The 54,683-nt window shown below is 66.4% G+C and carries 46 protein-coding genes (1 of these 46 running past the window's edge); 27 read left to right on the top strand and 19 right to left on the bottom strand.

Annotation, left to right across the window (positions count from 1 at the left end; genetic code table 11):
- The 3 genes from RIN79_RS02755 to nanR form a co-directional block, all read right to left on the bottom strand.
- Nucleotides 1-579, bottom strand: a 579-nt coding sequence (locus RIN79_RS02755) for a sugar ABC transporter substrate-binding protein (protein ID WP_309083081.1), incomplete at its 3' end; no start/stop codon positions are given.
- A gap of 102 nt (nucleotides 580-681) precedes the next feature.
- Nucleotides 682-1,746, bottom strand: a complete 1,065-nt coding sequence (locus tag RIN79_RS02750; RefSeq protein WP_309083080.1) for a Gfo/Idh/MocA family oxidoreductase — start codon at nucleotides 1,744-1,746, stop codon at nucleotides 682-684.
- Nucleotides 1,747-1,905: 159 nt separating this feature from the next.
- Nucleotides 1,906-2,628: a transcriptional regulator NanR gene (gene nanR, locus RIN79_RS02745; protein ID WP_309083079.1), complete on the bottom strand. Its 723-nt coding sequence runs from the start codon at nucleotides 2,626-2,628 to the stop codon at nucleotides 1,906-1,908.
- A gap of 164 nt (nucleotides 2,629-2,792) precedes the next feature.
- Here nanR and RIN79_RS02740 point away from each other — a divergent pair, with 164 nt between their 5' ends.
- The 3 genes from RIN79_RS02740 to RIN79_RS02730 all read left to right on the top strand — a co-directional run bounded on the left by RIN79_RS02740 (nucleotide 2,793) and on the right by RIN79_RS02730 (nucleotide 7,351).
- Nucleotides 2,793-3,833 (top strand): ABC transporter substrate-binding protein, encoded by a 1,041-nt coding sequence (locus RIN79_RS02740; protein WP_309083078.1) that lies wholly within the window; start codon nucleotides 2,793-2,795, stop codon nucleotides 3,831-3,833.
- Between the two features lie 78 nt (nucleotides 3,834-3,911).
- The gene (locus RIN79_RS02735) at nucleotides 3,912-6,377 is read left to right on the top strand and encodes an ATP-binding cassette domain-containing protein (RefSeq protein ID WP_309083077.1); all 2,466 of its coding nucleotides are present in this window, start codon (nucleotides 3,912-3,914) and stop codon (nucleotides 6,375-6,377) included.
- Entirely contained in the window at nucleotides 6,374-7,351 is a 978-nt protein-coding gene (locus tag RIN79_RS02730; RefSeq protein WP_309083076.1) for an ABC transporter permease, read from the top strand. Before RIN79_RS02735 ends, RIN79_RS02730 begins: the two co-directional genes overlap by 4 nt.
- Before the next feature lie 3 nt (nucleotides 7,352-7,354).
- Here the strand turns inward: RIN79_RS02730 and RIN79_RS02725 are convergent, their stop codons facing one another.
- The 4 genes from RIN79_RS02725 to RIN79_RS02710 all read right to left on the bottom strand — a co-directional run bounded on the left by RIN79_RS02725 (nucleotide 7,355) and on the right by RIN79_RS02710 (nucleotide 11,797).
- The gene (locus tag RIN79_RS02725) at nucleotides 7,355-8,197 is read right to left on the bottom strand and encodes a sugar phosphate isomerase/epimerase family protein (protein ID WP_309083075.1); all 843 of its coding nucleotides are present in this window, start codon (nucleotides 8,195-8,197) and stop codon (nucleotides 7,355-7,357) included.
- 10 nt (nucleotides 8,198-8,207) lie between these two features.
- Nucleotides 8,208-9,044 (bottom strand): phosphogluconate dehydrogenase C-terminal domain-containing protein, encoded by an 837-nt coding sequence (locus RIN79_RS02720; protein ID WP_309083074.1) that lies wholly within the window; start codon nucleotides 9,042-9,044, stop codon nucleotides 8,208-8,210.
- Nucleotides 9,045-9,155: 111 nt separating this feature from the next.
- The gene (locus RIN79_RS02715; RefSeq protein ID WP_309083073.1) at nucleotides 9,156-10,547 is read right to left on the bottom strand and encodes a four-carbon acid sugar kinase family protein; all 1,392 of its coding nucleotides are present in this window, start codon (nucleotides 10,545-10,547) and stop codon (nucleotides 9,156-9,158) included.
- Nucleotides 10,544-11,797: a ribulose-bisphosphate carboxylase large subunit family protein gene (locus RIN79_RS02710; RefSeq protein ID WP_309083072.1), complete on the bottom strand. Its 1,254-nt coding sequence runs from the start codon at nucleotides 11,795-11,797 to the stop codon at nucleotides 10,544-10,546. Before RIN79_RS02710 ends, RIN79_RS02715 begins: the two co-directional genes overlap by 4 nt.
- A gap of 154 nt (nucleotides 11,798-11,951) precedes the next feature.
- On the opposite strand from RIN79_RS02710, the gene RIN79_RS02705 reads away from it, so the two are divergent.
- Entirely contained in the window at nucleotides 11,952-14,447 is a 2,496-nt protein-coding gene (locus tag RIN79_RS02705) for a heavy metal translocating P-type ATPase (protein ID WP_309083071.1), read from the top strand.
- Between the two features lie 73 nt (nucleotides 14,448-14,520).
- Here RIN79_RS02705 and RIN79_RS02700 read toward each other — a convergent pair whose 3' ends face one another.
- Genes RIN79_RS02700 through RIN79_RS02690 form a run of 3 tightly spaced genes read right to left on the bottom strand, consistent with a single transcriptional unit; the run spans nucleotide 14,521 to nucleotide 18,242 of the window.
- Entirely contained in the window at nucleotides 14,521-15,546 is a 1,026-nt protein-coding gene (locus RIN79_RS02700; protein ID WP_309083070.1) for a Gfo/Idh/MocA family oxidoreductase, read from the bottom strand.
- A 36-nt stretch (nucleotides 15,547-15,582) separates the two neighbouring features.
- Nucleotides 15,583-16,761, bottom strand: a complete 1,179-nt coding sequence (gene uxuA / locus RIN79_RS02695; protein WP_309083069.1) for a mannonate dehydratase — start codon at nucleotides 16,759-16,761, stop codon at nucleotides 15,583-15,585.
- On the bottom strand, nucleotides 16,758-18,242 hold the full coding sequence (locus RIN79_RS02690) for a mannitol dehydrogenase family protein (RefSeq protein WP_309083068.1): 1,485 nt from the start codon (nucleotides 18,240-18,242) through the stop codon (nucleotides 16,758-16,760). The genes uxuA and RIN79_RS02690 overlap by 4 nt, the downstream gene beginning before the upstream one ends.
- 164 nt (nucleotides 18,243-18,406) lie before the next feature.
- On the opposite strand from RIN79_RS02690, the gene uxaC reads away from it, so the two are divergent.
- The 8 genes from uxaC (at nucleotide 18,407) to RIN79_RS02650 (ending at nucleotide 25,716) form a co-directional block, all read left to right on the top strand.
- Nucleotides 18,407-19,816, top strand: a complete 1,410-nt coding sequence (uxaC, locus tag RIN79_RS02685; RefSeq protein ID WP_309083067.1) for a glucuronate isomerase — start codon at nucleotides 18,407-18,409, stop codon at nucleotides 19,814-19,816.
- A 35-nt stretch (nucleotides 19,817-19,851) separates the two neighbouring features.
- Nucleotides 19,852-20,832 carry a TRAP transporter substrate-binding protein gene (locus RIN79_RS02680; RefSeq protein WP_309083066.1) on the top strand — a complete coding sequence of 327 codons (981 nt, stop codon included), beginning with the start codon at nucleotides 19,852-19,854 and terminating at the stop codon, nucleotides 20,830-20,832.
- Nucleotides 20,833-21,084: 252 nt separating this feature from the next.
- Complete coding sequence (locus RIN79_RS02675) at nucleotides 21,085-21,672, top strand: TRAP transporter small permease (protein WP_309083065.1); 588 nt, start codon at nucleotides 21,085-21,087, stop codon at nucleotides 21,670-21,672.
- Nucleotides 21,673-22,953, top strand: a complete 1,281-nt coding sequence (locus RIN79_RS02670) for a TRAP transporter large permease (protein WP_309083064.1) — start codon at nucleotides 21,673-21,675, stop codon at nucleotides 22,951-22,953.
- An 8-nt stretch (nucleotides 22,954-22,961) separates the two neighbouring features.
- Nucleotides 22,962-23,771 carry a FadR/GntR family transcriptional regulator gene (locus RIN79_RS02665; RefSeq protein ID WP_309083063.1) on the top strand — a complete coding sequence of 270 codons (810 nt, stop codon included), beginning with the start codon at nucleotides 22,962-22,964 and terminating at the stop codon, nucleotides 23,769-23,771.
- Nucleotides 23,768-24,616, top strand: a complete 849-nt coding sequence (kduI, locus tag RIN79_RS02660; RefSeq protein ID WP_309083062.1) for a 5-dehydro-4-deoxy-D-glucuronate isomerase — start codon at nucleotides 23,768-23,770, stop codon at nucleotides 24,614-24,616. Before RIN79_RS02665 ends, kduI begins: the two co-directional genes overlap by 4 nt.
- The gene (gene kduD / locus RIN79_RS02655; protein ID WP_309083061.1) at nucleotides 24,613-25,371 is read left to right on the top strand and encodes a 2-dehydro-3-deoxy-D-gluconate 5-dehydrogenase KduD; all 759 of its coding nucleotides are present in this window, start codon (nucleotides 24,613-24,615) and stop codon (nucleotides 25,369-25,371) included. Before kduI ends, kduD begins: the two co-directional genes overlap by 4 nt.
- 9 nt (nucleotides 25,372-25,380) lie before the next feature.
- Nucleotides 25,381-25,716, top strand: coding sequence for a cupin domain-containing protein (locus RIN79_RS02650; protein WP_309083060.1), 336 nt, complete (start codon nucleotides 25,381-25,383; stop codon nucleotides 25,714-25,716).
- 24 nt (nucleotides 25,717-25,740) lie between these two features.
- Here RIN79_RS02650 and pbpC read toward each other — a convergent pair whose 3' ends face one another.
- Complete coding sequence (gene pbpC / locus RIN79_RS02645; protein ID WP_375165862.1) at nucleotides 25,741-27,801, bottom strand: penicillin-binding protein 1C; 2,061 nt, start codon at nucleotides 27,799-27,801, stop codon at nucleotides 25,741-25,743.
- 47 nt (nucleotides 27,802-27,848) lie between these two features.
- A complete protein-coding gene (locus tag RIN79_RS02640; RefSeq protein ID WP_309083058.1) occupies nucleotides 27,849-33,305 on the bottom strand; it encodes an alpha-2-macroglobulin family protein in 5,457 nt (1,818 codons plus the stop codon).
- Nucleotides 33,306-33,462: 157 nt separating this feature from the next.
- Between RIN79_RS02640 and RIN79_RS02635 the strand changes: the two genes are divergently transcribed.
- Genes RIN79_RS02635 through kynU form a run of 8 tightly spaced genes read left to right on the top strand, consistent with a single transcriptional unit; the run spans nucleotide 33,463 to nucleotide 41,207 of the window.
- Nucleotides 33,463-35,754, top strand: a complete 2,292-nt coding sequence (locus RIN79_RS02635) for a bifunctional salicylyl-CoA 5-hydroxylase/oxidoreductase (protein WP_309083057.1) — start codon at nucleotides 33,463-33,465, stop codon at nucleotides 35,752-35,754.
- Entirely contained in the window at nucleotides 35,754-36,515 is a 762-nt protein-coding gene (locus tag RIN79_RS02630; RefSeq protein ID WP_309083056.1) for an SDR family NAD(P)-dependent oxidoreductase, read from the top strand. Before RIN79_RS02635 ends, RIN79_RS02630 begins: the two co-directional genes overlap by 1 nt.
- On the top strand, nucleotides 36,509-36,985 hold the full coding sequence (locus RIN79_RS02625) for a MarR family transcriptional regulator (protein ID WP_309083055.1): 477 nt from the start codon (nucleotides 36,509-36,511) through the stop codon (nucleotides 36,983-36,985). The genes RIN79_RS02630 and RIN79_RS02625 overlap by 7 nt, the downstream gene beginning before the upstream one ends.
- Nucleotides 36,986-36,996: 11 nt before the next feature.
- Nucleotides 36,997-37,800, top strand: coding sequence for an enoyl-CoA hydratase family protein (locus RIN79_RS02620; RefSeq protein ID WP_309083093.1), 804 nt, complete (start codon nucleotides 36,997-36,999; stop codon nucleotides 37,798-37,800).
- A complete protein-coding gene (locus RIN79_RS02615; RefSeq protein ID WP_309083054.1) occupies nucleotides 37,800-38,957 on the top strand; it encodes an acyl-CoA dehydrogenase family protein in 1,158 nt (385 codons plus the stop codon). The genes RIN79_RS02620 and RIN79_RS02615 overlap by 1 nt, the downstream gene beginning before the upstream one ends.
- Nucleotides 38,958-38,990: 33 nt before the next feature.
- Nucleotides 38,991-39,386, top strand: coding sequence for a RidA family protein (locus tag RIN79_RS02610; RefSeq protein WP_309083053.1), 396 nt, complete (start codon nucleotides 38,991-38,993; stop codon nucleotides 39,384-39,386).
- A gap of 3 nt (nucleotides 39,387-39,389) precedes the next feature.
- On the top strand, nucleotides 39,390-39,953 hold the full coding sequence (locus tag RIN79_RS02605) for a DNA-3-methyladenine glycosylase (protein WP_309083052.1): 564 nt from the start codon (nucleotides 39,390-39,392) through the stop codon (nucleotides 39,951-39,953).
- A gap of 6 nt (nucleotides 39,954-39,959) precedes the next feature.
- Complete coding sequence (gene kynU, locus RIN79_RS02600; protein ID WP_309083051.1) at nucleotides 39,960-41,207, top strand: kynureninase; 1,248 nt, start codon at nucleotides 39,960-39,962, stop codon at nucleotides 41,205-41,207.
- A gap of 21 nt (nucleotides 41,208-41,228) precedes the next feature.
- Here kynU and RIN79_RS02595 read toward each other — a convergent pair whose 3' ends face one another.
- The 7 genes from RIN79_RS02595 to RIN79_RS02565 all read right to left on the bottom strand — a co-directional run bounded on the left by RIN79_RS02595 (nucleotide 41,229) and on the right by RIN79_RS02565 (nucleotide 48,378).
- A complete protein-coding gene (locus RIN79_RS02595; protein ID WP_309083050.1) occupies nucleotides 41,229-41,915 on the bottom strand; it encodes an ABC transporter ATP-binding protein in 687 nt (228 codons plus the stop codon).
- Nucleotides 41,912-42,661 (bottom strand): ABC transporter ATP-binding protein, encoded by a 750-nt coding sequence (locus RIN79_RS02590; RefSeq protein WP_309083049.1) that lies wholly within the window; start codon nucleotides 42,659-42,661, stop codon nucleotides 41,912-41,914. The genes RIN79_RS02595 and RIN79_RS02590 overlap by 4 nt, the downstream gene beginning before the upstream one ends.
- Entirely contained in the window at nucleotides 42,654-43,625 is a 972-nt protein-coding gene (locus RIN79_RS02585; RefSeq protein ID WP_309083048.1) for a branched-chain amino acid ABC transporter permease, read from the bottom strand. The genes RIN79_RS02590 and RIN79_RS02585 overlap by 8 nt, the downstream gene beginning before the upstream one ends.
- Before the next feature lie 7 nt (nucleotides 43,626-43,632).
- The gene (locus RIN79_RS02580; protein WP_309083047.1) at nucleotides 43,633-44,553 is read right to left on the bottom strand and encodes a branched-chain amino acid ABC transporter permease; all 921 of its coding nucleotides are present in this window, start codon (nucleotides 44,551-44,553) and stop codon (nucleotides 43,633-43,635) included.
- A 201-nt stretch (nucleotides 44,554-44,754) separates the two neighbouring features.
- Entirely contained in the window at nucleotides 44,755-45,891 is a 1,137-nt protein-coding gene (locus tag RIN79_RS02575) for an ABC transporter substrate-binding protein (protein WP_309083046.1), read from the bottom strand.
- 28 nt (nucleotides 45,892-45,919) lie between these two features.
- Complete coding sequence (gene kynA, locus RIN79_RS02570) at nucleotides 45,920-46,756, bottom strand: tryptophan 2,3-dioxygenase (RefSeq protein WP_309083045.1); 837 nt, start codon at nucleotides 46,754-46,756, stop codon at nucleotides 45,920-45,922.
- Complete coding sequence (locus tag RIN79_RS02565; RefSeq protein ID WP_309083044.1) at nucleotides 46,753-48,378, bottom strand: AMP-binding protein; 1,626 nt, start codon at nucleotides 48,376-48,378, stop codon at nucleotides 46,753-46,755. Before RIN79_RS02565 ends, kynA begins: the two co-directional genes overlap by 4 nt.
- A gap of 226 nt (nucleotides 48,379-48,604) precedes the next feature.
- Here RIN79_RS02565 and RIN79_RS02560 point away from each other — a divergent pair, with 226 nt between their 5' ends.
- The 7 genes from RIN79_RS02560 to RIN79_RS02530 form a co-directional block, all read left to right on the top strand.
- Nucleotides 48,605-49,435: an alpha/beta hydrolase gene (locus RIN79_RS02560; RefSeq protein WP_309083043.1), complete on the top strand. Its 831-nt coding sequence runs from the start codon at nucleotides 48,605-48,607 to the stop codon at nucleotides 49,433-49,435.
- A gap of 184 nt (nucleotides 49,436-49,619) precedes the next feature.
- Nucleotides 49,620-49,829, top strand: coding sequence for a hypothetical protein (locus RIN79_RS02555; RefSeq protein ID WP_309083042.1), 210 nt, complete (start codon nucleotides 49,620-49,622; stop codon nucleotides 49,827-49,829).
- A gap of 158 nt (nucleotides 49,830-49,987) precedes the next feature.
- Nucleotides 49,988-51,007: an ABC transporter substrate-binding protein gene (locus RIN79_RS02550; protein ID WP_309083041.1), complete on the top strand. Its 1,020-nt coding sequence runs from the start codon at nucleotides 49,988-49,990 to the stop codon at nucleotides 51,005-51,007.
- Between the two features lie 64 nt (nucleotides 51,008-51,071).
- Nucleotides 51,072-52,577, top strand: coding sequence for a sugar ABC transporter ATP-binding protein (locus RIN79_RS02545; RefSeq protein ID WP_309083040.1), 1,506 nt, complete (start codon nucleotides 51,072-51,074; stop codon nucleotides 52,575-52,577).
- Nucleotides 52,577-53,563, top strand: a complete 987-nt coding sequence (locus RIN79_RS02540; RefSeq protein WP_309083039.1) for an ABC transporter permease — start codon at nucleotides 52,577-52,579, stop codon at nucleotides 53,561-53,563. The genes RIN79_RS02545 and RIN79_RS02540 overlap by 1 nt, the downstream gene beginning before the upstream one ends.
- Complete coding sequence (locus RIN79_RS02535) at nucleotides 53,560-54,552, top strand: ABC transporter permease (protein WP_309083038.1); 993 nt, start codon at nucleotides 53,560-53,562, stop codon at nucleotides 54,550-54,552. The genes RIN79_RS02540 and RIN79_RS02535 overlap by 4 nt, the downstream gene beginning before the upstream one ends.
- Nucleotides 54,549-54,683, top strand: the beginning of a protein-coding gene (locus tag RIN79_RS02530) for a LacI family DNA-binding transcriptional regulator (RefSeq protein ID WP_309083037.1). It continues 873 nt past the right edge of the window; only the first 135 of its 1,008 coding nucleotides appear in the window; its start codon is at nucleotides 54,549-54,551; the stop codon falls past the right edge of the window. Before RIN79_RS02535 ends, RIN79_RS02530 begins: the two co-directional genes overlap by 4 nt.

Here is a 54,683-nt window from a genome sequence, read left to right as displayed (position 1 = left end):
CTCGACCGGCTGGTTGAAGAGGTCTGGGTTGGCGTTGATCACGTCATAGAAGCCGGCCTTGCGGCCGACGGCGTTCGGATCGCCGAGATCGCCGACCATGATCAGCGGCGTCAGCTTCTCGCCGGTCGCTTCCATCTTCTTCTTCGCCTCAGAGGCCATGTATTCGACGGCCTGGGCGGCGATCTTCTGATTGTCGGCGACGACGATGATGCCGCGGCTGAGATCCGAGGGCGGGCGGTTGAAGACGGCGATCGGGACGTCGCTCTCCTGCGCTTCCTTCACGATGGTAACGGCGCTCTCGCCATCCTGCGGGATGATGATGATGCCGTCCACCCCCTGCGCGATGCAGTCGCGCACCTGCTCGAGCTGCCGGTTGGCGTCCTCGTTCGCGTTGCGCTCAATGACGGTGTGTCCGCCTTCCTGGAGCGTGGTGACGATCGCCTGGTGGCCGGCGACCCAGAACTCGGTCTCGAGATCCTGGAAAGCGAAGCAGATGGTGGCGGCCTTGGCCGCTCCCGGGGCGAGCAGGGCAGCGCCGGCTATGGAGCCGGCGAGCAGCGCCGATTTCAGCATGTGCATGGTTACCTCCCTTGGCGGGGCCGTGAAGCTTCTCCCGGCCCTCTTGGCTGCACCGAACGATCATGCCTCCGGCGGACGGGTGCGCGCCCGCGGAGGAGTTTCCTATGCGGCGCCTCCCGCCAGCCGGACGACGGACCCCCTCTCGGCCGATTCGTAGGAAGCGAGTGCGACGGCCAGGGTCTTCAGATTGTCGCGGCCGGTGGGTGCCCCCTCCACTCCGTCGCGGACGACGGCAACCACATGTTCCTCGAAGGCGCGCACCGAATCCTGCACCACGTGCCAGGGCTTCTCGCCCCAGGAGGGGACCGGCGGCTCGACATCGATCTCCTCGGCCGCAGCGCCCCGGCGATGGATGCGCAGGCGATAGCCAGCCGAAAGCTCCAGCGTCCCGCGATCCCCCTCGATCCAGGCCAGGGTCTGAGGGAAGGGCTCCGGATCGATCACCGAATAGAAGGAGCAGTCGATCACCGAGACGGCGCCGCCCGCATGGCCGAGCATGGACACGAAGGCGTCCTCCCCCTTGACGATGGGGTTGAGGCGTTGGGTGCGGCAATGGACCGTCTCCACCTCGCCGAAGAGCCAGCGGGCGAGATCGTAGAGATGCAGGCCGACATCCATGATGGCGAAGCGGGCCACCTCGGCCAGATAGGGCTGGTTCTTGTAGTTGTCGTAGCCGTGGCGGAAGGAGAGCCGGGCATAGTGGATCTTGCCGATCGTCCCTTGCTGCAGGAGCCGCTGCAGCTCGATGAAAGGCTTCTGCCAGCGGAAGTTTTCGTGGACGAGAAGCGGCACGCCGGCCCTTTCCGCCGCGGCCACCATCGCCTGAGCGTCCTCCAGCGTCTCCGCGAAGGGTTTCTGGCAGACGATCGCCACCTTATGGCGCGCTGCGAGCTCGGCCAGCGGGCGGTGGGATTCCACCGTCGTGGCGATATCGACGAAATCCAGCCGTTCGGCGGCGAGCATCGCTTCCGCGTCCGTATAGACGCCGCCGATGCCGAAAGACTCCGCCATCGCCTTGGCTCGCCCTGCATCGCGGTCGCAGACGGCGACGATCTCCGCTCCTTCCACTTCGCGCCAGGCATTCATGTGATTGCGGGCGAAGAAACCGCAGCCGATCAGGCCGCCTCGCAAGGTTTTGCGCGTGCTGCTTTCGCCAGTCAGGCTCATGCAGGCCTCTCCCATTCGGCCCTCTTGGCCCCGCGCGTGGCAAGGGCCTCCTCCAGGAGCCGAGAACGTCACCTGATGTATTGAGTATACCAGTTCGCGCCGGCGTGCAACCGCCGCTGCGACCCGGCGCAGCTCCTCAAGCCGGGCGCCGCAGCAGCCTCAACCGGCCTTGCGCGGATTGGTGGTGTGATAGAGCCGGTTGGCGCGATTCAGGTGGTCGCTCATGTTCTTGGCCGCCAATGCCGGATCGCCCTGCTTGATCGCGGCAAAAATCGCCTCGTGCTCCTCGAGGGTGAGCTTTTCCAGCCCAGGCCTGCTCACAAGGTCGAGGTGGAAATGGGCGAGCCAGGTGAAGAGCGAGCCGCTGAGCGCCTCGAAGATCGGATTGCCGCTGATGCCGGCAACGGCGCGATGAAACTCGCCGTCCAATTCGAGAAACAGTTTCGGCTCCTTGCGGGCGGCGGCATGGCGATCGAGCAGGGAGCGCAGCGTGGCGATGTCCGCCTCGGTGCGCTTACTGGCCGCTATGCGCGCCATCTCCATCTCGAAGGTCGCGCGAGCCTCCTTGAGATAGTTGAGGCTGGTCTCGGAGCGCGTCAGAAGGTGGCGCATCGGCTCGGCCATCTGCTCCATCATATTGGCGATGGAAGGCTGCGCCACGCGGGGCCGGCCGCCATGGCGGATCTCGACCAGGCCCATGCGCTGCAGGTTCTGCATGGCTTCGCGGATGGCCGGGCGCCCGACCGAATAGGCGGCCATCAGCTCGCGCTCGGAGGGAAGCAGATCGCCGGCCTCAAGGTCGCCGCTGCGGATGATCTCGAGCAGGCGATCCTGCACCTCATCTGCCAGTTTGCGCCGCCTGATCGGAAGGACGTGCGTCATCTTTCTGCTCTGCTGCTCGGTGTGGCGGTCAACTTATATGCGCGGCCTATCCAAATTGACAGCCCAAGGCCGGCTGCTTATGGTAAAGAGGTATAATGAGTATATCTGATCTCGCGTACGGCGTCACGCGCCCTTCGGCGGGATCGGATCAGGGAGGAAGGTCAATGCTCGTATCAAGAATCCTGAAATCCGCGGCCGCTGCCGCGCTCGCCGCTGCAGCCGTAGTGGCGGCGGGAGCGGGCGGTCCCGCGCAGGCGCAGGACAAGCCGGTCATCGCGCTGTCGAACTCGTTCTACGGCAACACCTGGCGGCGGCAGATGGTCGATGCCTTCACGGAGGCCGCGGAGAAGGCCAAGGCGGAAGGGCTGATCGCGGACTACGTCGTCCTCAACGGTGACGGCAGCATTCCGCAGCAGCAGAGCCAGCTCGCAGACCTGATCCTGCGCGGCGTCGATGCCATCGCGATCAATGCCGCGTCCGAGACGGCGCTCAACGACACGGTCGAGCAGGCCTGCCAGGCCGGCATCAAGGTGCTCGCCTTCGATTCGCTCGTGACCGCCCCCTGCGCAACCACGCTCGGCTTCGACTTCACGGCCTACAAGACCGAGCAGGCGGAGAAGACGATCGAGCTCATCGGCGGCAAGGGCAATGTCATCGTGGTGCGCGGCGTGCGCGGCTCCGGCCCGGACAAGCAGATGTACGATGCGCAGATGGCGGTGTTGGCCAAGCATCCGGACGTGAAGGTCGTGGCTGAGGTCTACGGCGAAGCGACGGCACCGGTCGCACAGGCGGCCGTGGCCAACGTGCTGCCGAGCCTGCCCAAGGTGGACGCGGTGCTGGCGCAGGGCGGCAGCGACGATTTCGGCATAGCGCAGGCCTTCCTGCAATATGGCGGGGACTATGCGGAGGACCTTCCCGTCATTGAAGGCGGCGGCAGCTCCGATTTCATCCGCTTCTGGGCGGAGCAGGCGAAGGACGGCTACAAGACGACCTCGATGAACTCGACGCCAGGCATCGGCGGCGCGGCTTTCTGGCTGGCGCTCGCCATGACCGAGGGCAGGGAGGCGCCGAAATCCATCACCATGCCCGTGGCGGTGGTCTCGGCCGAGAATCTTGCCGAATATGCGGACATGCCGGCCGGGCGCATCGTCAGCCCCACCTATACAAGGGAATGGGTGGAGCAGAACCTGCTCGGCGGAAGCTGATCCATCGGCCGCGCCGTGCGCAAGACGCGCAGGGCGCGGCTTTGAGGCCGTCCATCCGCCATCTTCCGGGGAGGAGGAATGCGCGTTTCCCTTCGTTCCGACAGTGACGGGGCCGTCCTTGCCCGGCAGGCCGAGCCGATCGTCTCGCTTTCCGGCGTCACCGTCCGCTATGGCCCCACGGTTGCCGTCAGCGATCTTTCCCTTGCCATAGCGCCCGGCGAGATCCTGGGGCTCGTCGGAGCCAATGGCGCGGGCAAGAGCACGCTCATGCGTGTTCTGGGCGGCACGACCATCCCGGACCAGGGAACGCTCGCGATCGGAGGGGCGGCCGTCCACCTTGCCGCCTACGGACCCAAGGCGGCCCAGAGGCAGGGCATCCGCACCGTGCATCAGGAGCTCTCGCTCTGCTCCAATCTCACCATTGCCGAGAACTTCTTCATAGAGCAGCCGGAGGCGCACCCCCAGCCCGTTGGCTGGCGTCGCGCCTATGCCAAGGCGGCGCTGGCGAGCATCGGCGCCGTGTTCCCCGGCGCCAGGCCGGACATGACGGCGGAAATCGGCTCCCTGCCAATCGCGCAGCGGCAGATGGTGGAGATCGCCCGCGCCGTGGCAAGCCCGGGCCTGCAACTCCTCATCCTCGACGAGCCGACCTCCTCGCTGGACGCGGTGGCAAGCCGCCAACTGCGCGACCATGTGCGCGCGCTTGCCGCGCGCGGCGTGGCCGTGATCTTCATCAGCCACAAGCTCACCGAGATCGTGGATGTCGCGACGCGCGTCGTCGCCATGCGCAACGGCCGCAAGGTGGCGGACTGCGACGTGTCCGAGGTGAGCGTCGCCGGCCTCGTGGAGATCATGGGCGGGGCGCAGCTCGAAGCGGAATTGCGCCGGGCAAGGGAGCATGTGCGGGACTTGGGTCCTGTGCTCGCGACCGTCGCCGGCACGCGCGCTGAACCCCTTGCCACGCCGATCTCCTGCCGCGCCGGCGAGATCGTCGGCATCGCCGCTCTTGAAGGTGATGGCCAGCAGGCGCTCCTCAAGGACTTATTCCACGGGGGCCGCGGCGGCGCCTCCCGCTCCGCAGCAGTTGCCTATGTCTCGGGTGACCGGGTGCGGGAAGGCATTTTTCCCCTGTTCGACGTGCTGACCAACATCGCCGTGGGCCGGACGGCCAGGCGCCCCGCCTTTTCCGTGGTGTCGATGGAGAAGGAGCGGGAGCATGCGCTGCCGATCTCGCGCTCCGTGAAGCTCGATCCGGAACGGTTCTCCTCACCCATCACCGAGCTCAGCGGCGGCAACCAGCAGAAGGCGCTGGTCGCCCGCGCGCTCGCGACCGACGCCGACATCCTGATCCTCGACGATCCGACGCGCGGCGTGGACATCGGCACCAAAAGGCAATTCTACGAGGTGATCCGCGCCGCCGCGGAAGGCGGCAAGCTCGTCATCTGGTTCTCGACCGAGGATCGCGAGTTCGAGGAATGCGACCGCGTCCTGGTGATGTCGCAGGGCAGGATCGTGCGCGAGCTCGCACGCGAGGACATCAGCGAAGAGGCGATCCTCAATGCGGCTTTCTCCGCCCGGGCGGGAGCAACGGAAACGAAGGCCGAGCAGGGGCGCAGCGCGGGCGACTGGCTGCGGCTTGCGCTGCGCCACACGGCGCTGATCGGATTGGTGCTCGTCTTTGCCGTCATGGCCGCCCGCAACCCGATCGTCATCTCCGAATTCGGCCTGAAACTGCTTCTCGGGCCCGCGGTGGCGCTCGTCCTGATCGGCTTCGCGCAGATGTTCGTCGTCGGCGGCAGCCAGATCGATCTCGGGGCAGGGGCTTTCGTCGGCTTCATCAACGTGGTTGCCGTCACGCTTCTCGCCTCGACTCCGGCGCTGGGGGCAGCCGCCATTCTGGCCGGGCTCGGCGGCTACTTCCTCCTCGCGCTCATCATCAGGCTGTGCCATGTGCCGGCGATCGTCGCCACGCTCGGCGCTTCCTTCATCTGGTATGGCACGGGGTACATGATCCTGCCGGCGCCCGGAGGCGCAGCCCCGGACTGGCTGAGGGCCCTGACATCCTGGTCGATTCCGGGCATTCCGACGCCGCTCATCCTGATTGTTGCGGCGACGGCCGTCGCCATCGCGATCCACCGTTCAAGGCTGGGAACCGTGCTGCGCGGCTTCGGCAACAACGAAGCGGTCGTCGAGCGGTCCGGCTGGCCGGCGCTCCGCTACACCATTTATCGCTACCTCATCGCCGGCGGGTTCGCCGCCTCGGCGGGTCTCGCGATCGCCGCCTCCAGCGGGGCGGGGGACATCAATGCGGGCGGCACCTATACGCTGCTTTCCGTGGCCGCCGTCGTCCTGGGCGGCTGCCAGCTCATCGGCGGCGTCATCTTCCCGCTCGGCGTCGCGGCCGGCGCGGTGACGCTCTCGCTGATCGGCGCACTGCTCGGCAATCTGGGCGTCAGCACCGACTTCAACGCCTCCATACAGGGCCTCTTGATGATCGCCGTGCTCGGCCTGGGTGCGGCCTTCCTGAGGAGGGACGAACGATGAATTCCTTCCCTGCCATGTTGCGGCAGCAGCGGTGGATCTGGGCGGCGGCGGGCGTCCTGATCTTGTGGGCTGCCCTTTCGGTTGTGAGCGAGCGCGCAAGCCTTTCGAGCCTCACCGGGATCGCCCGCTCCGTCTCCTTCCTCACCCTCGTGGCGCTCGGCCAAATGTTCGTGGTGACGACTGGACGAGGCAATATCGACCTGTCGGTCGCGAGCGTTGTCACCCTTTCCGCCTTCATCACCGTCACCGTGTCAGGCGGCACGAATGCCGGCCTGCCGCTGGCGCTGGCGGCGGCCGTTGCCGCAGGCGCTGCTACCGGGCTCCTCAATGCCTTCCTCGTCCTGAAGCTCAGGATCGCGGCGATGATCGCCACGCTATCGACGGGGTATATCCTCGCGACCGCCACGCTGATGATCAACCGCCAGGTGCGCGGCTTCGACGTGGCGCCGGCGCTTCGCACGGTCGCCACGGAACGCGTTCTGGGCGTGCCCGTCATCGCCCTCATCGCGCTTGCCGCCGTCGCCGTCTCCGGCATCGTGCTTTCGCGCACCGCCTTTGGAATGCGGCTTGCGGCCGTAGGGCAGAACCTTGAAGCCGCCCGCCTCGCCGGCATCCGCACCGGCGCGACGATCACCGCCGCATTCATCACCAGCGGCGTGCTTGCGGCGGCATCCGGCGCGCTGCTCTCGGCCTATGTGGGAGGGGCCTTCCTCGATATGGGCACGCCCTTCCTCCTGCAGTCGATCGGCGCCGTGGTGCTCGGCGGCACCCTTATCTTCGGCGGCAGCTCGACCGCCGTGGGCACGCTTTTCGGGGCGATGTTCCTGATCCTGATCGTCACGACCATGCAAGTCGCGGGCCTGCCGACCGGAGCACAGGACGTGGTGCAGGGTACCATCATCATCGCCGTGCTGGCGATCGCCGGGCTATCCACCATGGCGCAGCGCCGCAGACGCCTTGCCGCCGAAAGCTGAAGCTCAGGCCCGCCCAAGGCCTTGCCGGACAAAGTCCAGCGAGCGCCGCACCGCGGCGATGACATCTTCCAGCGCCGGGTGCTCGGCTAGCCGCACCGGATCGCCGCGTCCGCGCCGCTCCAGCCGCAGCGGCAGCTCGATGCCGATGGGAAGCTCCGGCGCCTGCCGCGCCAGCTCATCGAGGATGGGGCTGTAGCCGATCACGCCCTCGCCGATGGGGCAGAAGCGCCAGTCGGCGCTGGGCTCGGCCACGTCCTTCAGGTGCACATGGGCGATCGCGGGAAGCGCGGCGAGGAGGTCCTGCAGAGGGTCCGCCGAGCCGCCGCTATAGGTATAGGTGTTGCACAGATCGGCATTGAGCCTGACGAAGGGGCTGCCGATCGCCTGGACAAGATCCTGCCCGGCCGTCGCGGATGGAATGAGATCGCCCGAGCCGTGGCCCGGATTCTCCAGCGCAAGGACGACGCCGGCGGCTTCGAGCACCGGGAGAGCCGATCTTATCATCGCGGCGATCTCGGCCCGCGCCGAGGCCGGCCCGGCATTGGTGACGAGGAATCGCGCGCCGAGATCGCCGGCAAATCCGATGCGCCGGGCGAGCATGGCCCGGCCGTCACCGTCGGCGAGATTCATATGCGCGGAGACGGCAAGCACGGTCAGCCCCGCCGCATCGGCGGCGGCGGCGAGCGCGGCGGCATTGTCAGGCGAGAAGGCAGTCTCGTCGAAGGGAAGATAGCCCTTGATATAGGCAGGCTCGACGTAGCGCGCCCCGGCCGAAGCGATCGCCTGAAAGGCGGTCTCCAACGCATAGCCGTCGAAGGCGGCGGTCGAGACGGAGATCGGGCGCACCAGGCGGCCCTCAGCTGCGGACGATCAGCTCCGCCGCTTCCTTCACCTTCTTCGGCGACAGCGCCTCGTGCCATTCGTCGCGCACCACCACTTTCTTGGCAAAGCGCATCAGGTTGAGCGCGGCGTCGGACGGCACCTTCGGCGAATAGCCGAACCACATGGCGATCTCGACATTGAGATGCCCGATCAGGAAATCCATGGCGGCCTGGCGCGGAATGCCGTAGTCGCGCTCGCAGCGCTCGACCGCCTCGACCATCGTGTCCACGAAGGGCATCGCGACCATTTCCGAAAGGCCAGGCTCGAGGATCGCAAGCTGCTCCAGCGTGACCCGGTGCGCCTGGATGATGGGCGACCACATGGCGCGGCAAATCTCCTCGCCAAGCGCGTAGTGCTCCTCCGGCCCCTGGATGAGCGCGCAGACGATCGACTGGCGGGCGATGCCGCCGTGATAGTCGCGCCGCGCCTCCCATTCCGTCTCGTCGTTGAAGAGGGGCGGGTGGCAGGGGTGGCCCACGAAATAGGTGAGATCCGGCCGGGTCTTGGGCAACTCGTCGGCATAGGGCGCGGCGGCGTCGAGCATCAGGAGCATCGTCCCGGCCGGCAGCCGGTCGACGATCTCGTGGGCGGCCCGGCCGATGAGCGTGTCCGGCAATGCCAGAACGATGACCTTGGCGCCGGAAATCCCGGCATCCCGCTCGACCGAGGCGATGCCTGCCTGCTTGAGGCGCTCGCGGCCCGCTTCGCCGATCTCGATGGCGCGCACGTCATATCCCGCATCGACGAGCTTCTTCGTGACACGAAAGCCCATCTTTCCGCCAGCACCGAGAATAGTGATCGACGTAGCCATTTGGTCCTCCCCGCTGCCGGCGCGGTTCATGCGCCGCGCAATATCGGCCGATGAAAATGGCTACAGTGCTATGCTCATCATGTCAACATACCAGTTCGAGTGAGGATCGGCTCAGGCGGGCCCAGACTCGTTGCCGCGGCGGATCCAGTCGAAGAAGTCGGGGCTGCCCATCTGGCCGCCCTTCAGCGCGATCTCCAGCCCGTCAAGGGCGGCCGCATCCGCATGGGCGCGGAAAAGCGAGGCGCCGGGGACGGTGGGGGCAAGCGCGGTGAGGGCATAGATGCCGAGCGCGCCCATCACCGCGCCCGACGTGTCGCCGCCGGCGACGATGGCGCGGCGGACGCCGGTCCGTTCGAGCAGCGCGGCGAGGATCTCGGCAAGCGCTTCGCCTATGCGCGCGCCGATCTGCGCGGAGGAAAGGTTTTCGGCTGCGGCAATGCGGGCAAGAGTGGCGACGCGCGGATCGGCTGGGCCACGCGCGGCATGGACGATCGTGCTGCGGCCGTCGCCGATCAGCCTGCTCGCGCGCTCGACCGCTTGGCGGACCGCATCGCGCGAGCCGCCCTGCACCACGGCCGCCACATCGAGCGGCACCTCCGCAAAGCCGCGCGCGACGGCTTCCCCGATCTGTGCCTCGGTTATCGGCGAGACGGAACCGGAAACGACGGCGACGGGCGATCTTTCCGGCACCCGCGGCACCAGGTCGATGGGGGCGATCGCTCCGATCTGCCGGAAATGGGCGACCAGCGCATATTGCACGCCCTGCGAACCGGCAACAAAGGGGGAGGCGCTGCGGTTCTCCCAGAGGAGCCGGCCGGCCTCGGCAAGCGAGGGCTCGTCCAGCGCGTCGAGCGCGACGATGCCGGCTCCCCCTTCCCGTTCGCGCCGCCAGGCGGCGTCGGCGCTCGCATTCTCACGCAGGTCGACAAGGTCCACCAGGCCGAGGGGGAGCGCCGTCTGGCGCGCCAGATGCAGCCGCACATCGGCCTCGTCCATGGGAGTCACGGGATGGCGGCGCATCACCGGATGCCGGTCCAGCCGGTGCACCGTCACCGGCGCCCCGGCAAAGAGATTGCCGAACACCTGGTACCGCCGCATGGGCGGCGCGGCGACGAGAAGGGGAACGGGGGCGTCCGCGACCACCCGCCGGCCGATCTCGATGGCACGGCCGATCGATCCGATGGCGGGCGAGGAATCGAGTGTCGAGCAGAGCTTGTAATGGAAGAGCTCCGGACCCAGCCCCTTCAGGAACCCGAAGGCTTCCGGCAGATGCTGTTCCATCCATTCCGGCGGGTGAGCGCGGGCCGTGCCGGCAAGGCCGATCCCCGCATGGCCGGCAAAGCGCGCGCGCTGTTCCTCGCTCGGCACGCGCAGGAAAAGCACGCTCGGAATGCCGGCAAAGCTCAACACCTCCATGGCGGCGGCGGAGCCGGTGAAATCGTCGCCGTACCAGGCGATGAGCGGCCGCTCCCGCGAGGCGAGGTCTGGGTCCGTGCTCTTCATCCGCCGTAGGATTGCAGCGCCGCGGCGAGCGCGGGATGGGTGCGCGCACATTCCTCCAGCGGCACGCCCGACATCGCAGCCTCCCAGGATCCACGCAGGCTCGCCACGCCCGCAGCCACTCCCTGCGGATGGGCGAGGATGCCGCCGCCCGCCGCATAGATGAGGTCGGCCGAGCCGAGGCGGCGATAGGTCTCCGGCGGCTGCAGCGCGGACTGGCCGGAGGAAAAGACGGGCATGGCGATGCAGGGCTTTTCGGCAAGAAGCGGCGTCAGGCATTCGCGCGCCGAGGCGATCACGCTGTCGTCGTCCTCGGAAAACTTGTTCTTCAGGCCGTTGACATGCAAGTGGTCGGCGCCGGCAAGCCGCCACAGCTTCTGCCAGGCGATATAGGACCAACCGAGCGCCGGGTGGCGGGAAAGATAGCCCCAGCCGTTGCGGTGGGCGTGAATGGGCAATTCGGAATGGCGGGCGAGCTCGATCATGCCGACCAGCCCGACGGAGTTCAGGCTGGCCATCACGCAGGTGCCGCCGAGATCGCGCACCAGGTCGTGGCGGCGGCGCATCTGGTCGAGGTCGCCGGTCAGGTTGAAGGCGAACATCACCTTCTTGCCCCTGCGCTGCGCCTCGTCATTGACCACGCGCATGACGGCGCGCGCCCGCGCCTCGAACGGGCAGGCCGGCCCGTCCGACTGCAGCTCGTCGTCCTTGATGAAGTCGATCCCGCCGCGCGCGAGCTCGCCGACGAGCGAAGCCGTTTCCTCGGCGCTCAAGCCGACGCTCGGCTTTACGATCGTGCCGATCAGCGGCCTCTCCCATACGTCCGAGAGGCGGCGGGTGCCTTCGACACCGAAGCGCGGCCCGGGATAGGCGGTGCCGAAAGCCTCCGGCAGCCGGATGTCGAGGATGCGCAGGCCCGAAAAGGCCTTCAGCTCGAAAAGATTGCCGGCCACCGTCGCGACCAGGTTCGGCAGCGAGGGGCCGAGATTTTCGAGCGGCCAGGATAGCGTGACGAGGGCGCGGCGGATGGCAGAGCCTTGCGGCCGGCTCGCGCCGGGGAGCGAAGGGGCCGCGCATTGCTCCAGAACTTCCAGCCGCTCCACCCGGGCGCCGGCGCGCTGCTTCAGATCTGCCGTCTCTCCCGGAACGGGAACGAAGGTGCCGGAGGACTGTTCGCCCGCCATGGTCTCGGCCGCGCGGCGCGGATCTTCGGCGGTCTCGATCAGATAGTCGGCTTCTATGCGTGCGCCCATGCCCCAATCCCAACGGCGGGTGTTGTGACCTCATTATACCAGTTTGCCGAGAGAGTAAATCATGCCGCTCGGCAGAGGCGGGGGCGGCGGAGGCGGGGTCTTGACCTTCCAGTTACTGGAAGGACTAGGTGATGGCCAGAAGGAGTAACAAGAGATGAATCACGACCATCACACCCATGATCACCACGGGCACTCGCATGCATCGCATGGGGCAGGGGCCATGACGCGCGACCCGGTCTGCGGCATGACGGTCGATCCTGCTGCCGGCAAGCCGTCCGCCGAGCACGGCGGGCGCATCTTCCACTTCTGCAGCCAGTCCTGCCTCGACAAGTTTACGGCGAAGCCGGAAGACTACCTGCAAGCCCCCGACCCGGTCTGCGGCATGAAGGTGGACCGCGCGGGCGCTCGGCATTTTGCCCGGCACGAGGGACGCGGCTTCTATTTCTGCTCGGCCGGTTGCAAGGGGAAGTTCGAGGCGGACCCGGAGAAATATTTGGGCGAGAAGCCCGTTTCCGAGCCTGTCCCCGCGGGCAGGCTCTATACCTGCCCGATGCACCCCGAAATCGTCCGCGACAAGCCGGGCTCCTGCCCGATCTGCGGCATGGCGCTCGAGCCCATGGGCGTGCCCACCGGCGAGGAGGGTCCCAATCCGGAGCTGATCGATTTCACCCGCCGTCTCTGGGTGAGCGGGGCACTTTCTATCCCGCTGCTGCTCATCACGATGGGCCCCATGCTCGGCCTGCCCTTCCGCGACTGGATCGGCGAGAGGCCGGCAGCATGGGCCGAGCTTCTCCTGGCAAGCCCGGTGGTCCTCTGGGCGGCCATCCCCTTCTTCGTGCGCGGCTATGAATCGGTCGTCAACCGCAGCCCGAATATGTGGACGCTGATCTCCATCGGCGTCGGCACCGCCTATGTCTACAGCGTCGTCGCGACGCTCTTTCCCGGCATCTTCCCGCACCAGTTCCGTGGCCATGGCGGCACGGTGCCGGTCTATTTCGAGGCCGCGGCGGTGATCGTCGCCTTGGTCTTCCTCGGCCAGGTGCTGGAGCTTCGGGCGCGCGAGCGGACAGGCTCCGCCATCCGGGCGCTGCTTGACCTTGCGCCCAAGACGGCGCGGCGGATCGGCGCGGACGGCTCGGAGACAGACGTGCCGCTGGAGGAGGTGCAGGCGGGAGACCGGCTGCGCGTGAGGCCGGGCGAGAGCGTGCCGGTCGACGGCACCGTCCTCGAGGGCCGCTCATCGGTGGACGAATCCATGATCACCGGCGAGCCGGTCCCGGTCGAGAAAACCGAAGGCGACCTGCTCACCGGCGGCACGCTCAACAAGAACGGCTCGCTCATCATGCGCGCGGAAAAGGTTGGCAAGGAGACGATGCTTTCGCAGATTGTCGAGATGGTCGCGAAGGCGCAGCGCTCGCGGGCGCCGATCCAGGGCCTTGCCGACAGGGTGTCCTATTACTTCGTACCGGCCGTGGTGCTCGTCGCGGTAGCTGCCTTCGCCGTCTGGGCTCTGTTCGGCCCGGCGCCCAGCATGGTCTTCGCCATCGTTTCGGCGGTCTCGGTGCTGATCATCGCCTGTCCCTGTGCCCTCGGGCTTGCCACTCCAATGTCCATCCTGACGGCGACCGGGCGCGGCGCGCAGGCGGGCGTGCTCATCAGGGACGCGGAGGCTCTGGAGCGCTTCGCGCGCGTGGGCACGCTGATCATCGATAAGACCGGCACGCTCACAGAGGGCAAGCCGCGCCTCACCGATGTGGTCCCGGCCGAAGGCGTGGACGCGTCCGAGCTTCTCGCCCTTGCGGCGGCCCTCGAGAAGGGGTCGGAGCATCCGCTTGCCGAGGCCATCGTTGAAGGCGCGCGGGAGAGGGGAGCGGCGCTGCCGGACTCCACGGATTTCGAGGCGGCGACCGGCAAGGGCGTCTCCGGCCGCGTGTCCGGGCGCGCTGTGGCGCTCGGCAACCGGGCGATGATGGAGGATCTCTCCGTCGATGTCGCGCCGCTTCAGGCGCGCGCGGACGAGCTGCGCGGCGAGGGCAAGACGGTGATGTTCGTCGCCGCCGATGGAAAGCTGGCCGGCATCGTCGCCGTCGCCGACCCGATCAAGGCGTCTACCGCCGAGGCGATCCGCGCCCTGCACGTCGCCGGGCTCAAGATCATCATGGCTACCGGCGACAATGAGCGCACCGCCAGAGCCGTCGCGGCGAAGCTCGGCATCGACGAGGTCCGCGCCGACATGATGCCCGAGAGCAAGAAGGCCCTTGTTGATGAACTTCAGGCCGCGGGCGTCAAGGTCGCCATGGCCGGCGACGGCGTGAACGATGCGCCGGCGCTCGCTGCCGCCGATGTGGGCATCGCCATGGGCACCGGCGCCGATGTGGCCATGGAGAGCGCGGGCATCACGCTCGTGAAGGGCGACCTCAACGGAATCGTGCGGGCGCGGACGCTGGCGCAGGCGACGATCCGCAACATCAAGCAGAACCTGTTCTTCGCCTTCGTCTACAATGCTCTCGGCGTGCCGGTTGCGGCAGGCATCCTCTACCCGGTGTTCGGCATGCTGCTCTCGCCCATGCTCGCCGCCGCCGCCATGAGCCTCTCCTCGGTGTCGGTCATCGCCAACGCCCTGCGGCTGAGGGGACTTGCGCTGCGATAGGAAAGCTGGCCCGGCCGCATGACGACGAAAAAGCCGGTCCGCGAGGCCGGCGTTCGCCTGCTCGCGGACCGGCTCAGCCGACGCGTTCGCGCCGGCCGCTCTCGGCGGACCTGAGCAAGGCATCGATCAGGCGGTGCACCTTCAAAGCCTCGCGCCCGCTCACCTTCGGCTGACGGCCGGTTTCGATGGCGTCGAGGAAATCCGTGAGCACGGCGCGGTGGTGATCGTGCGGGAAGGCCATGGGGTCGGCCCCCGCGCCGCCGCCGAGCGCGCCGTCATCCTGGCGGAGCTCCGTACCGTCGTGGAACTGCGCGATCAGCGCCGTGCCTTCGATACGCGCGGTGCCCTTGGTGCCGATGAGCTCGATGGCATCCGGGAACCCAGGATAGGCGCAGGTGGTGGCGCTGATGGTGCCGATCGCGCCATTGGGATAGCGCACGGCACCGGCGGCAAAATCCTCCGTCTCCATGCGGTGCACTTTCGTGGTGACGGCATAGGCGGTGGCCTCTTCCGGCACGCCTGCAAACGAAATGAGAAGGTCGAGCGTGTGGACGCCCTGGGTCAAGAGCACGCCACCGCCGTCGCGCGCCTTCGTGCCGCGGCCGGGCTGGTCGTAATAGCTCTGCGGGCGCCAGTTGGAGAGCCTTGCCGATGCGCCGACAAGCTCGCCCAGTCTGCCTTCGGCCATGACTTCGGCGAGCTTGACGCTGACCGGGCGGAAACGCTGCTGCAGCACGATGCCCAGCGCTACGCCTGCCGATTCTGCAGCCTCGACCATGCGCTGCGCGCGCTCTGTGGAGATTTCGAGCGGCTTTTCGAGAAGCACATGCTTGCCGGCGCGCGCGGCCTGCTCGACCAGTTCATAGTGGGTGTTGGGCGGCGTCAGCACCATCACCGCGTCGATGGATTTGTCCGCGAAGATCGACTCCGCATCGGAAGCGATCGGCAGTCCCCAAAGCTCCGAAAACGCCTTGCGGCGGGTTTCACTGGGGCTAAAGCAGGCGGCGACCTCTACGCGGTCGGACAGGTCGAGCAGGCTCTTGGCATGCGGCGTGGACGCCATGCCAAGGCCGATCACCGCGATGCGCTTTCTTGCCATGGTTCTGCCTCCCGATCCGCTCACCCGAGACAACGTTCAGAATGCAAAGCGCTCAACCGCCCGCACCACGCCCCGCAACTCCGCCAGGCCCTTCAGCCGGCCGATGCCGGAATAGCCCGGATTCACCTTCTTGCCGATATCGTCGAGGATCAGATGCCCATGGTCCGGCCGGATGGGGATGACGGCATCGGCACGGCCTTCAGCGGCGCGGCGCCGCTCCTCCTTCAGAAGCTCGTGGACCACTCCCACCATGTCCACGTCGCCGTCCAGGTGCTCGGACTCATGGAACGAGCCGTCCGGCTCGTGCTTCACATTGCGCAGATGCGCGAAGTGAATGTCGGGGCCGAATTCCCTTGCCATGGCAACCAGGTCGTTGTCGCGGTTGGCGCCGTAGGAGCCGGTGCAGAGCGTGATGCCATTGGAGGGCGACTTGACCGCGGCAATGAGCGCGCGGGCATCGGAAGCCCTCGAGACGACGCGCGGGAGGCCGAAGATCGGGAAAGGCGGGTCGTCCGGATGGATCGCAAGTTTTACGCCCTCCTCTTCCGCCACGGGCACGATCTCGCGCAGGAACGCGAAGAGGTTCTCGCGAAAGCCCTCCAGAGAGATGTCGCGGTAGACGTCCAGCATGCGCCGGAAGCTCTCGCGGTCGTACACGAACTCGCGCGCCGGCACCCATTCGATGAGGTTGCGCTCGATCCGGGCAAGGTCGCTCTCGCTCATGGCGGCAAGCCGCTCGCGCGCCGCCTCGATGCGTTCGGGCGGATACTCGGCTTCCGCGCCCGGGCGCTTCAGCACCAGCAAATCATAGGCGCAGAATTCGACGGCGTCGAAGCGCAGCGCCGTGCCGCCATGCGGCATCGGATAGTCGAGGTCGGTGCGTGTCCAATCGGTGATGGCCATGAAATTGTAGCAGACGGTGCGGATGCCCGCCGCGGCCACGTTGCGGATGGACTGCTTGTAGTTGTCGATCAGCTCGCGGTAGCGGCCGGTGCGCGTCTTGATGTCCTCGTGGACGACGATGCTTTCCACCACCGACCATTCCAGGCCCGCCGCCTCTATCTCCGCCTTGCGTCTGGCGATCTCGTCGGCGGGCCAGGCGCGGCCGTCGTTCAGGTGATGCAGCGCGCTGACGATGCCCACGGCCCCGGCCTGGCGGACATGGGCCAGCGTGACCGGATCATCGGGGCCGAACCAACGCCATGTCTGCTTCATGCGGATGCCCTTTCTTGTGCCGCCGCCTCGATCGCCGCGCCTGCGCCGTTCCGGCGGATCGTTTCGAGATGCAGGGCGGCGGTGTGCGCGAGCTTTTGGCGGGCATCGCCGAGGATCGCGTCGAACCCCGCCCTCTCGAAGACCTGGCGGACCGTGTCCGCGGACGATGGGCGCCCGGTGAAGACCGCCTCCAGTTCCTTGTCCAGCGGATCCGTGAAATGGCCGGCCGGGAGTGCTTTTCCGCGAGCCTCGCAGCAGGCGATCCAGGCGGCGACGGCGAGCATCAGATGATCGGCGGAGCCGCCGTCGGAAAGCCGCGCGCGGGCCGTGGCGAGGATCCGCTGCGGCAGCTTCTGGCTGCCGTCATTGGCGATCTGCGCCGTCCGGTGCACCAGGGCGGGATTGGAAAAGCGGTCGGAGAGCGCGGCTATATAGGCTTGCGGATCGAGCCCTGCACCCTTCGGCAAAGTGGGGATCGCCTCGGCCCAGAGGCGGTCGACGAAGCCGCGGATCGCCGGATCGGTGAAGGCCTCCGACACGCTTTCGCGGCCGCAGAGCAGGCCGAGATAGGAGAGGCCCGAATGGGCGCCGTTCAGGAGCCTCAGCTTCATCTCCTCGAAGGGGCGCACATCGCTGACCATGGTCACGCCCGCCCGCTCCCAGCCGGGGCGGCCGAGCGTGAAATGGTCCTCCACCACCCATTGCATGAAGGGCTCGCACTTGACCGGCCAGGCGTCTTCGAACCCGATCGCGGAGGAGATGCGCGCGCGGTCCTCATCGGTCGTGGCCGGCACGATGCGGTCGACCATGGTGGAGGGGAAGGCGACCTCCTGCTCGATATGGCCGGCAAGATCGCGGTCGGCGGCCTCGGCGAACTGCAGCACCAGCCGCCGCACCGTCTCGCCATTGGACGGAAGATTGTCGCAGCAGAGCACCGTGAAGGGCGGGGTGCCGGCGCGCCGCCGCTCGGCAAGCGCGGCGACGATGAAGCCGTGGACCGTGCGCGGGCTGGAAAGTGTCTCCACATCCCGGGCGACATCCGGATGGGAGAGGTCGAGATCCCCCGCCGCGTTGCGCAGATAGGCCTTCTCCGTCACCGTGAGCGTGACGATCCGCGTGGCGGGATCGGCCATGCGCGCCACCAGCAGGGCAGGGTCCTCGGGCGCGACGAGGAGTTCACGCAGGGAGCCGATGATGCGCAGCCTGTCGCCGGAGGCGTCCTGGACGGCGAGCGTATAGAGCCCGTCCTGGGGGGCGAGCGCGTCGCGCGTGTCGGGACTGCGCAGCGAGGCGCCAACGATGCCCCAGCCCGTCTCCCCCGCCGCCAGGCAATCGTCGATATAGACGGCCTGGTGTGCGCGATGGAATGCGCCGACCCCCAGATGCACGATGCCGGGTGTTGCCTGGGCGAGGTCGTAGCCGGGAAGTTCGCAGCCGGTTGCCCGCTGCATTGTGGTCCTGGACAACCGATCGCGCTGCATGAATCGTCCTCCTCCCGGGCCTCTCCCTTGCCGCCGCCAACTACAACGAGCCTCGCCGTAGCGCAATCTAAATTCATCATACAACCATGGGATTTTGTATGTTGACATAGGACTTCCGCCCGCCTAGCGATAAAAGAAACAGCCGAAGGGAGGAGCGGCAGCGCATGCCCTCATTGGTCGATCGCGACGTGCTTTTTCCGGCCGAGCCTTCGGTGCGCTCGCTGGCCCGCGCCCTCTACGAGACGGTCGCCGGCCTGCCCATCGTCAGTCCGCATGGCCACACCGACCCGCGATGGTATGCCCTCGACGAACCCTTTCCCGATCCGACGCAGCTGCTGATCGTCCCCGACCACTACATCTTCCGCATGCTCTTCAGCCAGGGCATCGCGCTGGAAGACCTGGGTGTTCCCCGGCTCGACGGAACGCCTGTGGAGAAGGATGGCCGCCGCATCTGGCGGCTCTTCGCCGAGAATTTCTACCTTTTCCGCGGCACGCCGACACGCCTCTGGATGGACTATGTGCTCTCCGAGCTGTTCGGCGTCGAAGAGCCGCTTTCGGCGGCAACGGCGGACAGGAGCTATGACGAGATTTCCGAGCGGCTCGCCCGGCCGGACTACCGCCCGCGGGCGCTGTTCGAGCGCTTCAACATCGAGGTGATCGCCACGACCGACGGCGCGCTCGACGATCTTGCCTGGCATCAGAAAATCCGCGAGAGCGGCTGGAAGGGCCAGGTCGTCACCGCCTACCGGCCGGACGCTGTGGTTGATCCGGATTTCGAAGGGTTTTCCAAAAATCTCGACCGGCTGGGCGAGATCACCGGCGAGGATACGGGCTCCTGGCAAGGCTATCTTGCCGCGCACCGGAAACGCCGCGCCTTCTTCAAGTCTTTTGGCGCCACCTCCTCCGATCACGGGCATCCCAGTGCAGCGACGGAGAATCTCTCCGCGTCCGAGGCTGCAGCGCTCTTCGACCGTGTGCGCACGGGCAGGGCGGACGCCGCCGAGCGCAGCCGTTTCCGCGGCCAGATGCTGACCGAGATGGCGAAGATGAGCCTTGACGACGGGCTCGTGCTGCAGATTCATCCGGGCTCCTGGCGCAACCACTCGCCCGAAATGATGGCGCGCTTCGGCCGCGACAAGGGTTTCGATATCCCGACCCGGACCGATTATGTCGCCGCGCTCAAGCCGATGCTCGATGCGGTCGGCCTGGAGCGCGACCTCACCGTCATCCTCTTCACGTTGGACGAAAGCACCTATTCGCGCGAGCTGGCGCCGCTGGCCGGCGTCTATCCGGCGCTGAGGCTCGGCCCCGCCTGGTGGTTCTACGACAGCCCGGAAGGCATGCGCCGTTTCCGAGAGCTCACCACCGAGACGGCAGGCTTCTACAACACGGTCGGGTTCAACGACGACACGCGGGCCTTTCCCTCGATCCCGGCGCGGCACGATATCGCGCGGCGCGTGGATTGCGGCTTCCTCGCGCGCCTCGTTTCGGAACACCAGCTCAGGGAAGACGAAGCCTTTGAGCTGGCCAAGGAGCTTGCCTATACGCTCGCCAAAAAGGCGTATCGGCTTTGAAGGGCAGAACGCCCAAGTATCAACGGGAGGACATTATGTTGCGTTTTTCGAAATTCGCTGCCGCCGCGTCGGTTGCAGTATCTGTGATGATGGGAGCGGCCAGCGCTCAGACGGTGCTGCGCTCGTCCGACACGCATCCCGACGGCTATCCGACCGTCGAGGCGGTGAAGCATTTCGGTGAGCTCATCAAGGAGCGCACGGAGGGCCGCTACGAGGTCGAGGTGTATCACTCGGCCCAACTCGGCCAGGAGGCCGATACGATCGAGCAGGTGCGCTCGGGCGTGATCGATCTCAACCGCGTTTCCATGGCGCCGTGGAACAGCCTCGTTCCGGCCACGCTGATCCCGTCGCTGCCCTATCTCTTCCGCTCGCCCGAGCACGCCCGCAACGTGATGAGCGGCCCGATCGGCGAGGAGATCGCCAAGGGCTTTGATCAGCACGGCGTCGTTCTGCTTGCCTTCTACGATGGCGGCGCCCGCTCCTTCTACAACTCGAAGAAGCCGATCAACACGCTGGAAGACATGAAGGGCCTGAAGTTCCGCGTCATCCAGTCGGATGTGTTCGTGGACATGGTGGCAGCCCTCGGCGCCTCGGCCACGCCGATGCCCTACGGCGAGGTCTATTCGGCCATCGAAACGGGCGTCATCGACGGCGCGGAGAACAATTTTCCGAGCTACGAGTCGGCCAAGCATTTCGAGGTGGCGAAGAACTTCTCGCTCGACGAGCACACCATCGTGCCCGAGGTGTTCGTGATGTCGAAGGCCTCCTGGGACAAGCTCACCCCGGAAGATCAGGAGATCTTCAAGCAGGCCGCACGCGACTCCATGGAAAAGCAGTGGGAACTCTGGGACGCACGCGTGGCCGAATCGCGCAAGATCGTCGAGGCAGCCGGCTCGCAGATCACCACTCCCGACAAACAGCCCTTCATCGATGCGATGAAGCCTGTCTACGACAAGTATGTGAACACGCCTGAGCTCCAGGATCTGGTGAAGCGGATCCAGGAAACCGAAGGCTGAGCAACTCGATGATCGGGATGGTGCATCGAGCGCTATCCCGATCATCTCCAGATCAGCAAGCCGATCGCATCCAAGCTCGTCTTCCCGGAAGCCCGCAAGGGCTATCCGGGACCCGTTGAGCAGCGCGGCCGGTCTCCGCAGGTGGCGGGATGCTGATGAAGCGCGCAACGAGGAGCGGGCGCCCTCGACGTTTGAGCGACCAATGGGTCCCGGGTCTCGCTTCGCCCGCCCGGGATGACGAGAGACAGAGGAATGTCGCAGGCAATCAGCATCGGCGATACGCGTCCGCCCGAGAATCCGCGTCGGGGCCCTGCTCTAAGGGTGCTTTCCGCGCTCTCCACCGGCGCGCTCTACATTGCCGGCATCGGTCTCGTAGCCATGTCGGTGATCGTCTTCTGGCAGGTCTTCGTGCGCTATGTCCTCGGATGGAGCAACGCCTGGACCGAGCTGTCGGCGATCCTGATCATGAGCTGGTTCATATTTCTCGGTTCGGCCGTCGGCGTGCGTGAGAACTATCACCTTGGCTTCGACGTGCTCCTTTATGTGCTGCCCGATGGCAGCAAGAGGGTGCTGCGCACCATCTCCGATCTGGTCGTGCTCGCCTTCGCCGGGGGCATGATCTATTACGGCTGGCAGCTCATCCTTCTGCAGTGGAACGAGCGTATGCCGGGGCTCGGCATCTCCGGCTCCTTCCGCTACATGCCGCTGGCCGTGGGCGGCGTGCTCATCGCGCTCTTTTCCATCGAGCGCATTGCGCTGCGCTGGTCCGGCGTGGACGTGGACAAGGATGCGCACGCCTCCGACGAAATCCCTTCCATCGCCGACGTGAAAGAGGTCTAGATGGAGACGCTCGTCCTTTTCGGCACCTTCACCGTCCTGATGCTGATCGGCACGCCGATCGCCTTCTGCCTGGGCGTCGCGAGCTTTGCCACCATCCTCTATATCGGGCTGCCGCCGCTCGTCGTCTTCCAGCAGATGAACTCCGGCATGAGCGTCTTCACGCTGCTTGCCATCCCCTTCTTCATCTATGCCGGCGACCTGATGGTGCGCGGCGCCATTGCCCAGCGCATCGTCGCCTTCGCGGGCGCGCTGGTGGGGCATATGCGCGGCGGCCTCGGGCAGGTGAACATTGCCGCCTCCACCCTCTTCGGCGGCATTTCGGGCTCCGCGGTGGCGGAAGCGGCGGCCGTGGGCGGGCTGATGATCCCGCAGATGAAGGCGGGCGGCTACGGAACGGATTACGCGGTCAACATCACGTCGATGGCAGCACTGATCGCGCTGCTGCTTCCACCCTCGCACAACATGATCATCTATTCGATCTCGGCAGGCGGAAGGATCTCGATCGCCGACCTCTTCACCGCCGGCATCCTACCCGGCCTGCTGCTTGCGGCAGCCCTCATGCTGACGGCCTATTTCGTGGCCCGCAGCCGCGGCTATCCGGTCGAGCCGTTCCCGGGCTTTGCGCGCGTGGGCTGGTTCTTCATCAACTCGCTTCCGGGCCTGCTGCTCATCGGCATCATCTTCGGCGGCGTGCGCTCGGGCGTGTTCACGGCCACCGAAAGCTCCTGCGTCGCCGTTTTCTACGCGCTGCTCGTCACCCTCTTCATCTACCGTTCGATGAGCTGGCAGAACTTTGTCGACGCCACGCTCGGCGCGGTACGCACGACCGCCATGGTGCTGCTCATCATCGGCACTGCCGCCTCCTTCTCCTGGCTGATGGCCTATCTCCGCGTGCCGGCGGAGCTTACCGAGCTGCTGACGGGCATTTCGCAGAACCCGATCGTGATCCTGCTCCTGCTCAACCTGCTAATGCTGCTGCTGGGCACCTTCATGGATATGGGGCCGACCATCATCATCACCACGCCCATCTTTCTGCCGGTGGTGCAGGCCTATGGGGTCGATCCGGTGCATTTCGGCGTGATCATGATCCTCAACTACGGCATCGGGCTCAACACGCCGCCCGTGGGCGCCGTGCAGTTCGTGGCCTGCGCCGTGGGCAAGATCACGGTGTGGGAGGCCATGCGCAGCATATGGCCCTTCTATCTCGCTGGCATCGTGGTGCTTGGCCTCGTCACCTACATCCCCGCCATATCGCTGTGGCTGCCCAGTGTGTTCCGGTAGGAGAGAAGATGGCCGCCGATCCTTCAGCCGATATCCGGCTGCAACGAAAGCCGAAGCTCTCGGAGCGGGTGGTCGCCACGGTGCGGGAGCAGATACTTTCCGGCGACTACCGGCCGGGAGAGAGGCTGCCCACCGAGAGCCGGCTGACGGACCTCTTCGGGGTCAGCCGCACGGTGGTGCGCGAGGCGATCGCCACGCTGGCCGCCGACGGGCTGGTCGAGGCGCGCCAGGGCGCAGGTGTTTTCGTGCGCGAACGGCCGGCGATGGCCTTCAGCTCCATCACCTCCGAGATCAGCAATAAGATCTCCTACGCCCTCAACGTCATCGAGGTGCGCATGGGGCTGGAGATCGAAAGCGCCGGCCTTGCGGCGCTGCGGCGCAACAGCGCGCAGGAAGCGGCGATCCAGGAAGCCTTCTTCGAGTTCGACCGGCTGCTTTCCATCGGCGAGGCGACGGGGCGCACCGACTTCGAGTTCCACCGCGCAATCGCCGCGGCGACGAACAACCCGTTTTATGTCGAGGTGCTGGACGCGCTTGGCATGCGCGCCATTCCCTGCGACATCACCTCGCCCTGGGGCACCGACAGCGTGCTCTCCCGCGAATACCAGGAGGGGCTGCAGGTGGAGCACCTCGCCATCCTCCGCGCGATCTCCGCCGGCAATGCCGACGAGGCCAGGCGGGCGATGCGCCAGCATCTGGCGGCCAGCCAGGAGCGCTACCGCGCGCGCCTCAACGGGCAGCAGGCGGACTACCGCTTCCGCCGGTCAGCGGCCGGAAACGACCTCAAGACGAACCAGGAAAGGCGAAGGGCGCCATGAGCGACAGCCACATGAAATACTCGATCCGCCACGCGATCGACCCGGTCGCGGCGCGGCGCATGGACTCGGAGGAGCTGCGCGCGCATTTCCACGTGCCGGCCCTGTTCGAGCCCGGCCGGATCAACCTGACCTATACGCTCTATGACCGCATGATCGTGGGCGGCGCCATGCCAGAGCGCGGCGAACTCACGCTGGAAGCGATAAAGCCGACCGGAACGAAGCGCTTCCTCGACCGGCGGGAAATGATCGCCGTCAATATCGGCGGCGCGGGCAAGATCACCGTCGATGGCGAAGCACAGTCCCTTGCCCCGCGCGATATGCTCTATGTCGGCATGGGAAGCAGCGTGGCGTTCTCTTCGGACGATCCCGACAAGCCGGCCAAGTTCTACCTGCTCAGCGCGCCCGCGCACCAGAAGCACCCGACCAGCCTAATCCGCATCGGCGATGCCAAGCGTCTCGATCTTGGGAGCCAGGCGGCCTCCAACGAGCGCTCGATCTTCCAGTTCATCCATCCGGAAGGGGTGAAGACGTGCCAGCTCGTGGTCGGCATGACGACGCTTGCGACCGGCTCCGTGTGGAACACCATGCCGAGCCATGTCCATGACCGGCGCATGGAGGCTTATCTTTATTTCGACGTTCCGGACACGGCGCGCGTCTTCCACTTCATGGGCGAGCCGACGCAGACCCGCCACATCCTGATGGCCAATGAGGAAGCGGTGATCTCGCCGCCCTGGTCCATCCATTCGGGCTGCGGGACGGCGAATTACAGCTTCATCTGGGCCATGGCCGGCGACAATGTCGACTATACGGATGTCGACCCCGTGCCACTGGAGACGATGCGGTGACGGCGAGATTCAGTCTTGCCGGCCGGACCATCATCGTCACCGGTGCCAATACCGGGATAGGGCAGGGGATCGCCGTCGCAATTGCCCGCGCCGGCGGCTCGGTCCTCGGTGTCGGCCGCTCCTCCATGGAGGAGACGGAGCGGCTCGTCGCCGCCGAAGGGGCGCGGTTCACCGCGCTCACCTGCGATCTCGCCGATGCCGCTGGGGCGCGCACAATGTTCGACGCGGCCTGGGAGGCGCACGGCCCGATCGACGGGCTCGTCAACAATGCCGGCATCATCCGCCGCGCCGATGCGGTCGACTTCACGGAGGCCGACTGGGACGAGGTGATGGATGTCAACCTCAAGACGCTCTTCATGCTGAGCCAGGCCTTCGGCCGCAAGCTCATCGCCGAGAGCAGACGGGGCAAGATCGTCAATATCGCGTCGATGCTTTCCTTCCAGGGCGGCATCCGCGTCGCCTCCTATACCGCCTCCAAGCATGGCGTCCTGGGCGTGACGCGGCTGCTGGCCTGCGAATGGGCGTCGAGGGGCATCAATGTCAACGCCGTGGCGCCGGGATACATCGAGACCAACAATACGGACGCGCTGAGGAAGGATCCCGACCGCAGCACCGCCATCCTTGCCCGCATTCCCGCCGGGCGCTGGGGCCGGCCGGAGGACATCGGCGATGCGGCCGTGTTCCTGCTGGCGCCCGCTTCGGACTACATGCACGGCGCCGTCGTCCCGGTGGACGGCGGCTGGCTCGCACGCTGAGGAGATTCCATGGCCGAAACCAAGCTCTTTGCCCGGCGGTCGGAAGGCGATTGGACGGATTTGGGTGGTGGCAACCGCCGCCGGGTTCTGCTCCATACGGACGAATTGATGATGGTGGAGTTCGCCTTCGACAAAGGCGGGGTGGGCGCGCCGCACTCGCACCCGCATGTGCAGGCGAGCTACGTCGCCGAGGGCCGCTTCGAGGTGACGATCGGCGAGGCGACCACGACACTTTCAGCGGGTGACTCCTTCATCGTACCGTCCGGTACGGTACACGGGGTGAAGGCGCTCGAAACCGGGCGGCTGGTCGACAGCTTCACGCCGAAGCGGGACGATTTTCTTTAAGCCGGAAGCCGTCGGGCAGCGCTCCTATTCAAGGAAGACGCGGACGCTGGCGGCCCGGCCCGCCGCGTCGATCACGGTAAGCGTGGACGCGCCGCTGCTGTCGGGCATCCACGAGGCGCTGCGGCGGCGGAAGCTTTCGGCGAGCGGCCTGCCGTTGGCGAGCCACCGGAACGGCGCGCGCCCGCCGATGATCTTGAGCGCCAGCGGCCCTTGGCCGGCGCCTTCGGCAAAGCCCACATCGATGCGCGCCCCTTCGGGCGGAAAGACGATCTCGGGCGCGGGCTCGGTCGGCGCGCCGGGAATGGGCGCTCCGAAGCTCGAGGAAAAGCGGCGCAGCGAGGCCGGCAACTCGGCGGCGGCGAGCCGCACCGCGCCCGCCGGCGCGCGTGGGAGCGGCGTGACGCCGATGCCGGCGCGGGAAAACGCCTCGAATAGGATCGGAGCCGCCGCCAGATAGCCGGTCAACCCGGGCACCGAGCCGCCATCCGGCCGCCCCACCCAGACGCCCAGAACATGGCGGCCGTCATAGCCGACGGCCCAGGCGTCGCGATAGCCGTAGGACGTGCCGGTCTTGTAGGCGATGCCGAGCCGCGGCGCGCCCTCGGGCGGCGCCACGCCGGCGAGCATGTCGGCGATCTGCCAGGTGGCCTGCGGGCTCAGGACCGCAGCGGCAGCCTGGGCCGGGGGCTCGGCATCGGGCGCGTAGCGCAGGGCCATCGCCCTGCCGCGATTGGCAAGGCTGGTGTAAAGCTGCACCAGGCCTTCCAGCGTGAGCCCTGCGCCGCCGAGGCCGATCGCCAGGCCCGGCGCTTCGCCCGGCGGCAGCTTGAGCTCTACGCCGGCGCGCCGCATCCGGGAGACGAGCCGCGCGGGGCCGATCGCATCGAGCAGCCGGATGGCGGGAACATTGAGCGACATCTGCAGCGCCTGGCGCACGCTCACATCACCCTGATAGGCCATGTCGAAATTGCGCGGCCGGTAGCCATGGAAATTGCCGGGGCGGTCCTCGATCATGGTCTCCTGCATGATGAGGCCGTCCTCGACGGCGAGCCCATAGATGAAGGGTTTCAGGGTCGAGCCGGGAGAGCGTTGCGCCACGCTCATGTCGATCCAGCCGGCGCGGCCCGCGTCGAAATAGTCCGCCGAGCCGACCTTTGCCAGCACCTCGCCGGTCTGCGCGTCGGCCATGATCATGGCGACCGAGACCTTTGCGCCGAGTCGCCGCGCGCTTTCAAGCGCCACTGCTTCCAGCGAGGCCTGGACGCCGCGGTCGAGCAGGAACTGGTGGCGCAGCTTTCCGGGTGCGGCGCGAAGGGCAGCATCTGCCAGATGCGCGGCAAAGGCCGGCATCGCCAGGCGCTTTGCGGCGATCTGGAATGTTGAGGCGCGTTCCACCTCACCCTCGGCGATCACGCCTGCCTTGGCCATGCGGGCGAGCACGCGGTCTCGCGCCGATTTTGCTGCTGTCGGGTGGCGATCGGGCCGCCGCGCCTCCGGCGATTGCGGCAGGGCAACGAGCAGGGCGGCCTCCGAAAGCGTGAGCTTTTGCGGCTCCTTGCCGAACCAGGCGAGGCTCGCCGCCCGCACGCCCTCCAGATTGCCGCCATAGGGGGCCAGCGTGAGGTAGAGCTCAAGGATCTCGTGCTTGGAAAGCCGCCGCTCGATCTGCAGCGCGCGGGCGATCTGCCGGAGCTTTGCGGAAATGCTGCGCTCCTCGCGCGGCTCGATGAGGCGCGCAATCTGCATGGAAAGGGTGGAGCCGCCGGAAACGACACGGCCGTTCCCAGCAAGCTGCAGGGCTGCGCGGGCAAGGGCGATGGGATCGACGCCCGCATGCGACCAGAAGCGCCGGTCCTCATAGGCGACCAGCATTTCCAGAAACTGCGGATCGAGCTTGTCGATCTCGGCCTTGAGCCGCCAGCGCCCATCCGGCGCGGCATAGACGCGCAAGAGCGCGCCCTTGCGGTCCACGACCTCGGGCGAAATGCCCGCCACGTTTCCAAGCGGAGGCGGATAGGCTCTGTCGAGCCGGTCAAGCGCGAGGGCGGCTGCGGCAAGCGCAAGGCCGAGGGCGGCAGCGCCGATGGCTGCCCGCCTCGCCCAGACTCGCAAACCGCTCTTCTCGCCCACGGCTAGTTTCCCGCCACCTCCATATAGCCTGTCGCGGTGCGAGCGGAGAATTGCGGACGGTACATGTCCTCCACGCTGGCGGCGGGGTGGATGTAGGTGCCGGGCGTCACCGCGCGCACGACATAGGCAAGCCGGAAGTCGCGGGCGCTGTCGGCGGTTCTGTTGAAGGCGGCGACAAAGCGGTCGTCGCGAAACTCCGTATGAACCGCCTCGGTCTCGCCGAGCCATTCGAAATTCTCGAGTTGGGCGCTGTCGACCAGCCGCGGATTGTCGATCTCGAAACCGGCGGGCAAGAGGTCGGAGACGAGGACGCGTGAGGGCCAGGCATTGGCCTCGGTGATCTCGATCACGACGACGAAGCGCTCGTTCTGCTGCGCTTCCGAGACATTGGCCTCAGTGCCGTCCAGCCGGAAATACCGGCGCGATATGGCGAAGCCCTCTCCGCCGGCGGGCAGAGGCTGATGCGGCGCGGCTACCGTCGTGACGACCGCGTCGATCGGCTCCGTGCCCGCATTGGCGACGGTGAAGGGCGAGGCTGCGAGCTCCGAACCCGCAAGCCGGCGGGCGAAGGGGCCGGCATGCGCAGCGCCGTCGACCGAGAGCCGGATATCGCCGCTCGCCTCGCGCAGCGCCCGGGCGGCAAGCAGCATCCATGCCTCATCCTGGGTGCTCAGATATTCGGTGCGGCCGCGGATATCCGAAACAAGGCTGATCATGCGCGGCACCAGCATCGGTTCCGGCCGGCTTTCGGCGGCAAGGGCCAGCATGGCGGCGCCGTCGCGGAGGGGCGAGCCGTAGTCGGAACGCGCCGTCGCGCCGCTGGGTGTGGACTGCGCCAGGGCGAAGGCCGAGCTGAAGGCGGTTTCCGCGCGCTGCACATCGCCGTAAAGCGCGAGCGCTGCCGCCAGCTGGGCGCGGGCCAAGGGCGTTGCGAACTCGTCAAGGCGCGTGTCCACATAGTAGCGCAGGTCCCCGGCCGAAGCCTTGCGGTTGCGCGCCAGGACATACAGCGCATAGGCGATCTCGCTGCCGTTGCTGGCCACATCCACATCATAGGCGAGCGCGTTCTGCAGGTTCTGGAGAGCCTGCTCCATGGCTTCCGCAGGTACGGCAAAACTGCGCTCGCGCGCCCGCGTCAGGAAATCAGTGACATAGGCGTCGAGCCAGAGATCGCCGGAACCGGGGCTCCACAGGCCGAAGCTGCCGGAGGAGGACTGGAAGGACAAAACATTGGTGATCGCGTCCTCGATGCGGGTCTTGAGCGCAGGATCGTCCTCCAGGCCAGCCGCCTTCGAGAGTTCGCTCACATAGAGCAGGGGAAGGGCGCGGCTCGTCGTCTGCTCGGCGCAGCCATAGGGATAACGGTCGAGCGACATCAGAAGGGCGGGGATGTCGAATGCCTCCGCGCGGGAGATGTTCACGGACACGGACGCGCCCTCGACGAAACTGTCGCCGAGCAGCCCGCCATCGATCCTGAGGCTGCCGCCGTTGGCGGCGAGCGCGATCCTTTGCCGCGTGGTCACCGGGGCGACGCCGGGCCGGACCGGCAGGGTCACCGACTTCTCCACCGTGACGCCGGACTCGTGCGCAAGGGTAATGGCGAGGCTGCCGTTTCCAGGCTCCAGTGCCGAGAGGGGGAGCGAAAGGCTCGTCCTGCCGCCGGCCTGAAGGGTAAGGCTGGCGGGGACAGCCTGCGTCTGCGCTCCGATGGTCCCGTCGCTCGAGACCGTCAGGGCGTAATCCCCAGGCGGTCCGTCTGTGTTGGCGATCTCAATGAGGAGGCGCGCTTCATCACCCGGCGCCAGGAAGCGCGGCAGGCTGGTGGTCAGCACGACAGGATCGCGGATGACGACGTCTTTCGTCCCGCTGCCGACCGCGGTCCTGGTCCAGGCGACCGCCATCACGCGCGCCGTGCCGTTGAATTGCGGGATGTCGAAGGCGATCTCCGCCTTGCCCTCTTCGTCCAACCGGACGATGCCGGAGAAGAAGGCGAGCAGCCTTTCCTTGGGCGGGCTACCGGCCGCCGTCATGCCGCCACCGTCACCGCCGGTGCGCAGCCGCCCGGCCGCTCCCAGCGAGCCATCGATCAGCCGGCCATAGATGTCGCGCATCTCGATGCCCAACATGCGCTGACCGAAATACCAGCCGGCCGGGTCGGGCGCCTCGTAGCGTGTGAGATTGAGAATGCCGACATCCACCGCGGCGACGGTGACATAGGCTTCCTCGCCGGCCGCCAGCCCGCCGACGGAGACGGGGATCGTCAGCGCCTGGTTCGGCCGCGTTTTGTCAGCGACGCCGAGATCGACCGACAGTTTTCGCGCGCCGGGATCGATCTTCAGCCAGCGCACGCCAATGGCACGCATCGGCAGGCGGTTTTCGGCGGCTTCGCCCGGGCGGAACAGGGTCGCCGTCACATAGGCGCCGGCGCCGAGATCGTCCGTCACGGGGATGTCGAGGGTCGTGCCCTCTGCCGGCACGCTGGCGGTGAAGGTCTTGTTCAGGCTTTCGACGCCGAGCGTGACCAGGACCTCGCCGGCAAAACGCGGCGATATCTTCAGCTTCGCCGTGTCGCCCACCACGTAGGACTCCCGGTCGAGCGCGATTTCGAGCCCGTCCGGCGTTTCGGTCGAGGCAGCCTCGACATACCAGCCGGCGTCGAATTCCACACTCGAAACGGCCGCGCCGTCGGGACTTTCAACCTCCAGAAGATAGCGCCCCCAGCCGACGGGCAGGCTGAGCTGCGGTTCGGAATCCGGCGCCGCTGCGATGGTCCCGTTCTGCACCAGGCTCGTCCTGGTGATCGGTTCATAGTTCCACGCGCCGTCGCTGCGATACCATTGGTAGTCCCGCTCCACCTTGAGGAGCGACCATTTCAGGCCGGGCATGGCGATGCGGTTGCCCGCGGGGTCAACCGCGATCACGCGGAAGCCTGCCGTCCCGCCTTCGGGCACCTGGCCGGAGAATTCCGGCCTGAGGCCAATCACCTCCGTCTCCGGCTCGACGCCCACCTCGATGGAGCGCTCGACGGCGCGCCCGCCCGCCTCGCGCATCTGCACGCTGATTCCGGCCTTGAGGAGCTGCGTCGTGGAGGGCACGCTGTCGACGAACACGTCAAAGCTGGCCTTGCCGTCCTGATCCGTCTCGGGGAGGCTCGAGAGCGGCACGCGCACCGCCTCCACATCCTCCTCGTCCTGAAGCCCGAACACATAGCCCGGGTATTTTGCCCAATCGCGGGTCGTGCCGATGGTCAATTGCCCTTCGAGCGTCAGGCCCGCGGCGGGCGCGCCATAAAGATAGCGACCCTCCAGCGAGACCTGCACGGAAGAGCCAATCGCGACCCTGTCCTGCTCGGCCTTGAGGTCGAACTCGGTGCGGTCGGGAACGAAGTCCTCGACAAGGAACAGTTTTTCACCGATCGGCGCCTGCTCGGGGTCGGCGTGGACGCGCATGGTCCAGGTGCCGCGCATGGCGGTTTGCGGAAGCGGCAGGTCGATAGCGTGGCCGCCAAGTCCACCGCCCTGCGAAACGATGCGGCGGTCCTCCACGCCGTCCGGGCGCTGGAAAATGAAGGTGAGGGGGAGATCCTGCACGGCATCGGCGGAGGGATCGCGAAGCAGGGCGGCCGCATGCACCGTCTCGCCAGCGCGGTAGATGCCGCGCTCCGTCCAGGCGAAGAGGTCCAGCGGGCCGGGCGAGGGCCGCCCCGCGACGCCCCGGTCCGAAAGGTCGAAGCCGGCGCGGGTCATGTCGAGGAAGACGAAATCCTCGCCGTTCTGCGCGAGCACCGCGGCAGGCGAAAGCCCGGCCTCGGCGCGCATCAGCCCCGGCGCGAAGCGGGTGTGGCCATTAGCGTCCGTCGTTGCCTCGCCAAGCACCTCGTTGTTCCGGGCAAGCAGCTTCAAGCGCAGGCCGCCGATCGGCTTGGCGCTGGCAAGCGAGCGGGCGAAGACGGAGAGCCCGTCATCGCCGGCAAAGGTCGAGAGCCCGATATCGGAGACGAGGAACCACTGCGTCGCCCGGCTGTTCCAGGCATCGCTCCGGTCTCCCTCTGGCACGGCGGCGAGCATGTAGATGCCGGGCTCGCGCTCCGGCACGAGCTCGTCGACGGGGATGCTGGTGACCACGTCCTTATTGAGCTCGGAAGCGATCTCGACCGTGCCGTTCCAGATCGGCTCGCCCAGATCCGCCGAAACCTGGTCGATCTCGTATTCATTGAGCTGGCGCAGGAACGTGCCGTCGCTCAGAAGCCGCGTCAGGGAGCGGTCGCCGACGCGGTAGAGGGAGAGCTCGGCGCTCGACGCGTTGACGGAAACAATCGGGATGCCGCGCCGGGCGCTGGTCGGCAGGACGAAATTCTCGCCGGTGAAGCGCAGCGCCGGCGAGCGGTCGCGGATATAGACTTCCAGCGGCACCGGCTCTTCGATCACTTCGCCGATTGCGGACGGCAGGCCCTGGCGCACCACGATGCGATATCGTTCGCCGTGCTTGAGCCCCGTGGCGCAGAGCTCCTTGTCGCTGCGGTCGATGGCGGCGGCGCGGTTGTTGTCCACCGTCATATATTGCGCGTAGTCGATGCCGCTTTTCACCAGCTCTTCGGAGAACTGGACGCATACGCGCGGGCTCACGCTGTCGGAATCGATCGTGTGATCGATAACCCGGAAGCCGTGGCTGTCCTTCAGCGCGGCATAGAGCGCCTGAACCTCGGAGGACGATTCCAGCGCAAGGCTTGCCTCGTAGGCGCTGATGGCGGGCCGGAAGAGGCTGCGGGTTTCGAGCGCGCCGGCAAGGGCGGCAAGCGCCTCGGCTCGCTGATGGGCAGTGCGCGAAAGCTGATAGGCGGTCACGCCCGCGCCGGTCGCGGCGCGCTGCAGGTCATAGGCGCTCTGGTTCTCCTGCGGCTCGGCGGCAGCGGCCGCGCGGGCAAGCCCGGTCCACAGTTCCGGGTTCTGCGGGTCGAGCGCAATGGCCGCGACGTAGTTGGCCATGGCGGTTGCGGCGTCGCCGTTGGTCAGCGCGTCGGCGGCCGCCGAGGCGAGCACGGCGAAGCCATCCTCGCCGGGATCTGCATCGCGCAGCACCTCGCGGCGGTATTGCTCAGCCTCCTGAAGGACGTGGCCGGACACGAAGGAGAGCGACGGCGGCGCGCCCAGGTCGGGCTCGGCGGCGGCCGTGACCACCTTTCCGGCAACCGCGCCCTCAAAGCTGTGGAGCGTCGCGAAGTCGGACTTCAGGAAGCACCAGCGCGCCTTGGTGTTGTAGGTGAAGGCGCGGCATTGATCGTCGGCGAGGCAAATGGCCGAGCATTCGTCGAGGGAGACATCCTTCTCGCTGCGTAGGTCGAAGCCGAAATAGTCGCCGTTTTCGGTGGTGACGACGCGCCTTGCATCCTGCGCCGCGGCGGCGGCGATCAGCCCGCAAGATATCAAGAGAATACCGAAAAACCCGCGAGCAGCGCGCATTGCCGTCCCCTCCCGCCCCATCTGGAGCCTTCCATATTCGCCCACCTTTGTGAAAGCCTGTCAACGGACCGTCCCAAGCCAGAAATTTTATGCTTGAAATATCTCGGCCCCGGTGCGATCCTCACTCTTCACTGGCGAAGCTCAAGGACAGGCGGAAATGAAGGTTGCGGTTCTCGGCGGCGGCCCAGCCGGCCTCTATTTCGCGATCTCAATGAAGCTGCGCGACGCGAGCCACGAGGTCGCCGTCTACGAGCGCAACCGGCCGGACGACACATTCGGCTGGGGCGTGGTGCTTTCCGACGAGACGCTCACCAATCTGGAAGCCAACGACCCGGTCAGCGCCGCCTCGATCCGCGAACATTTCGCCTATTGGGACGACATTGCCGTCTTCTACCGCGGCACGCGCACCGTTTCTACCGGCCACGGCTTCTGCGGCATCGGCCGCAAGAAGCTTCTCGTCCTTCTGCAGGAAAGAGCGCGGGAGCTCGGCGTCGACCTCAACTTTGAGACCGAGATCGACGATCCGCGGCCCTTCATGAAGAGCCATGACGTCGTCATCGCCGCCGACGGCCTGAACTCGAAATCGCGGACCGCGTTCGCCGATGTCTTCAAGCCCGATATCGATCTGCGCAAGTGCAAGTTCGTTTGGCTCGGCACGCACCAGAAATTCGACGACGCCTTCACCTTCATCTTCGAGGAGACGGAGCACGGCTGGGTGTGGGCGCATGCCTACCAGTTCGATCAGAACACGGCGACCTTCATCGTCGAATGCGCGCCGGAGACGTGGGAAAAGTTCGGCTTCGGCGAAATGTCGAAGGAAGAATCGATCGCCACCTGCGAGCGCATTTTTGCCGCGCATCTCGGCGGCCACAGACTCATGTCCAATGCGAACCACATCCGCGGCTCGGCCTGGATCAATTTCCCGCGCGTGCTCTGCGCCCGCTGGTCGCACGAGAACCTGGCGCTGATGGGGGACGCCGCGGCAAGCGCGCATTTCTCCATCGGCTCGGGCACCAAGCTTGCGCTGGAGAGTGCGGTGGCGCTTGCCGAGTACCTTCACTCCGAGCCGACGCTGGAGGCGGCCTTCGGAAAGTATGAGGATGCGCGGCGCACCGAGGTGCTGCGGCTGCAGTCGGCGGCGCGCAACTCGCTCGAATGGTTCGAGAATGTGGAACGGTACCTCAATCTCGATCCCGTGCAGTTCAACTATTCGCTGCTTACGCGCTCGCAGCGCATCAGCCACGAGAATCTGCGCCTGCGCGATCCGGAGTGGCTTGCCGGCGCGGAAGCCTGGTTCCAGCGCCGCGCCGGCAGCAATGTCAACGGCGCGCGCCCGCCCATGTTCGCGCCGTTCCGGCTGCGCGACATGCACCTCGTCAACCGCGTCGTGGTCTCGCCCATGGCGCAGTACAAGGCGGTCGACGGCTGCCCGACCGACTGGCACTTCGTGCACTACGCCGAGCGCGCCAAGGGCGGGGCCGGGCTCGTCTATATCGAAATGACCTGCGTGACGCCGGAAGGGCGTATCACGCCGGGGTGCCCGGGTTTCTACAAGCCCGAGCACGAAGTCGCCTGGAAGCGCCTTGTCGATTTCGTTCACAGCGAGACCGAGGCCAAGATCTGCGCGCAGCTCGGCCACTCGGGCCCGAAAGGCTCCACGCAGGTGCCTTGGGAGGATTCGGAAATGCCGCTTCCTTCCGGCAACTGGCCGCTGCTGGCGCCTTCGGCCGTGCCGTGGAGCGAGGCGCACCAGGTGCCGAAGGAAATGACGCGCAGGGATATGGACGAGGTGCGTGACGCCTTCGTCACGGCAACCGAGATGGCGGAGCGCGCCGGCTTCGACATGCTCGAGCTGCATATGGCGCATGGCTATCTGCTTTCCGCCTTCATCACGCCGCTCACCAACCGCCGTACCGACGAGTACGGGGGCAGCCTTGAAAACCGCATGCGCTACCCGCTTGAAGTGTACCGGGCGGTACGCGCGGTCTGGCCGGAGGAGAAGCCCATCTCCGTGCGCATCTCGGCCAATGACTGGGTGGGCGAGGAGGGCGTGACGCCGGAGGACGCGGTGGAGATCGCGCGCATGCTGCAGGCGGCGGGCGTCGACATCTGCGACGTCTCGGCCGGCCAGACATCGACCCGGGCGCAGCCCGTTTACGGCCGCATGTTCCAGACGCCGTTCTCGGACCGCATCCGCAACGAAACAGGCATGGCGACCATGGCGGTCGGCAACATTTATGAACCCGACCATGTGAACTCGATCCTGATGGCCGGCCGCGCTGACCTCGTCTGCCTTGCCCGGCCGCATCTTGCCGATCCCTATTGGACCCTGCACGCGGCAGTCGACCTCGGCGATCGCCATGTCACATGGCCCAATCCCTATCTGCGCGGCCGCGACCAGCTCTACCGCCTGAAGGAACGGCAGGACGCCATGCTGGGGAAAGTGTGATGCAGGTGGTGGGACGCCACGCACTCGTCACCGGCGGCGGATCGGGTGTCGGCCGGGCGGTTGCATTCGCCCTAGCCGATGCCGGCGTCACGGTCACCATCTGCGGCCGGCGCCTGGAGCCGCTGCAGGAGGTCGCCGGCGAGCGCGCGAACATTTTTGCTCTTTCCGCCGACGTGACGGATCAGGCATCCGTGGAAGGCCTCTATCGCCAGGCCGAAGCCGAGCGCGGCCCGTTCGATATCGTCGTCGCCAATGCGGGCATTGCCATGAGCGCGCCGGCGGCGAAAACCAGTCTCGAAGACTGGAACAAGACGCTTCAGGTAAATCTCACCGGCGCCTTCCTCACTGTCCAGCCCGCGCTTGCCGGCATGGCGGCGCGCAAATCGGGCCGCGTCATCTTCATTGCCTCCGTCGCCGGGCTCAAGGGCTATGCCTATGTCGCGCCCTATGTGGCTTCCAAGCACGGGCTCATCGGGCTGATGCGCTCGCTCGCAGTCGAGCTGGTCAGAACCGGCGTGACGGTGAACGCCGTCTGCCCCGGTTATGTGGAAACCGACATGCTGGAGCAATCGGTCGCCCGCATCGTGGAAAAGACCGGGCGGTCGGCGGCGGAGGCGCGGGCGAGCCTTCTTGCGCAAAACCCGCATGGACGCTTCATCCAGCCGGAGGAGGTGGCGGCGGCCGTGCTCTGGCTCTGCGGCCCAGGCGCCGCGTCGGTAACGGGGCAGGCCATTTCGATTTCGGGGGGTGAGACATGGTAAGCGCACCGCTTTCCGTGATCGATGCGCGCTCGGGGGACAAGGAGCGCCTCCGCCTCTGGATCAGGATGCTGCGCACGACGCGCATCGTCGAAGGCGAACTGCGCGAGCGGCTGAAGCGCGACTTCGATTCCACCCTGCCGCGCTTCGATGTGATGTCGGCGCTCTACCGCGAGCCGGAAGGCATGCTGATGACCGACCTCTCGCGCTTCCTTCTGGTCTCGAACGGCAATGTCACGGGCATCGTCGACCGGCTGGTCGCCGACGGTTATGTCGCGCGCGCCAAACGCGAGGGCGACAAGCGCACCTCCGTCGTGCGGCTGACGCCGGCCGGCACCGCCTTCTTTGAGAAGATGGCCGCCGCCCACGAGCGCTGGATCGCCGAACTGCTTGGCGGGATCGGCACCGCCGAGGTGCGCCGGCTATCGGAAATGCTCCACCTGTTCCGCAGCAACTGGGAGGGCGAACATTGACCTCGATCCGGATGGCCAGCCTCGAGCCGAAGCATTTTCTCTGGCGGATGGAGGGCCGGGTCGCGATCGTCCAGCTCAACCGGCCGGAGCGGAAGAACCCGCTCACCTTTGAATCCTATGCCGAGCTGCGCGACACCTTCCGCGATCTCGTTTATGCGGATGACGTCGATGCCGTGGTGCTCCTGCCCAATGGCGGGAATTTCTGCTCGGGCGGTGACGTGCATGACATCATAGGCCCGCTGATCGGCATGGAGATGAAGGAGCTCTTGGCCTTCACGCGCATGACCGGCGATCTCGTCAAGGCAATGCTCCATTGCGGCAAGCCCATCATCGCCGCCGTGGACGGGGTAGCGGTCGGCGCCGGCGCGATCCTAGCCATGGCGTCGGATATCCGCATTGCCACGCCCGAAGCGAAAACCGCCTTCCTCTTCACGCGCGTGGGACTGGCGGGCTGCGATATGGGTGCTTGCGCGATCCTGCCGCGCATCATCGGCCAGGGCCGCGCCGCCGAGCTTCTCTACACCGGCCGCACCATGAGCGCCGAAGAAGGCGAGCGCTGGGGATTCTACAACCGCCTCGTTTCCGCGGGTGCCCTGGAAGCTGAAGCGCTCGACCTTGCCGCGCGCATCGTCTCGGGCCCGACCTTCGCCCACGGCATCACCAAGACGCAGCTCAACCAGGAATGGTCGATGAGCCTCGACCAGGCAATCGAGGCGGAGGCGCAGGCGCAGGCGATCTGCATGCAGACGAAGGACTTCGAGAGGGCGTATCGGGCGTTCGTGGCCAAGGAAAAGCCGGTGTTCCAGGGGGATTGATGGGCGAGAAAAGCTTCCTTTCCTGGCCATTCTTCGAGGATCGCCACCGCGAGTATGCGGAGCGGCTGGAGGCCTGGTGCGCTGCAAACCTGCCCGTCGATCACCATGATGTCGACGCGGCCTGCCGCGAGCTTGTGAAAAAGCTCGGGCGCGACGGATGGCTGAAGCCCACCGCCATTGATCTGGAAAATCCGGCACCCATCGACATCCGCACGCTTTGCATCTCCCGCGAGACGCTGGCGCGGCATGACGGGCTTGCCGATTTCGTCTTCGCAATGCAGGGCCTCGGCACCGGCACGATCACCTTTTACGGCACGCCCGAACAGCAGCGGTGGCTGGCGAAAACGCGCGTCGGCGAGGCCATCGCTGCCTTCGCGCTTTCCGAGCCGCGCTCCGGCTCGGACGTCGCCAATATGGACATGACCGCGACGCGTGACGGTGACGCCTACATCCTCAATGGCGAGAAGACCTGGATCTCCAATGGCGGCATCGCCGATTTCTACGTCGTCTTCGCCCGCACGGGCGAAGCGCCGGGCGCCAAAGGCATTTCCGCCTTCCTCGTACCGGCCGGTACGGAGGGTCTGACTATCGCCGAGCGGCTGGAGGTGATCGCGCCGCATCCGCTGACCCGGCTCTCGTTCCAGGACGTGCGTGTGCCCGCCTCCGCCATGATCGGGAAGCCGGGCGAGGGCTTCCGCATCGCCATGTCCGTGCTCGACGTCTTCCGCTCTACAGTGGGTGCCGCGGCTCTCGGCTTTGCTCGGCGCGCACTGGACGAGAGCATCAAGCGGGTGGCCGAGCGCGAGCTTTTCGGCGCGGCGATGGCGGAGCTGCAGATGGTGCAGGGGCATATAGCGGATATGGCGGTGGACGTGGATGCGGCCGCACTCCTCGTCTACCGCGCTGCCTGGACGAAGGATATGGGTGCCGCCCGCGTCACGCGCGAGGCGGCGATGGCAAAGCTCTTCGCCACGGATCGCGCGCAGGAGGTGATCGACCGCGCGGTACAGCTCCATGGCGGCGACGGGGTGCGCCGGGGCCATATCGTCGAGAGCCTCTATCGCGAGATCCGCGCCCTGCGCATCTATGAGGGCGCTTCCGACGTGCAGAAGGTTGTGATTGCGAGGCAGGTGCTCGCGGCGGCCAAAGCCCCGTAAGCCAGCCTTAGGGGACGAACGGAGTAGTTCATCGTGCATACTATCTTGCAGCCCGAGGGATGGGCCAAACCCGTCGGCTACGCGAACGGAATTGCCGCCCGCGGAAGGCTGGTCTTCGTGGGCGGGCAGGTCGGCTGGAACAGGGTTTGCGAATTCGAGAGCGACGACCTGGTCGACCAGGTGCGCCAGACGCTCTCGAACATCGTTGCCGTGCTCGCCGAAGCGGATGCGAAGCCGGAGCACATCACCTCCATGACCTGGTACTTCATCGACAAACGAGAATACCTCGCCCGCCTGAAGGATATCGGTGTCGCCTACCGGAACGTGTTCGGCCGGCATTATCCGGCGATGGCTGCCGTGCAGGTCACGGCCCTGATGGAGGATCGCGCGAAGGTGGAGATCCAGGCCACGGCGGTCGTGCCGGATTGAGCGATGGACGCCTCTCCGCGCAGGGCCCTGATCGAATTCTTCTCGCAGCCGGCTCCAGAGGTGGCGAAGCGGCTGATCGGCGCGGAACTGCTCGTGGGCTCGGCGGGCGGGATCATCGTCGAAACCGAGGCCTACGACCACGAGGACCCGGCATCGCACAGCTACCGAGGGCAGACGGCGAGCAACAAGTCCATGTTCGGGCCGCCCGCGCACGCCTATGTCTACCGCTCCTACGGCATCCACTGGTGCCTGAACTTCGTCTGCCTGCCCGGCAGCGCCGTCCTGATGAGGGCGCTCGAGCCGACGGTTGGAATTGATGCGATGCAGGAGCGGCGCGGGACGAAAGCGCTGCCGCAGCTTTGCGCCGGGCCGGGTCGGCTTTGCCAGGCGCTTGGCATTGACAAGGCGATGGATGGGCTCGCCCTCTATGAGCCGCCCTTCCGGCTGGTGCTGGGGGACGGAAAAGCGGCAGTGGTTGCGGGGCCGCGCATCGGAATCTCGCGCGCCGCCGAAACGCCCTGGCGGTTCGGGCTGAAGGACTCGCGCTATGTCAGCCGGAGGTTTTAGGGAACGATGCCTAGAGCTTTGACCCTCGCCGCCATCGAGGCGATGGACGCCGCCGATCCGCTGGGCCCGATACGCGAGAGGTTCACGCTGCCGGAAGGGATCGTCTATCTCGACGGCAATTCGCTCGGACCCGCTTCGCCTGCCGTTTTCGGCGAACTCGAAAAGACAGCCAGGGACGAATGGGGCGAGGGGCTGATCCGCAGCTGGAACACGGCCGGCTGGTTCGACCTGCCCATCACGCTCGGCGACCGTATCGGGCGGCTCATCGGCGCGGAGCCCGGCCAGACCGTCGTCTGCGACACGACCTCCATCAATATCTACAAGGCCGTGCACGCGGCGATGGGGCTGCGGCCGGAGCGCCCGGTAATCGTCGCCGAAGCCAGCAGCTTCCCGACCGACCTCTATATGGCCGAGGGCGTGCTCTCCACGCGCACGGGCACGCGGATGCTGCTCGAGGGCGTCGATGCGCCGGCCATCGAGGATTTGATCGATGAGCGCACCGCCGTCGTTCTCGTCAACCACGTCAACTACAAGTCCGGTGAGCTGCGCGACCTGGCGGTCCTGACGCGCAGGGCGCATGAGGCTGGCGCGCTGGTCGTCTGGGATATCTGCCATTCGGCGGGCGCCCTGCCGGTCGAGCTCGACCGTGCGAATGTCGATTTCGCGGTCGGCTGCACCTACAAATATCTGAATGGGGGACCCGGATCGCCGGCCTTCATCTATGTCGCAAGGCGGCATCAGGCCGAGGCGCTCCAGCCGCTCAGCGGCTGGTGGGGCCATGCGCGCCCCTTCGCCTTCGAGCCGCATTTTCACGGCGATGCCGGCATCCGGAAATTCCAGTGCGGCACGCAGCCGGTGCTCTCGCTGAGGGCGCTGCAAGCTGCGCTCGATGCCTGGGAGGGTGTCGAGATGACGGCGGTGCGCGAAAAGAGCCTAGCGCTCACGGACCTGTTCATCCGGCTGGTCGAGGCGCGATGCGGGGGGGTCGGCCTGACGCTTGAAAGCCCCCGCGAACGGGCAAGGCGCGGCAGCCAGGTCTCCTTCGCCCACCCTCACGCCTATGAGGTCATGCAGGCGCTGATCGAACGGGGCGTGATCGGCGACTTCCGTGCGCCTTCCACAATGCGTTTCGGCTTCACGCCGCTTTATCTGAGCTACCGCGATGTCTGGTACGCAGTCGAAGTGCTGGAGGAGGTGCTGCGGACGGAGGCGTGGAGGGAGGAGCGGTTTGCGGTAAGGGCGGCCGTGACCTAGAGCGGAATGCGCTCAGGGCGGTCAGACCCCTAGATACCGGTCCTGCAGGTCCGGCGTGAGCGCCTGAGGTGTGCCCTCGAATACGGTCACGCCCTTTTCCAGAACGAAGCAGCGGTCGGCGACCGCCAGGAGTTCCGAGAGTGTCTTGTCGACAACCAGGATCGATTGGCCGCCTGCCTTGAGCTTTGCGATGGCCGCCCAGATGTCGCGGCGGATCACCGGCGCGAGCCCCTCCGTCGCCTCGTCGAGGACAAGAAGGCGAGGATTGGTCATCAGTGCGCGGCCGATCGCCAGCATCTGCTGCTCACCGCCCGACAGGGTGTTGGCGTATTGGTTGCGCCGTTCGCCGAGCCTGGGAAAGAGGTCCACCACTTTCTGCAGCGTCCATTCGCCATTGCGGGCGGCGGCGACAAGGTTTTCCGTCACCGTGAGGTTGGGGAAGCAGCGGCGGCCCTCCGGCACCAGGCCAAGCCCCAGCCGTGCAATGCGGTGAGGAAGCTTCCCCGCGATCTCCCGTCCGGCGAAGCGGATGGTCCCGGAGCGCGGCCGGATAAGGCCGAAAATCGTGCGGATCGTCGTCGTCTTGCCCATCCCGTTGCGGCCCATCAGGGCGACGACCTCGCCCTCCTTCACATCCAGGCCGACGCCGAACAGCGCCTGAGAGGCGCCATAAAAGCTTTCGAGACGGTCGACTTCGAGCAGGCTCACGCGGCGTCCCCCAGATAGGCCCGGCGAACCTCGGGATCGTTGCGGATCTCGTCCACCTTGCCCGTGGCGATGATGCGGCCATAGACGAGTACGGAGATGCGGTCGGCGAGCGCGAAGACGGCGTCCATGTCGTGCTCCACGAGAAGGATCGGTGCTTCGCGGCGCAAATCGTCGAGGAATCTCGTCAGGCTCTTCGAGCCTTCAGGTCCCATGCCGGCCATAGGCTCGTCGAGCAGGAACGCCTTTGGCCCGAGCGCCAGGGCAATGGCGATTTCCAGCTGGCGGCGCTCGCCATGGGAAAGCTCGGCGGCCGGCACCTGCGCGCGCGCCGCAAGGCCAACCCGCTCCAGCATCGCCATGGCTGGTTCGGTGAGGCTTTTGTCGCGCATCACCGGGCGGAAGAAGCGCAGGCTCGATCCTTGTTTCGCCTGCACCGCAAGCATGACATTGCGGAGGGCGGAAAATTCCTGCGCGAGCGAGGAGGTCTGGAAACTGCGTGCCAGCCCCAGCCGCGCCCGCGCCGCCATGCCGAGGCCGCCAATATCCTGCCCGAGGAAGCGGATCGTGCCGCCGTCGGGCTTGAGCGCCCCGGATATCTGGTGGATCAGCGTGCTCTTGCCGGCGCCGTTCGGGCCGATGAGGGCATGAATTTCGCCGGGCAGCAGCGTCAGGCTGACGCCGTCCGTTGCCTTCAGCGCACCGAAGCTTTTCCGCAGGTCGCGGATCTCGAGCACCGGGTCAGCCATGGCGCGCCCTCCCGGCGAGAAGGCCGATCAGTCCGCCGCGCGCAAAGAGCACGACGCCGAGCAGGATGAGCCCAAGAAAGAACTGCCAGCGCTCGGTGATCCCGCCCAGCACATATTCAAGCAGAACGAAGAGCATGGCGCCGGCCACCGGCCCGAATTGCCGGCCGATGCCGCCCAGCACGATGAGCACGATCAGCTCGCCCGACATATGCCAGGAAAGCATGGAGGGGCTGGCGAAGCGGTTGAGGTCAGCAAAGAGCGCTCCCGCCAGCCCGGTGACCATCGCCGAAATGGCAAAGGCGACCAGACGGATCTTGAAGGGCGGAATGCCCACTGCGGCGAGGCGGGTGGCGTTCTGCCTTGCCGCCTGGAGTGCAGCCCCGAAACGCGAATCCCGCAGGAATCGGAAGAGCAGAAGGCCGAGAAGAAGCAGGACGTAGCAGATGAGGAAGAAGGGGAGGGGCTGCGCCGTGTTCAGCCCCGGAAAGGTGTTGCGCACATAGATGGAAAGCCCGTCCTCGCCGCCATAGGCGGGCCAGGAGACGGCGAAATAATAGATCATCTGCGCGAAGGCGAGCGTGATCATGATGAAATAGACGCCGGCGGTGCGCAGGCTCACCGCCCCGATCGGCAGCGCGACGAGGCCGCAGACGACGATCGCGACGAGCCAGATCACCGGCATGGAGGTCGTGGAGGCAATCCCGAAAAGCAGCGGCTCTGCATTGAAGGCGTGGGTCGCCAGCACGCCCGCGGCATAGCCGCCCAGCCCGAAGAAGGCTGCGTGGCCGAAAGAGACGAGGCCGCCAAGCCCCAGCGCGATGTTGAGCCCCACTGCCGCCAGCGCAAGTACGGCAATGCGCGTGGCAAGGGTGACATAGAATGGCTCGCCCATGTAGGAGGCGGCGATCGGCACCGCGAGAAGCAGAAGCGCAAGAAGCGCGTTGGCGAAGGTTTCGCGCGTCATCGGCCCCTCACGACTGCGCGGAGAACAGGCCGCTCGGCCTGATCGCCAGGATGAGCGCCATAACGATATAGATCAGCATGGAGGCAAGCGCCGCGCCCACGAGATTGGCCTGCGAGGCCGGAAGCATCAGCGACAGTGCCTGCGGAAGCAGGAAGCGGCCCATAGTGTCGACCACGCCGACGAGGACGGCGCCGAACAGCGCGCCCTTGATGGAGCCGATGCCGCCGATCACGATCACCACGAAGGCGAGGATCAGCACCGGCTCGCCCATTCCCACCTGCACCGATTGCAGCGCGCCGACAAGAGCTCCGGCAAGGCCGGCGAGCGCCGCACCGAGGGCGAACACGACCGTATAGAGGGTGGAGATGTCGACGCCCAGGGCGGCGATCATCTCGCGGTCCGACTCGCCCGCGCGGATGCGCATGCCGAGCCGGGTGCGGGAAATCAGCAGGTAAAGGCCGGCGGCCACGACGACGCCGACGCCGATGACGGCCAGTCGGTAGAGCTGATACTGGCCTCCGCCGGGCAGGGGCACGGCCCCCTGGAGCAGCGGTGGGATATCGAGATAGAGGGGAAAGGAGCCGAACAGCCAGCGCGTGCCTTCGGAAAAGATCAGGATGAGCGCGAAGGTCGCAAGCACCTGGTCGAGATGGTCGCGCTGATAGAGCCGGCGGATGACGAGCACCTCCACGATCGCGCCGGCGGCGGCGGCCGCTACCAGGCTGGCCGCAAGGCCGATCCAGAAGGAGCCGGTGGCGGACGCGATCATCGCACAGGCAAACGCGCCGACCATGTAGAGGGAGCCATGCGCGAGGTTTATGAGGCCCATGACGCCGAAGATGAGCGTCAGGCCGGCCGCCATCAGGAACAGCATGACGCCGAGCTGCAGGCCGTTCAGGAGCTGTTCAAGGAGGAGGGCAGCGGACAATGGGCAGGATCCGGGGAAGGGGTATCAGGGCATCGAGCTACCGGTCATGCCGGGTGGCTGACCGCCGGTAGAAAGTTCGCTGTAGCGGCCTTTACACCCCTCTCCGGCTGTCGAGCCTGAGAGGGGTGCTGCGGGGGCCCGTATATCCGGTCGGCAGGGAGTCCGTAGACGAGCCGCTCCGGCCTCGCGCATGCCGCCCAGCTACTGCATCTGGCATTGTTCGGCGTAGGCGTCCTTGTGATCCTCGAAGGCCGTGGCGACGATCTTGTTGGTCAGCACGTCGCCCTCCTTGATGACCTCGCGGATATAGATGTCCTGGATGGGGTGGTTGTTTGTATTGAACTCGAAGTCGCCGCGCACGGATGCAAAATCAGCCTCCTTCAATGCCGCCCTGAAAGCTTCCTTGTCCTTCACGCTTGCCTTGGACAGGGCGGACAGGATGAGGTTTGCCGTATCCCAGCTCTGTGCCGCGTAGATGGAGGGCAGCCGGCCGTACTCCGCCTGGAACGCCTCGACGAATTTCTTGTTGGCCTCGTTGTCGAGGTCCTTGGACCAGGAGGCCGAGTTCTTCACGCCGAGGGCGGCATCTCCCACGGCCGGCAGCACGTCCTGGCTGAAGGAGAAGCTCGGGCCCATGACGGGAATACCGACGCCCGATTGCGCGTATTGCTTCATGAAGGCGATGCCCATGCCGCCCGGCAGGAAGAAGAACACCGAATCCGCTCCCGAGGCGCGGATCTGCGCGATCTCGGCGGCATAGTCGGTCTGGCCTACCTGCGTATAAAGCTCGCCGGCAAGCTCGCCCTTGTAGAATCGCTTGAAACCTGTGAGCGAATCCTTGCCCGCCGGATAGTTGGGCGCGAGAATGAATGTCTTCTTGTAGTTCTCGCTGGCGTATTGCCCCATCGCCTCGTGGAAATTGTCGTTCTGATAGGCGACGTTGAAATAGTTCGGGTTGCAGTTGGCGCCGGCCAGTGCCGAGGGGCCGGCATTGGGCGACAAGTAGATGATGTCCTGCGCCACCACATTGGGCACCACGGCCATGGCCAGGTTCGACCAGATGATGCCGGTCATCAGGTCGACCTTGTCGCTCTGGATCATCTTCTCGGCGATCTGCACCGCGAGTTCGGGCTTCTGGGCGTCGTCCTCGATGACGAGCTCGATCTCCTCGTTGCCCGCCTGCTTCATGGCGAGCGTGAAGGCGTCGCGCATGTCGATGCCGAGCCCGGCGCCGCCGCCCGACAAGGTGGTGATGACGCCGATCTTCACCGGCTCGGCATAGGCCAGGCTGGAGGCCACGAGGCTCAGCCCGAAAATGCCTGCTGCAATGCTTTTCATCGAGTATCCTCCCTAGAAGCTCATGTTTTCAGAGCCTGGTGCGAACTTTCCAGAGTTCTGGAAACAGTTCAACCTCCAGCATCTTTTTGAGATACGAAACCCCGGCGGTGCCGCCGGTGCCGCGCTTCAGGCCGATGATGCGCTCCACCGTCGTTACATGGTTGAAGCGCCAGCGGCGGAAATAGTCCTCGAAATCCACCAGCTTCTCGGCCAGTTCGTAGAACTGCCAGTAGCGCTGCGGATCGCGATAGACCGTGCGCCAGGCCTCCAGCACCTCCTCACTCTCGGAGCGGGCCTGCCGCCAGTCGCTGCGCCTGCCGTCGGCGCCGATATCGAAGCCGCTGCGGCCGAGCAGGAGGATCGCCTCGTCATAAAGCGAGGGTTCCGCCAGGATCGCCTCCAGCTTCTGCACCACCTCCTGCCGGTGCGCATGCGGGCGCAGCATCGCGGGATTCCTGTTGCCGGCCATGAACTCGATGGCACGGTACTGCCAGGACTGGAAGCCGGAGGATTGGCCAAGCGCGCCGCGGAATTCGGTGTATTCACTCGGCGTCATCGTCCGCAGCACGTCCCAGGCGCTGTTCAATTGCTCGAAGATGCGCGCCACCCGGGACAGCATCTTGAAGGACGGCTCCAGATTGTCGGCGCGGATCATGCGCATCGCCGAGCTGATTTCGTGCAGGGCAAGCTTCATCCAGAGTTCGGAGGTCTGGTGCTGGATGATGAACAGCAACTCGTCATGCGAGGAGGACAGGGGTTCCTGGGCCTCGAGCACGCGCTCCAGATGCAGATAGTCGCTATAGGACATGCGGTCCCGGAACGACATCTCGGCACCTTCCGCCGCGGGATCGTGGGGCTCGGTCAAGTGGGGCTCTCCGTCCTCAGCCGGAAGCGCTGGATCTTTCCGGTCAGCGTCTTGGGCAGGGCGTCGGTGAACCTGATCGAGCGCGGGTATTTGTAGGGCGCGATGGTGGCCTTCACATGATCCTGCAGCCGCTTGACGCAGGCCTCGTCCCGCGCCACGCCCTCAACCAGCACCACATGGGCCTCCACGATCTGACCGCGCTCCTGGTCGGGCGCGCCGATCACCGCGCATTCGGCGACGTCGGGATGGGCCAGCAGCGCCGCCTCCACCTCCGGCCCGGCTATATTGTAGCCGGCGCTGATGATCATGTCGTCGGAACGGGCGACGAAGTGGAAATAGCCTTCCTCGTCCTGGAGGAATGTGTCCCCGGTGATGTTCCAGCCATTGCGCACATAGTCGCGCTGTCGGTCATCGGCCATGTAGCGGCACCCGGTGGGGCCGCGGACGGCCAGCCTGCCGGGCGTACCGCGCGGTACTTCGCGCATGTCCTCGTCCACGATGCGGGCCTCGTAGCCGCCCACCGCCCGGCCGGTCGAGCCGGGCCTCAGCTCACCGAAGCGGTTGGAGATGAAGATGTGCAGCATCTCGGTCGAGCCGATCCCGTCGACAATCGGCTTACCGGTCTTCCTCATCCATTCCTCGAAGACGGGCCCCGGCAGGGTCTCGCCGGCCGAGACGGCGGCGCGCAGCGAAGAAAGATCCGCGCCTTCGTCCATGGCCTTCAGCATGGCCCGGTAGGCCGTCGGCGCGGTGAAGGAGACAGTCGCCTTGTAGGTCTCGATGATGTCGATCATGTTGGCCGGCGTCGCATGCTCCAGAAGCGTGGCCGCCGCGCCGAAACGGAGGGGAAAGATCGCCAGCCCGCCGAGGCCGAAGGTGAAGGCAAGCGGCGGGGAGCCGACGAAGATGTCGTCCGGCGTCACCTGCAGGATCTCCTTCGCATAGGCATCGGCGATGATCAGCAGATCGCGGTGGAAATGCATCGTCGCCTTGGGTACGCCCGTCGTGCCCGAGGTGAAGCCGAGCAGCGCCACGTCGTCACGGCCGGTCTTCACGGCCTCGAAGGTGACGGGCTTGCCGAGCGCGATGCGGTCAAGCTCGGCATCGTGATTGGCCGTGCCGTCGAAGCCCACCACCTGCTTGAGGAAACGGCTGTCCTTGGCGCAGGCGACGAGCTCGTCCATCAGCCGCGTATCGCAAAGGGCGAGGCCGACCTCCGCCTTGTCGACGATCTTGGCAAGCTCGCCCGCGCGCAGCATGGGCATGGTGTTGACGACCACCGCGCCGGCCTTGGTGGCGGCCAGCCAGCAGGCGACCATGGCCGGATTGTTGGCGGAGCGGATCAGCACCCGGTTGCCCGGCTTTATCCCGTAATTCTCGACCAGCGCATGGGCGAGCCGGTTGGTCCAGTCGGAGAGCTCCTTGTAGGTGCGCCGCCGGCCATTGCCGATCAGCGCCGTCCGGTCGCCGAAGCCCTGCTCGACCATCCGGTCGGTGAGCTCCACGGCGGCATTGAGATATTCGGGATACTGGAAGCCGTCGAGCAGGAAGTCCGGCCACTCCTCCGGCGGCGGAAGGTTGTCGCGCGTGAAGGTGTCGATATGGGCCGACGGACCTAGCATGGCCGGGCTCTCCGCATAAGCGCCGCGGCAGGCCGGCGGCTGCCGCCTCGGCCGGGCCTGGAGCATGCGGGGATTACGATCGGCACGGCGAGCCTCCCACTCTCGTGACACGGTTCCCAGCATGACATTGCCCGAAAAATACTTCAAGCCTAAAACTTCTCCTGCGCGCTGTTGACTTGGATGCTTTTCCTGCCGCTCAATGCAGCGCCATTCAGCGGAGGGGCCGATGTTCGAGCGAAGGATTGCCGACTGGGACGATGCCTACGCAAACGGGCCGAACATCCCGAACAGCGACCGCTGGCCGGCCCTTTGGATAGAACCGGCGCGGGACTTCCGAGATCGGCTCGCCGCAGCCAGCCGCGCCAGGCTGGACATCTCCTATGGACAGAGGGAGCGCAACCGGCTCGACCTCTTTCTGCCCGACAAGGCGCCCATAGGTCTCGTCGTCTTCGTCCACGGCGGGTACTGGATGAGGTTCGACAAGAGTTTCTGGTCGCATCTTGCTGCCGGGCCGGTGGAAAGCGGCTATGCCGTAGCCATGCCCTCCTACACGCTCTGCCCCGAGATCAGGATCGCCGGCATCGTGGAGGAGATCGGCGCTGCCGTGGAAGCGGCGGCGCAGATGGTGGGGGGGCCCGTAATGCTCGCCGGCCACTCGGCCGGGGGGCACCTTGCCAGCCGGATGGTCTCCGCCACTACGCCGCTTGCGGCGGAGATGCGGGCGCGGATCCGCCGCGTCGTCTCGATTTCCGGCGTGCACGACCTCCGTCCCATCATGCGCACCGCGATGAACGGCACGCTCGGCATTGGCGAGGCGGAGGCGCTTGCCGAGAGCCCGGCGTTGCTGCGGCCGCTGGAGGGGGCGCGCGTCACCTGCTGGGTCGGCGGCGGCGAGCGCGCCGAATTCCTGCGCCAGAATGCGCTGCTCGCCAATATCTGGGCCGGCCTCGGCGCGGCCACGTCCGAGGTGGTCGAGCCGGACAAGCATCATTTCTCCGTGATCGACGGCCTTGCCGATCCGGCTCATCCGCTGACGCGGGCCCTTCTCGCAGAATAATTCGCGGCGCTCCGCAGGGCCGGTCCAAGGGCGGCGCTGCGGCCTTTTCATCGATCGCCGTGGGCCGGCGTGGTAATGCAAGAATCTGTGCGATGAGGCGAAGTATACGGCCACGAAACTCCTGCCCGTCCGCTGCGAGCAGGAGAGATTGACGGCCTAACAACTCCTCCGATACATTTTATCCATGCCTTACCGCAGCAAAGCAAAAGAAGCAGGCATTCTGAATCCCGCTGAAGTGGAACTACTTGGGCGTGTGTTCGACAAGACGTCCCTGCCAGCTGAAACAGATCATGACCGGGAAGCACGCGCCTCGCGAATTCTCGGCTATTATCTTGCCGGGATCACCGACGAGGACGAATTGACCACGCTGGCAAAGCAGCCTTTGGGCCGGTAGGCGCTCGTTTCGGGGTAGGGGCTTCTTTTCGATCGCGGTCCCTTCCGCTCCCTCAAAGAGGCGCGATTTTTTCCGTCTTCCCGCTCTGGATCACTGCCTGAGCATCTGCTAGAAATCCCGCCTGAAATCGATTTCATCGAGCTTCAAAGGAGGAGAACATGAAGAAATCCGTTTTGCTTGCCGCTGCCGCGGCCGTAGTGCTTTCTGCTGTCGGCGCGCAGGCGCAGGACTTCACCATCGGCCTGTCGAACGGCTGGGTGGGCAGCGAGTGGCGCACGCAGATGATCGAGGAAGCCCAGGAAGCGGCCAAGAAGTGGGCGGACAAGGGCGTCAATGTCGAGGTCGTCGTGCAGAGCGCCAATGTGGACGTGCCCGGGCAGATCGCCCATGTGCGCAACTTCATCAACCAGGGCGTCGACGCGATCATCATCAACCCGAACAGCCCGACTGCCTTCGATCCGGTCTTCGCGCAGGCCAAGGAGGCTGGAATCCTGGTGATCTCGACCGACGCCGAGGTCTCCTCGCCCGACGCCATCTATGTCGGCATCGACCAGACCGCCTGGGGTGCTGCCGGCGCCAAGTGGCTTGCCGAGACGCTGGGCGGCAAGGGCGAGGTGGTCGCCATCAACGGCGTGGCGGGCCATCCGGCCAACGAGATGCGCGTGGCGGGCTACCGCAGCGTGTTCAAGGACTATCCGGACATCAAGGTGGTGAACGAGGTCAACGCCAACTGGGATCAGGCGCAGGGCCAACAGGCCATGCAGAACATCCTTGCCACCTATCCCAACATCAATGGCGTCTGGGTGCAGGACGGCATGGCGGCGGGCGCCTGGCGCTCCATCATTGATGCCGGCAAGACCAACGACATCGCCGCGACCGGGGAAATCCGCAAGGACTTCATCGATCTGTGGGTTGAGAACAACCTCAACTCCGGGGCCTCGGTGAACCCTCCCGGCGTGATGGCGAGCGCGCTAAACGTTGCCGTCCTCATGCTGCAGGGCAAGGAACTGAAGCAGCCCGCCACGGCCGGCCAGTACGGCAACGCCATGTATCTGGAAATCCCCTTCATCGACAGCAGCAATGTGAAGGAGATCCACTCCCAGCTCGAGGGCAAGCCGGGCCACTATTCCTACACGCACTCCCTTTCCATCGAGGAAGCCGAAGCTCTCTTCAAGTAAGCTCCTCCGAAGCTGGGGCGCGCCTGCCTTCGGCGGGCGCGCTCGCGCATCCAATGGTGATCGCATGGCGCATCTTTCGATCCGCGGCGCGCGCAAGGCCTATGGCGCGACCATCGCGCTCAGCCGGGGCGACTTCGACCTCAAGGAGGGAGAGGTCCACGTGCTCATCGGCTCGAACGGCTCCGGCAAAAGCACGCTGTGCAAGATCGTCGCCGGTAGCGTGCGTCCCGATGCCGGCGAGGTGCTGATCAACGGAAAGCCCGTTTCGATCGACGGGCCGCGCGCCGCGCGTGGGCTTGGCATTGCCACGTTCTATCAGGAACTCAGCCTTGCCGCCCACCGGACGGTGGCGGAAAACATAGGCCTGCCGGAACTGCCCGCCAAAGGCGGAATCTTCGTCGATCGTGACCGGCTGAAGGCGGTCGCGGAGCGCTATATCTCGCGCTTTGCTGATGTGGCGGGTAAGGGGTTTTCCGCCGATACGCGGGTGGAGCATCTGCGCGAGGATCAGCGCCAGCTCGTCGAGATCATGAAGACGCTGGCGACCGAGGCGCCAATCCTGATCTTCGACGAGCCGACCTCCTCTCTCGACCGCTCCCAGGTGGAGCGCTTCTTCGACGTATTGCGGGAATTGAAGGCGCAGGGCCGCGGTATCGTCTTCATCTCGCACCGCATGGACGAGATTTTCGCCATCGGCGACCGGGTCACCGTCATCCGCGACGGCGAGACGGTCGCCACCTCGCTCATCTCGCAGACCGACCCCTCCGCCATCATCCGCCAGATGGTTGGCGAGCAGGGCGAGCTTGCGGCGGCGGACGGCGCGCCGCCGGCGGCAGCCGCCGAAAGTTCGGAAACCGTGCTTGCCGTCACGGGGCTCGGCGGGCGCGGCTTTGCCAATGTCAGTTTCGAGGTCGGGCGCGGCGAGATTGTCGGGTTCGGCGGGCTGCACGGCCAGGGCCAGTCGGCCGTGCTGCGCTCCATCTTCGGCGTCAGCCCGGCAAGCCAGGGCACCATCCGCCTCAAGGGCGAGGAACGGACGATCCGCTCGCCGCGTGAGGCGATCCGCAACGGTCTTGCCTATGTCTCCGGCGACCGCGGGCGCGATGGCGTGGTGCATGGGCGCCCGATCCTGGAGAATGTCACGCCAATCCATTTCCTACGCAATAAGCTATCTGTAGTGCGGCCCGGCAGCCTCCGCGAGCGCGCGGCCAAGCCCCTTTCGGCGCTGAAGACGCGTTTTGCCGGATACGATCAGCCCGTCAACGCGCTCTCGGGCGGCAACCAGCAGAAGATCGTGATCGCGCGCTGGCTGATCGACCGGCCGGACGTGCTCCTGCTCGACGACCCGACGAAGGGCATCGACCTCCAGGCCAAGGCCGATCTCTTCGCCCTGATCCGCTCGCTTGCGGCGGAAGGCATGGGCATCGTGCTCTATTCGTCCGAGGATGCCGAGCTGCTCGCGAATGCCGACCGGATCCTCGTTTTCAATGGCGGCTCGGTGAGCCGCGAGCTCAAGGGCGCCGACCGCACCCGCTATAACCTCTATCACGCCGCATACGAGGCCGCATGATGAGCGCCAGCGAAACGACAGCCGCCTCGCGGTCGGGCATTGCGGGGCTCGTGGAGCGGTTTCCTTTCCTGCCGGCGCTCGTCATCCTCATCGTGCTCCTGGCGCTCAATGGCTGGTTCCAGCCGAACAGCCTCGGCTTCCGTGCCATCACCGGCCTCATCAGCACCTATCTCGCGCTGATGATGCTGGCCGTGGCGCAGACCTATGTGGTCTACTCGGGCGACGTGGATCTTTCCGTCGGGGCGATCCTCTCGCTCGTCAATTGCGCCATTGTCGTGCTGATGGAGCGCTGGGGCGGGGGCGGCGGCGCGGTGCTCGCCGCCTGCGCGGTCGGCATCCTGACGGGGCTTGCCTGCGGGCTCCTGAATGGCGTTGTGGTGGCGGTGCTCCGGCTGCAGGCGATCGTCGCCACCTTCGCCACCAGCATCCTCTTCACCGGCATGGCGCTCTATGTTTTGCCGGTGGCGGGCACGCCGGCGCCGACGGTCTACTGGCGCACTTATGGCGGCCGCTTCTTCGAGATCCCCTTCGTCTTCTATGTGGTCGCAGCGCTCGCGATCGTGCTCGCCATCGCCGTCCGCGCGCGACTCACGACGCAGATGCTCGCCGTCGGAGACGATGCGTTCAAGGCATTCCAGAGCGGGCTGCCGGTCACCGCGATCCGGCTGAAAGGCTATGTCCTCTGCGGGCTCTTCTCGGCGCTTGCCGCCCTTTGCATCACCGGCGACACGGCGAGCGGCGATCCGCTGGTGGGCGGCGCCATGACGCTCTATTCGGTTGCGGCCGTAGTACTGGGCGGTACGGCGCTTTCCGGCGGGCGCGGCTCGGTGGGGGGATCGGTACTGGGCGCGCTTATCATCGGGCTCATCAGCTCCTTCGTCTTCTATGTCGGCACGCCCTCGCAATGGCAGAACCTGGTGCAGGGGCTCGCCATCCTGCTCGCGCTGATGCTGGGCATCCTTGTCACGCGGAGGGTCCGGGCATGAGCGTGGAGACCGCCGGCAGGGCAGGGGTGTCGCGCTTTTCCGCGGGCGCGCTGGTCAGGCAGCCGCTGGTCATCGCCCTGGTGCTGATCGTCGCCCTCCTCGCGCTGGGGGAGATGCTTTCGCCAGGCTTTGCCTCCCCGCAGCAGATCCTGCGTCTCCTGATCGTCGCTGCGCTGCTCGGCATTGTCGCGGCGGGGCAGAACCTCGTCATTCTGGGCGGACGGGAAGGCATTGACCTCTCCGTCGGCGGTGTCGTCTCCCTGAGCGCGATCCTTGCCGGCAATGTCATGAACGGCTCGGACGCGGGCATCCTGCCCGCCATCCTCGCCTGCCTGGCCGTCGGGGCGCTGTTCGGCACCTTCAACGGCATCGGCGTCACGCTGCTGCGCATCCCGCCTCTGGTGATGACGCTCGGCATGCTCGGCGTGTTGCAGGGGCTTCTTGTCGTCATCCGCCAGGGTGTGCCTTCCGGCCGCGCCGCGCCGGCGCTCGCCGAATTCGTCACGCGTCCATTCCTCCTGGGCTTGCCGGGCATCATCTGGCTGTGGCTCCTGATCGGCGTGGCGATGGCCTTCCTTCTGCGGCGCACCGTCTTCGGCTACCGCGTCTACGCGATCGGCTCCAACGAGCAGGCGGCGATGCTTGCGGGGGTGCCTGTGCGGCTCATACGCATCCTGCTCTTCACGCTTTCCGGTGCATTTGCGGCGCTCGCCGGGCTCTGCCTCATCGGCTATGCCGGCACGTCCTTCGCGAATGTGGGCGAACTCTACATGCTGCCCTCCATCATCGCCGTCGTACTGGGCGGTACGCCTCTGTCGGGCGGCAAGGGCGGTTATACGGGCACAATGGCGGGCGCGGTGCTGCTCGTCATCCTGCAGAGCATTCTGACCACCATCAATATCGACGAATCCGGCCGGCAGATGATCTTCGGCCTCACCCTGCTCGTCCTGATGATGTTCTATGGCCGCGGGCGGGCCATGCGTGCATGAACCGCGCCAGGATCAAGGATATCGCCCAGGAGCTGGGGGTCTCGCCCGCCACGGTGTCGCGCGCCTTGAGCGATTCCGGTCTGGTCGCCGAGCCGACACGCAGCCGCATCCGCGAGGCGGCGCAGCGGCTG

This window comes from Chelativorans sp., assembly GCF_031180965.1.
Taxonomy (GTDB): Bacteria; Pseudomonadota; Alphaproteobacteria; order Rhizobiales; family Rhizobiaceae; genus Chelativorans.
The sequence above is the reverse complement of the archived record's forward strand: the minus strand, read 5'-3'. Positions and strand labels throughout refer to the sequence as shown.

Excerpts from the sequence above, each read along its gene's own strand:
- RIN79_RS02750 (WP_309083080.1), bottom strand. The coding sequence starts at position 1,746 with ATGAGCCTGACTGGCGAAAGCAGCACGCGCAAAACCTTGCGAGGCGGC.
- RIN79_RS02690 (WP_309083068.1), bottom strand. The coding sequence starts at position 18,242 with ATGCAGCGCGATCGGTTGTCCAGGACCACAATGCAGCGGGCAACCGGC.
- RIN79_RS02635 (WP_309083057.1), top strand. The coding sequence starts at position 33,463 with ATGAAGGTTGCGGTTCTCGGCGGCGGCCCAGCCGGCCTCTATTTCGCG.
- RIN79_RS02650 (WP_309083060.1), top strand. The coding sequence starts at position 25,381 with ATGGCCGAAACCAAGCTCTTTGCCCGGCGGTCGGAAGGCGATTGGACG.
- kynU (WP_309083051.1), top strand. The coding sequence starts at position 39,960 with ATGCCTAGAGCTTTGACCCTCGCCGCCATCGAGGCGATGGACGCCGCC.
- RIN79_RS02615 (WP_309083054.1), top strand. The coding sequence starts at position 37,800 with ATGGGCGAGAAAAGCTTCCTTTCCTGGCCATTCTTCGAGGATCGCCAC.
- RIN79_RS02715 (WP_309083073.1), bottom strand. The coding sequence starts at position 10,547 with ATGAAGAGCACGGACCCAGACCTCGCCTCGCGGGAGCGGCCGCTCATC.
- RIN79_RS02705 (WP_309083071.1), top strand. The coding sequence starts at position 11,952 with ATGAATCACGACCATCACACCCATGATCACCACGGGCACTCGCATGCA.
- kduI (WP_309083062.1), top strand. The coding sequence starts at position 23,768 with ATGAGCGACAGCCACATGAAATACTCGATCCGCCACGCGATCGACCCG.
- RIN79_RS02665 (WP_309083063.1), top strand. The coding sequence starts at position 22,962 with ATGGCCGCCGATCCTTCAGCCGATATCCGGCTGCAACGAAAGCCGAAG.
- RIN79_RS02630 (WP_309083056.1), top strand. The coding sequence starts at position 35,754 with ATGCAGGTGGTGGGACGCCACGCACTCGTCACCGGCGGCGGATCGGGT.
- RIN79_RS02575 (WP_309083046.1), bottom strand. The coding sequence starts at position 45,891 with ATGAAAAGCATTGCAGCAGGCATTTTCGGGCTGAGCCTCGTGGCCTCC.
- RIN79_RS02550 (WP_309083041.1), top strand. The coding sequence starts at position 49,988 with ATGAAGAAATCCGTTTTGCTTGCCGCTGCCGCGGCCGTAGTGCTTTCT.
- RIN79_RS02730 (WP_309083076.1), top strand. The coding sequence starts at position 6,374 with ATGAATTCCTTCCCTGCCATGTTGCGGCAGCAGCGGTGGATCTGGGCG.
- uxaC (WP_309083067.1), top strand. The coding sequence starts at position 18,407 with ATGCCCTCATTGGTCGATCGCGACGTGCTTTTTCCGGCCGAGCCTTCG.
- RIN79_RS02625 (WP_309083055.1), top strand. The coding sequence starts at position 36,509 with ATGGTAAGCGCACCGCTTTCCGTGATCGATGCGCGCTCGGGGGACAAG.
- RIN79_RS02540 (WP_309083039.1), top strand. The coding sequence starts at position 52,577 with ATGAGCGCCAGCGAAACGACAGCCGCCTCGCGGTCGGGCATTGCGGGG.
- RIN79_RS02675 (WP_309083065.1), top strand. The coding sequence starts at position 21,085 with ATGTCGCAGGCAATCAGCATCGGCGATACGCGTCCGCCCGAGAATCCG.
- RIN79_RS02735 (WP_309083077.1), top strand. The coding sequence starts at position 3,912 with ATGCGCGTTTCCCTTCGTTCCGACAGTGACGGGGCCGTCCTTGCCCGG.
- RIN79_RS02585 (WP_309083048.1), bottom strand. The coding sequence starts at position 43,625 with ATGACGCGCGAAACCTTCGCCAACGCGCTTCTTGCGCTTCTGCTTCTC.
- RIN79_RS02590 (WP_309083049.1), bottom strand. The coding sequence starts at position 42,661 with ATGGCTGACCCGGTGCTCGAGATCCGCGACCTGCGGAAAAGCTTCGGT.
- RIN79_RS02565 (WP_309083044.1), bottom strand. The coding sequence starts at position 48,378 with ATGCTAGGTCCGTCGGCCCATATCGACACCTTCACGCGCGACAACCTT.
- uxuA (WP_309083069.1), bottom strand. The coding sequence starts at position 16,761 with ATGAAGCAGACATGGCGTTGGTTCGGCCCCGATGATCCGGTCACGCTG.
- RIN79_RS02535 (WP_309083038.1), top strand. The coding sequence starts at position 53,560 with ATGAGCGTGGAGACCGCCGGCAGGGCAGGGGTGTCGCGCTTTTCCGCG.
- RIN79_RS02605 (WP_309083052.1), top strand. The coding sequence starts at position 39,390 with ATGGACGCCTCTCCGCGCAGGGCCCTGATCGAATTCTTCTCGCAGCCG.
- RIN79_RS02560 (WP_309083043.1), top strand. The coding sequence starts at position 48,605 with ATGTTCGAGCGAAGGATTGCCGACTGGGACGATGCCTACGCAAACGGG.
- RIN79_RS02720 (WP_309083074.1), bottom strand. The coding sequence starts at position 9,044 with ATGGCTACGTCGATCACTATTCTCGGTGCTGGCGGAAAGATGGGCTTT.
- RIN79_RS02740 (WP_309083078.1), top strand. The coding sequence starts at position 2,793 with ATGCTCGTATCAAGAATCCTGAAATCCGCGGCCGCTGCCGCGCTCGCC.
- RIN79_RS02640 (WP_309083058.1), bottom strand. The coding sequence starts at position 33,305 with ATGCGCGCTGCTCGCGGGTTTTTCGGTATTCTCTTGATATCTTGCGGG.
- RIN79_RS02555 (WP_309083042.1), top strand. The coding sequence starts at position 49,620 with ATGCCTTACCGCAGCAAAGCAAAAGAAGCAGGCATTCTGAATCCCGCT.
- RIN79_RS02620 (WP_309083093.1), top strand. The coding sequence starts at position 36,997 with ATGGCCAGCCTCGAGCCGAAGCATTTTCTCTGGCGGATGGAGGGCCGG.
- nanR (WP_309083079.1), bottom strand. The coding sequence starts at position 2,628 with ATGACGCACGTCCTTCCGATCAGGCGGCGCAAACTGGCAGATGAGGTG.
- RIN79_RS02545 (WP_309083040.1), top strand. The coding sequence starts at position 51,072 with ATGGCGCATCTTTCGATCCGCGGCGCGCGCAAGGCCTATGGCGCGACC.
- RIN79_RS02700 (WP_309083070.1), bottom strand. The coding sequence starts at position 15,546 with ATGGCAAGAAAGCGCATCGCGGTGATCGGCCTTGGCATGGCGTCCACG.
- RIN79_RS02680 (WP_309083066.1), top strand. The coding sequence starts at position 19,852 with ATGTTGCGTTTTTCGAAATTCGCTGCCGCCGCGTCGGTTGCAGTATCT.
- RIN79_RS02710 (WP_309083072.1), bottom strand. The coding sequence starts at position 11,797 with ATGGGCGCACGCATAGAAGCCGACTATCTGATCGAGACCGCCGAAGAT.
- RIN79_RS02670 (WP_309083064.1), top strand. The coding sequence starts at position 21,673 with ATGGAGACGCTCGTCCTTTTCGGCACCTTCACCGTCCTGATGCTGATC.